At 48.7% G+C, this 57671-nt stretch carries 57 protein-coding genes (1 of these 57 running past the window's edge); 28 read left to right on the top strand and 29 right to left on the bottom strand.

The features are described 5' to 3' along the window. The 7 genes from DWY55_RS13435 to DWY55_RS13405 all read right to left on the bottom strand — a co-directional run. Positions 1 to 3510: the 5' portion of a glycoside hydrolase family 2 TIM barrel-domain containing protein gene (locus DWY55_RS13435; protein ID WP_229031903.1), read on the bottom strand. It extends 216 nt beyond the left edge of the window; only the first 3510 of its 3726 coding nucleotides appear in the window; the start codon lies at positions 3508 to 3510; the stop codon falls past the left edge of the window. Continuing rightward, complete coding sequence (locus tag DWY55_RS13430; protein WP_005830289.1) at positions 3507 to 5579, bottom strand: glycoside hydrolase family 97 protein; 2073 nt, start codon at positions 5577 to 5579, stop codon at positions 3507 to 3509. Before DWY55_RS13430 ends, DWY55_RS13435 begins: the two co-directional genes overlap by 4 nt. Positions 5580 to 5610: 31 nt before the next feature. Next, the gene (locus tag DWY55_RS13425; protein WP_005830286.1) at positions 5611 to 7044 is read right to left on the bottom strand and encodes a cellulase family glycosylhydrolase; all 1434 of its coding nucleotides are present in this window, start codon (positions 7042 to 7044) and stop codon (positions 5611 to 5613) included. 130 nt (positions 7045 to 7174) lie between these two features. Then, complete coding sequence (locus DWY55_RS13420; RefSeq protein WP_034525954.1) at positions 7175 to 8632, bottom strand: glycan-binding surface protein; 1458 nt, start codon at positions 8630 to 8632, stop codon at positions 7175 to 7177. 40 nt (positions 8633 to 8672) lie between these two features. Beyond that, complete coding sequence (locus tag DWY55_RS13415) at positions 8673 to 10295, bottom strand: RagB/SusD family nutrient uptake outer membrane protein (RefSeq protein WP_005830278.1); 1623 nt, start codon at positions 10293 to 10295, stop codon at positions 8673 to 8675. Between the two features lie 43 nt (positions 10296 to 10338). Further along, positions 10339 to 13515, bottom strand: coding sequence for a SusC/RagA family TonB-linked outer membrane protein (locus DWY55_RS13410; protein ID WP_005830275.1), 3177 nt, complete (start codon positions 13513 to 13515; stop codon positions 10339 to 10341). A gap of 119 nt (positions 13516 to 13634) precedes the next feature. After that, positions 13635 to 17645: a hybrid sensor histidine kinase/response regulator transcription factor gene (locus DWY55_RS13405; RefSeq protein ID WP_034532675.1), complete on the bottom strand. Its 4011-nt coding sequence runs from the start codon at positions 17643 to 17645 to the stop codon at positions 13635 to 13637. 244 nt (positions 17646 to 17889) lie between these two features. On the opposite strand from DWY55_RS13405, the gene DWY55_RS13400 reads away from it, so the two are divergent. Beyond that, on the top strand, positions 17890 to 19887 hold the full coding sequence (locus tag DWY55_RS13400) for a glycoside hydrolase family 2 protein (RefSeq protein ID WP_057253820.1): 1998 nt from the start codon (positions 17890 to 17892) through the stop codon (positions 19885 to 19887). A gap of 81 nt (positions 19888 to 19968) precedes the next feature. Here the strand turns inward: DWY55_RS13400 and DWY55_RS13395 are convergent, their stop codons facing one another. Further along, positions 19969 to 21069, bottom strand: a complete 1101-nt coding sequence (locus DWY55_RS13395; protein ID WP_008662759.1) for a glycoside hydrolase family 43 protein — start codon at positions 21067 to 21069, stop codon at positions 19969 to 19971. A gap of 552 nt (positions 21070 to 21621) precedes the next feature. Between DWY55_RS13395 and DWY55_RS13385 the strand changes: the two genes are divergently transcribed. The 16 genes from DWY55_RS13385 (at position 21622) to DWY55_RS13310 (ending at position 33188) form a co-directional block, all read left to right on the top strand. Then, a complete protein-coding gene (locus DWY55_RS13385) occupies positions 21622 to 22452 on the top strand; it encodes a DUF4121 family protein (protein WP_118686912.1) in 831 nt (276 codons plus the stop codon). 12 nt (positions 22453 to 22464) lie between these two features. Further along, positions 22465 to 23406: a hypothetical protein gene (locus DWY55_RS13380; protein WP_072544855.1), complete on the top strand. Its 942-nt coding sequence runs from the start codon at positions 22465 to 22467 to the stop codon at positions 23404 to 23406. 80 nt (positions 23407 to 23486) lie between these two features. After that, the gene (locus tag DWY55_RS13375) at positions 23487 to 26489 is read left to right on the top strand and encodes an N-6 DNA methylase (protein ID WP_118686911.1); all 3003 of its coding nucleotides are present in this window, start codon (positions 23487 to 23489) and stop codon (positions 26487 to 26489) included. Positions 26490 to 26500: 11 nt separating this feature from the next. Continuing rightward, on the top strand, positions 26501 to 26710 hold the full coding sequence (locus tag DWY55_RS13370; protein WP_225226238.1) for a hypothetical protein: 210 nt from the start codon (positions 26501 to 26503) through the stop codon (positions 26708 to 26710). A gap of 1 nt (position 26711) precedes the next feature. After that, entirely contained in the window at positions 26712 to 27203 is a 492-nt protein-coding gene (locus tag DWY55_RS13365) for a hypothetical protein (RefSeq protein WP_057254243.1), read from the top strand. Between the two features lie 12 nt (positions 27204 to 27215). After that, on the top strand, positions 27216 to 27530 hold the full coding sequence (locus tag DWY55_RS13360; protein WP_005801751.1) for a hypothetical protein: 315 nt from the start codon (positions 27216 to 27218) through the stop codon (positions 27528 to 27530). Positions 27531 to 27542: 12 nt separating this feature from the next. After that, positions 27543 to 27830, top strand: a complete 288-nt coding sequence (locus DWY55_RS13355; protein ID WP_055300433.1) for a hypothetical protein — start codon at positions 27543 to 27545, stop codon at positions 27828 to 27830. A gap of 84 nt (positions 27831 to 27914) precedes the next feature. After that, the gene (locus DWY55_RS13350; protein ID WP_005801755.1) at positions 27915 to 28847 is read left to right on the top strand and encodes a hypothetical protein; all 933 of its coding nucleotides are present in this window, start codon (positions 27915 to 27917) and stop codon (positions 28845 to 28847) included. 31 nt (positions 28848 to 28878) lie between these two features. Next, a complete protein-coding gene (locus DWY55_RS13345; RefSeq protein WP_005801756.1) occupies positions 28879 to 29367 on the top strand; it encodes a DUF4313 domain-containing protein in 489 nt (162 codons plus the stop codon). A gap of 39 nt (positions 29368 to 29406) precedes the next feature. Next, complete coding sequence (locus DWY55_RS13340; RefSeq protein ID WP_005801757.1) at positions 29407 to 29988, top strand: hypothetical protein; 582 nt, start codon at positions 29407 to 29409, stop codon at positions 29986 to 29988. Between the two features lie 13 nt (positions 29989 to 30001). After that, on the top strand, positions 30002 to 30232 hold the full coding sequence (locus DWY55_RS13335) for a hypothetical protein (protein WP_005801758.1): 231 nt from the start codon (positions 30002 to 30004) through the stop codon (positions 30230 to 30232). A 10-nt stretch (positions 30233 to 30242) separates the two neighbouring features. Then, positions 30243 to 30839, top strand: coding sequence for a hypothetical protein (locus tag DWY55_RS13330; RefSeq protein WP_072545499.1), 597 nt, complete (start codon positions 30243 to 30245; stop codon positions 30837 to 30839). Between the two features lie 11 nt (positions 30840 to 30850). Then, positions 30851 to 31060: a hypothetical protein gene (locus DWY55_RS13325; RefSeq protein WP_005801761.1), complete on the top strand. Its 210-nt coding sequence runs from the start codon at positions 30851 to 30853 to the stop codon at positions 31058 to 31060. A 10-nt stretch (positions 31061 to 31070) separates the two neighbouring features. Beyond that, complete coding sequence (locus tag DWY55_RS13320; RefSeq protein ID WP_005801763.1) at positions 31071 to 32141, top strand: LPD29 domain-containing protein; 1071 nt, start codon at positions 31071 to 31073, stop codon at positions 32139 to 32141. Continuing rightward, entirely contained in the window at positions 32138 to 32470 is a 333-nt protein-coding gene (locus DWY55_RS13315; protein WP_118686909.1) for a hypothetical protein, read from the top strand. The genes DWY55_RS13320 and DWY55_RS13315 overlap by 4 nt, the downstream gene beginning before the upstream one ends. Before the next feature lie 4 nt (positions 32471 to 32474). Next, positions 32475 to 33188 (top strand): hypothetical protein, encoded by a 714-nt coding sequence (locus DWY55_RS13310; RefSeq protein WP_118686908.1) that lies wholly within the window; start codon positions 32475 to 32477, stop codon positions 33186 to 33188. 63 nt (positions 33189 to 33251) lie between these two features. On the opposite strand, the gene DWY55_RS13305 is transcribed toward DWY55_RS13310, so the two are convergent. Continuing rightward, a complete protein-coding gene (locus tag DWY55_RS13305; protein WP_118686907.1) occupies positions 33252 to 33596 on the bottom strand; it encodes a hypothetical protein in 345 nt (114 codons plus the stop codon). Between the two features lie 335 nt (positions 33597 to 33931). Between DWY55_RS13305 and DWY55_RS13295 the strand changes: the two genes are divergently transcribed. Further along, positions 33932 to 34222 (top strand): DUF4120 family protein, encoded by a 291-nt coding sequence (locus DWY55_RS13295; RefSeq protein ID WP_055172636.1) that lies wholly within the window; start codon positions 33932 to 33934, stop codon positions 34220 to 34222. Positions 34223 to 34266: 44 nt separating this feature from the next. Further along, entirely contained in the window at positions 34267 to 35190 is a 924-nt protein-coding gene (locus DWY55_RS13290) for a DUF932 domain-containing protein (RefSeq protein ID WP_118687102.1), read from the top strand. A 163-nt stretch (positions 35191 to 35353) separates the two neighbouring features. On the opposite strand, the gene DWY55_RS13285 is transcribed toward DWY55_RS13290, so the two are convergent. The 16 genes from DWY55_RS13285 to DWY55_RS13210 all read right to left on the bottom strand — a co-directional run bounded on the left by DWY55_RS13285 (position 35354) and on the right by DWY55_RS13210 (position 48135). Next, positions 35354 to 36400, bottom strand: a complete 1047-nt coding sequence (locus DWY55_RS13285; RefSeq protein WP_165859516.1) for a DKNYY domain-containing protein — start codon at positions 36398 to 36400, stop codon at positions 35354 to 35356. Between the two features lie 171 nt (positions 36401 to 36571). After that, on the bottom strand, positions 36572 to 37084 hold the full coding sequence (locus DWY55_RS13280; protein WP_118686905.1) for a glycoside hydrolase family protein: 513 nt from the start codon (positions 37082 to 37084) through the stop codon (positions 36572 to 36574). Positions 37085 to 37097: 13 nt separating this feature from the next. Continuing rightward, positions 37098 to 37601, bottom strand: a complete 504-nt coding sequence (locus DWY55_RS13275) for a DUF3872 domain-containing protein (RefSeq protein WP_118686904.1) — start codon at positions 37599 to 37601, stop codon at positions 37098 to 37100. 34 nt (positions 37602 to 37635) lie between these two features. Beyond that, complete coding sequence (locus DWY55_RS13270; RefSeq protein ID WP_118686903.1) at positions 37636 to 38514, bottom strand: toprim domain-containing protein; 879 nt, start codon at positions 38512 to 38514, stop codon at positions 37636 to 37638. A 6-nt stretch (positions 38515 to 38520) separates the two neighbouring features. Beyond that, positions 38521 to 39093, bottom strand: a complete 573-nt coding sequence (locus DWY55_RS13265) for a conjugal transfer protein TraO (protein WP_072531844.1) — start codon at positions 39091 to 39093, stop codon at positions 38521 to 38523. 2 nt (positions 39094 to 39095) lie between these two features. Further along, complete coding sequence (gene traN, locus DWY55_RS13260) at positions 39096 to 40067, bottom strand: conjugative transposon protein TraN (RefSeq protein WP_118686902.1); 972 nt, start codon at positions 40065 to 40067, stop codon at positions 39096 to 39098. Positions 40068 to 40087: 20 nt separating this feature from the next. Further along, entirely contained in the window at positions 40088 to 41380 is a 1293-nt protein-coding gene (gene traM / locus DWY55_RS13255) for a conjugative transposon protein TraM (RefSeq protein ID WP_117884659.1), read from the bottom strand. Positions 41381 to 41384: 4 nt separating this feature from the next. Next, positions 41385 to 41678, bottom strand: coding sequence for a TraL conjugative transposon family protein (locus DWY55_RS13250; RefSeq protein ID WP_029426964.1), 294 nt, complete (start codon positions 41676 to 41678; stop codon positions 41385 to 41387). A gap of 12 nt (positions 41679 to 41690) precedes the next feature. Beyond that, positions 41691 to 42314: a conjugative transposon protein TraK gene (gene traK, locus DWY55_RS13245; protein WP_029426967.1), complete on the bottom strand. Its 624-nt coding sequence runs from the start codon at positions 42312 to 42314 to the stop codon at positions 41691 to 41693. A 20-nt stretch (positions 42315 to 42334) separates the two neighbouring features. Further along, a complete protein-coding gene (traJ, locus tag DWY55_RS13240) occupies positions 42335 to 43339 on the bottom strand; it encodes a conjugative transposon protein TraJ (protein WP_118686901.1) in 1005 nt (334 codons plus the stop codon). Between the two features lie 18 nt (positions 43340 to 43357). Then, complete coding sequence (locus tag DWY55_RS13235) at positions 43358 to 43990, bottom strand: DUF4141 domain-containing protein (RefSeq protein ID WP_071149222.1); 633 nt, start codon at positions 43988 to 43990, stop codon at positions 43358 to 43360. A gap of 40 nt (positions 43991 to 44030) precedes the next feature. Continuing rightward, positions 44031 to 44645: a hypothetical protein gene (locus DWY55_RS13230; RefSeq protein ID WP_055172653.1), complete on the bottom strand. Its 615-nt coding sequence runs from the start codon at positions 44643 to 44645 to the stop codon at positions 44031 to 44033. 33 nt (positions 44646 to 44678) lie between these two features. Beyond that, complete coding sequence (locus DWY55_RS13225) at positions 44679 to 47177, bottom strand: TraG family conjugative transposon ATPase (RefSeq protein ID WP_118686900.1); 2499 nt, start codon at positions 47175 to 47177, stop codon at positions 44679 to 44681. Beyond that, entirely contained in the window at positions 47174 to 47506 is a 333-nt protein-coding gene (locus tag DWY55_RS13220; RefSeq protein ID WP_118686899.1) for a DUF4133 domain-containing protein, read from the bottom strand. Before DWY55_RS13220 ends, DWY55_RS13225 begins: the two co-directional genes overlap by 4 nt. A gap of 2 nt (positions 47507 to 47508) precedes the next feature. Beyond that, a complete protein-coding gene (locus tag DWY55_RS13215) occupies positions 47509 to 47805 on the bottom strand; it encodes a DUF4134 domain-containing protein (protein WP_072531852.1) in 297 nt (98 codons plus the stop codon). 105 nt (positions 47806 to 47910) lie between these two features. Next, positions 47911 to 48135, bottom strand: a complete 225-nt coding sequence (locus DWY55_RS13210; protein ID WP_118686898.1) for a hypothetical protein — start codon at positions 48133 to 48135, stop codon at positions 47911 to 47913. Between the two features lie 35 nt (positions 48136 to 48170). Between DWY55_RS13210 and DWY55_RS13205 the strand changes: the two genes are divergently transcribed. Together DWY55_RS13205 and DWY55_RS13200 are read left to right on the top strand one after the other, a co-directional pair. Beyond that, entirely contained in the window at positions 48171 to 48788 is a 618-nt protein-coding gene (locus DWY55_RS13205) for an SLOG family protein (protein ID WP_118686897.1), read from the top strand. Further along, positions 48766 to 49071, top strand: coding sequence for a hypothetical protein (locus DWY55_RS13200; RefSeq protein ID WP_118686896.1), 306 nt, complete (start codon positions 48766 to 48768; stop codon positions 49069 to 49071). The genes DWY55_RS13205 and DWY55_RS13200 overlap by 23 nt, the downstream gene beginning before the upstream one ends. A gap of 163 nt (positions 49072 to 49234) precedes the next feature. Here DWY55_RS13200 and DWY55_RS13195 read toward each other — a convergent pair whose 3' ends face one another. Genes DWY55_RS13195 through DWY55_RS13180 form a run of 4 tightly spaced genes read right to left on the bottom strand, consistent with a single transcriptional unit; the run spans position 49235 to position 51652 of the window. Further along, complete coding sequence (locus DWY55_RS13195; protein WP_118686895.1) at positions 49235 to 49990, bottom strand: DUF4122 family protein; 756 nt, start codon at positions 49988 to 49990, stop codon at positions 49235 to 49237. Positions 49991 to 49992: 2 nt separating this feature from the next. Further along, on the bottom strand, positions 49993 to 50448 hold the full coding sequence (locus DWY55_RS13190; protein WP_118686894.1) for a DUF3408 domain-containing protein: 456 nt from the start codon (positions 50446 to 50448) through the stop codon (positions 49993 to 49995). Between the two features lie 2 nt (positions 50449 to 50450). Then, entirely contained in the window at positions 50451 to 50888 is a 438-nt protein-coding gene (locus DWY55_RS13185) for a DUF3408 domain-containing protein (RefSeq protein WP_118686893.1), read from the bottom strand. Beyond that, positions 50885 to 51652 carry a ParA family protein gene (locus tag DWY55_RS13180; RefSeq protein ID WP_072545507.1) on the bottom strand — a complete coding sequence of 256 codons (768 nt, stop codon included), beginning with the start codon at positions 51650 to 51652 and terminating at the stop codon, positions 50885 to 50887. The genes DWY55_RS13185 and DWY55_RS13180 overlap by 4 nt, the downstream gene beginning before the upstream one ends. Before the next feature lie 126 nt (positions 51653 to 51778). Between DWY55_RS13180 and DWY55_RS22515 the strand changes: the two genes are divergently transcribed. From DWY55_RS22515 to DWY55_RS13145, 7 genes are all read left to right on the top strand, one after another. After that, positions 51779 to 51910, top strand: coding sequence for a hypothetical protein (locus tag DWY55_RS22515; RefSeq protein WP_262640236.1), 132 nt, complete (start codon positions 51779 to 51781; stop codon positions 51908 to 51910). Positions 51911 to 52325: 415 nt separating this feature from the next. Continuing rightward, positions 52326 to 52796 carry a conjugal transfer protein MobA gene (gene mobA, locus DWY55_RS13175; RefSeq protein ID WP_120178107.1) on the top strand — a complete coding sequence of 157 codons (471 nt, stop codon included), beginning with the start codon at positions 52326 to 52328 and terminating at the stop codon, positions 52794 to 52796. Continuing rightward, on the top strand, positions 52786 to 54039 hold the full coding sequence (gene mobB, locus DWY55_RS13170; protein WP_120178106.1) for a conjugal transfer protein MobB: 1254 nt from the start codon (positions 52786 to 52788) through the stop codon (positions 54037 to 54039). The genes mobA and mobB overlap by 11 nt, the downstream gene beginning before the upstream one ends. Positions 54040 to 54073: 34 nt before the next feature. Then, on the top strand, positions 54074 to 56101 hold the full coding sequence (mobC, locus tag DWY55_RS13165) for a conjugal transfer protein MobC (protein ID WP_120178105.1): 2028 nt from the start codon (positions 54074 to 54076) through the stop codon (positions 56099 to 56101). A gap of 235 nt (positions 56102 to 56336) precedes the next feature. Beyond that, positions 56337 to 56594, top strand: coding sequence for a hypothetical protein (locus DWY55_RS13155; protein ID WP_055172787.1), 258 nt, complete (start codon positions 56337 to 56339; stop codon positions 56592 to 56594). A gap of 10 nt (positions 56595 to 56604) precedes the next feature. Then, the gene (locus DWY55_RS13150; protein ID WP_120178104.1) at positions 56605 to 56856 is read left to right on the top strand and encodes a DUF6926 domain-containing protein; all 252 of its coding nucleotides are present in this window, start codon (positions 56605 to 56607) and stop codon (positions 56854 to 56856) included. A gap of 12 nt (positions 56857 to 56868) precedes the next feature. Then, complete coding sequence (locus DWY55_RS13145; protein WP_120178103.1) at positions 56869 to 57399, top strand: hypothetical protein; 531 nt, start codon at positions 56869 to 56871, stop codon at positions 57397 to 57399. The last annotated feature ends 272 nt before the right edge of the window (positions 57400 to 57671 follow it).

Below are 57671 nucleotides of genomic sequence, written 5' to 3'. Positions count from 1 at the left end.
CATCTTGAATTGAAGGCCGATGCCTTTGTCCGTGGTCAGTTGCAGCCAGCGTACATCTGTCCGCAATCCGTAATCTTGTGGCATTAGATAGGGCTCGTACATAGCTTGTACGGTAGAGGCATATATCCCCATCGGATAGCCGGTTTTCCGGTCCGGATAGTTCTCTTGCGGTCCTCGGCCGTACCATTTCACTTGGTCGAGCGCATCGCTTACGGTCAGCGTAAGTCCTATGCGAGGAAACCAAAGCGGCATTTTCCCTTCAGGCTTCAATACATGGCGTATCTCTATCGTCCCTTCACTATTGATAATATACTCATAGTGGTTGATGATGCCGTTGTTCTGTACTCCTTCGATGTAGAGGTCTTTTTTCTCTTTTTCTCCTTTGCCCATCAATTCCGCATCAATGATGTGTATATGTACGCCTTCGGTGGTTTCGGACACCGAAAAAGAGAGGGGCTGATGTGTCAGGCGTTCAATCCCTGCAGAATACATTTCTGTGGCTACCGTGTATCCGTAACCTTCTTTCCAGTTGGAGGAGCGGGCGCTGGAGGCATTCCAGTTGTCCAGCTCATTGGCCAGCGGGGCACGCCAAAGATTCAGCCGGAGCGGTGATTCCAGCAGTTCCATATCTTGAACAACCATCGACGTCAGTTGTCCGTCGGTACGGTTGAATACATATTTGAAGCCATCTCCGGAGACAACCAATTCTTTCTCCGAAAGTGAATAGGAAGGTACGCCTTGAGCCTTTTCTTCCGAAGAGCATGGCAGGCTCCAAGGCAGTTCAAGTTCTTCCCATGCCACCTCATGTCCGGCTTTTGCCCACAATTCATCTTTTTTCAGGACGGCATGAAGCATCAGGCGGTATTCTTTGCCGGGAATCAGGGCTGGCTTCTTATAAGGTATGTGCACCAGCTCTTGGCTAAGCGGCGCTGTTGAGAGTGCCAAGTCGCCCGATTGAATAACCTTGTCATCTTCTTTCAATTCCCATCGTATGGCATATCGGGAAGCATTTGTATAATGATTGCGATTCCATAACTCAACGACTCCCTCTGTCACATCCGACATGGAAAAAGAAAGAGGTTGTCCGGTTTTCTTCATTTGCCACATTTCGGGCTGTACGCTACGGTCGGGCCAGATGCTGCCGTACGTACGTGCACCGATGCCGTAACTGTAGAATGTACCATTTTCCGTCTCTTGCTCAAAATCTAGCCACAGAGCGGCTTCTTCCGGGTGAAAAGAGGAAGTCAGTGCCTTGGCGAAAATGCCGACTTCGTCCATTTGAGCATCGCAGATGTAGACCGAAGTCTCTTGGCCGTGTGTTTCTGCATTCCGACCGATGTTGACGGGGTAGGGGAAGTTCCGGATATTGCCCGATGCTTGTGTGGAGGCCTTTTCTGCTCCGTCTATATAGATGGACATTTTCTGTCCGTCGTAGACGCACGTCACTTGATGCCAGTTGTATTCCCAGTCAGTAGGCAAGGAGGCGCATACGGAATGCTTTTTATCAGTATAGATATAAAATTCCAGTTTGTCTTTACCGCGTTGTTGCAGCCCGAACTGATAATTGCCTTTTGTGATGAATGAGCCGCAACTGCTTACCAGTTTCCGGGGGTAGATTCTGCAAGTGAGTGTCAGTTCATTACTGTTCAACTCCACATTGTCTGCACGATAGACCTCTACCCATTGGTCGTGACCGTTCAAGTCCAGCACCGTGTTCTTTCCTTCCTTCACCAAGCGGGCATTTCCCATCAGATGGGCGGGAGTATGGAAGGGCGAAAGGTCGTCCACTTGCCTTATCCGTTCGGTCAGTCCCGGACTTACAAAATCCCAGATGGCCCCTCCTATCAGGCGGGGATGTCGGTAGATGGCTTCCCAATAATCGTCCAGGGCACCGCCGGCATTGCCTGCAACCGATAAGTATTCATCCATAAACGATGGTCGGGAATCCTCTCCTATGCCTACCTGCATTTCCAGTTCCATAGGAGTAGGGTAACGGGGTCCGATAATATCTTCTGCCGGATGGGAGAATGCATTTCCGCCATACATCCAGAAGCGGGTGGGGTCCAGCGATTTCCCTTCTTCAATGGTGTGGGTAATGTTGATACCTTCACCGCTTTCGTTTCCTGCGCTCCAGAACAAGACGCAGGGATGGTTTCTGTCCCGTAACACCATTCTGCGGCATCGCTCGCGATACATCTCTTCGTATTCCGGGAGACTTGAAATCCATTCCGAGGCATGGGCTTCATCGCCCACCTCGTCTATGATATAAAGCCCGTATTCATTGGCCAGTTCCAAATACTTATTCACCGGAGGATAGTGAGAGGTACGTACGGCATTGAAATTAAACTGTTTCAACAATTCAAAATCCTTGCGTATGGTGGCTTCGTCCATGACATGTCCCTCTTCGGGATGCTGCATGTGCGAATTTTGTGCATTGACTTTCAGTGGGATACCGTTAAGATAAAAAACACCGTCTTTGATTTCCGTCTTTTTGAATCCGATGACCGTTTCTATCTTGTCTTTCTGCAGACCGGCCGGATTGGATAATTCCAGACCGAGCGTATAAAGCTCGGGTGTCTCGGCTGTCCATTTCCGGGGTTCTTGTACCAAGGTATGCAACTGTATTGTCTTTTCCGCAGCGTCCATTTCAAATGGAGCTGCGGAAAAGTTACAGATAATCTTGCCGTTTTTATCCTTTAAGTAAGCTTTCAATCCATAATTCTCATTTGGCTTCTTTTGGTAGTCCTTGATTTTTACCTGAATACTTAACTGCGAATCGGTATACGTATTATCAAACTCTGTGATTACTTGCCAGTCGAATATCCTGACAGCAGGTGTGGCGTACAACCATACGTCGTCAAAGATTCCGGCCAGTCGCCAATAATCTTGTCCTTCCAGGTAATAGCCGTCCGAATACTTTAGTACACAGACAGCCAGCGTGTTTTCGCCCGGCTTCAAATAAGGAGTGATGTTGTATTCGGCAGGTTCTTGTGCTCCTTCATTGTAGCCCACTTCATGACCGTTGACCCATACAAAAGAAGCGGATGCCACTTTCTCGAACCTTAAAAATATCTGGTCTTTTGCTGCCCAACTTGCAGGTACCTTGAATGTTCGCCGGTATAGTCCGGTAGGGTTATACTCTTTGGGAGCATGTGGTGGATTCACCCCGAAGGGAGCAGATACATTTCTGAACAGCTTGTCACCATAACCTTGCATTTCCCAGTTTGAGGGAACTTTGATGTCGCCCCATTGCTTATCCGGGAATTCGGGGTTAAAAAAGTGTGCAGGTATCCCTTCCGGTGTATCGCACCAGAAAAACTTCCATGTCCCATTCAGTAGCATGCTCTTTTCGGGCATATGCCAAGCGTGTCCTTCCTCTTGTCCTTTTTCAAATACAGAAGGGTTGTCTATATACCAGAGCATATCCTTAAGGAAGGATTTGTCTTGTGCATAGGATTGCAGGCACAAGGCTACTGAACACAATGGCAGAAACAGTTTTCTCAGATTCATTTTTTTGTAATTCGTGCTGTCCATCCACCGCCGGGTGCCAGTTGTACATTGAGTTTGTCTTTGGCAGTGACGATGCGTACTTCTTTTTTATAGTCGGTAGCTTCACGGTCGGCATTGATGCCGTCGGCAAAGATTTCGGCTTCGTAGTTGCCTTCGCTGAGGAAGGAGAGGTCGATGGTGCAGCTACGCGGAGTCCAGTTGGTCATGCTGCCTACAAACCAAGTGTTTCCTTTGCGGCGTGCTATCGTGATGTATTCGGCTATTTTACCATCAAGAGCAATGGTTTCGTCAAAGGTAGTGGGAACCTTGGCGATGAAGTCGGTGCATTCCTGTTCCTTCATGTATTTGCTAGGACTGTCGGCAAGCATCTGCAAGGGTGCTTCGAAGACGGTGTACATAGCCATCTGGTGTACACGTGTACCTTGACTCATGGGGTGGTCGTTGACGGAGCGGAACAGGGAACGGGTGGCATTTACCATAGCTCCCGGCGTATAGTCCATCGGACCGGCGAGTTGGCGCAGATAGGGGGCGGTAACGTCGTAGCGCGGGAAGTCATGCAAGGGTGCACCGTTCACGATGGGCTCCCACTTGCTGTTTTCCAGTCCTTTCACACCTTCAAAGTTGAGGATGTTGGGATAGGCGCGCTGGATGCCGAAGGGTTTCAGTCCGTGTAGGTCAAGCAACATGTGATGCTTGGCGGCACATGCTGCGAGTTGTTCGGTAGAAGAGATGGCGAGTTGGTCGTCGCGGTCGAAGAAATCAATTTTGAAACCTTTGATTCCCATTTGTGCATAGTGGCTGATAACTTGTTCCACGGCAGGGGAGATGTCGCCTCCTCCCGTAAGATTGCGCCAGCTTGCCCAGAGGATGATACCTACGCCTTTTTTGTTGCCATATGCCACCAGTTCTTCGAGATTGATTTCGGGACTGATGTCTTCCATTAATGATTCCTTTCCGCTCCAACCTTCGTCGATGATGATATACTCCAGCTGGTTTTCGGCGGCAAAGTCGATGTATTTCTTATAGGTGGGCGTATTCATGCCTGCCTTGAAGTCCACGCCGGTCAGGTTACAAGTATTCCACCAGTCCCATGCCACTTTTCCGGGTTTAATCCAGGATGTGTCAGCGATGCGGCATTCGGGTGCGAGGCGTTGCATCATGTCGTTGTTGGCGAGTTGTGTGTCGTGGGTAACAACAAGCACGGCACGCCAAGGATAGGTCTGTTTCCCTGTGGGACGCCCGTTGGGGCAGAAGTAGGGGGCATTGTTGGGCTTGCTGATAACGTCGGCACGTTTGGTAGGGACGAGGTTCAAGCGGTCATAGCCTCCGATGACTGTTTCCTGTGGATAGGGGGCGAATTCTGCCTTCACTCCGTGGGGCATCTGTGGGTTGGCAGTGAGGAACATGCCGGGATAGTTGGACAATCCGGCTTCCATAATGACGGCTTTCTTTCCGTTCTCCAGTTCTACCATCAGCGGAGTAATGGCAAGCGAGTCTTTGTACATGCGAGAGAGGGGGGCCTCATCGTAGTAGGACTCGAAGGAGTAGCAGTAACGCTCGCCGGCGCGATTGTCGTTAATATAGGGCACGAAAGCGTGGTAATCGCGGTCGAAGTTGAACTCGGCAATCTCGTTCTTCACGCAGAAAGGCTTGCGCAGTTCGGAAACAAAACGATAGGCGGCTCCGTCGTCGTAGGCACGGAACTGTATGCTGTAGCCGTTACGGCATTTCAGCGTGAGTTGGTTATAAGTGTCCTTCACACTCGCCTTTTTGTAGAAAGGAGTGGGGAAGGAAGTGTCGACGGAAGTACGGGTAGCTTTGGTCACCTTCACATCTTTGCCGAAGGTGAAAGCAATGGGCTTTCCCTCAGCTTCGGTGCATTGCATGGCAATGTCCGAAGGCAAAAGAACGCTGGTACCGTCGTGGGCAATCGCCCAGTTGAGGTTTTTCCCGGCTTCGATGTTGACAATTAGTTTTCCGTCCGGTGAATTCAGTTGATATTGCTGTGCTTGTGCCGTCAATGCACAAGAAAGCAATAGGCTGGCGAAACAAGTGCTGATTCTGTTCATTTTTATTTGATTATTGATTATGAATATTTGTTTAATTCCGTGGATATTTAACCGGAATAGCCATCATTTCTTCTAAGAAGAGAGGGTCGTCGAACTGGCAAGTCTGTCGGTTGTATTGTCCCCCCGGAGTGTCCCATAGCATTGGGCACATGCCGCGCGAGTAGATGGCTTCGGTTACGGAAACACAGAAGAGTCTTATCACTTCCTTTGTTCTGTTTCTGGAGTCGGCGCAATATTCGCCTATGATGACGGGGATTCCTTTGTCTACGCAATTCTTCTTCAGTAGGTCCATATTGTCGTTCAGTTCCTTGAAGTCAGCTTCCGTTCCCCAGCTTTCCCGGCCTACACCCCAATCGACAACCTCGCCTCCACCCAGTATGGCAAAGTTTGCGGGAGTATAGTAATGCACTGTAAGAGCAAGTCGGTTTGCGGGATCATTCGGCATCTTGAACAAGGGGTCGTAAGCATACTCCAAGTTGGTGTTGTAGATTTCCACCAACAGATGACGTTTGGCGTTGTTGCCGCCACTGTTTCTTACTATGTCGACAAAGAGCTGGTTGAGGTCGTTCACGTATCCCAGTGCCTTTGCCTTGTCGGCTTCACTACCGCCCCACGGAGTCCAAATCTCATCGTATCCGATTTCATTCATTGGCTCGAACAGTAAGTGGTCACCGTACTTTTCGAAGCGTTCACATATCTGTTTCCAGATGGAAGTGAATTTTTCTTTTGCTTTGCTGTCGGTGGGTACTTGTTTAATCCATTCGTTTTCGTGGTGGATATTGATGATAGCCACCATGCCACAGTCGAGGGTCCAGTTTAGGATTTTCTCTACGCGGTCCATCAGGTCAGGATGCACTTTGAAGTCGTCGGACAGCAGATTGCCCCAGCTGACCGGTATGCGCAGAGATGAGTAGCCCGCTTTGGCATATCCTTCAATGATTTCTTGTGTGATAATAGGGCTTCCCCATGCTTGTTCGTAATTGAGAATGTTGCTTGGGTCTATCCAGTCGCCCACGGCATCCAGCGTGTTGCCTAGGTTGATGCCCAGTCCCATTTCGTTAATCAGTTGGTGGGTTGTGAGATTCTCGCGTACAGTGTATTTTTCCGGTTCATCGCTTTGGATATAGGCCGCCTGCTCCACGTTGATTTCTTGTATATGCTCCTTTACGCTGACGGTGATGATGGCGTTGCGCACGTCGGGCGTAGTGTTGGGTTCTACGGTTATGTTATAGATTGCCTGTACGGGAGTGCTGCTTTCCGAGGTTACTTTGCACCATGCTTCCGAACTTTGGAAAGTGGCTGGTTCATTGGGGGTGATACCGAATTTCTTGCTACCACCCGTTTGTTCAAAATGGAAAGAAGTAGGCTCTACGATGATTTTCAGCTCCTTTTTATCGTCAGAGCAAGCTGTCATCAGAAATAGAACCAGGCTGGTTAATAAGGTTTTCTTGAAGATTTGTGTCATGGTATCGGTAAAATTTCGTTTTAATAATTTCGGTGTATTTATTTTTAGACGCTGATTCAATTGAATCAGCGTCTAAGAGTTTAAAAGAAGGTGTCACTTTGTGTAATCCTGTGCCAGAATTTAATTCAAATTATTGTATCTTGACAACTCGGAAATTATCAAAATACATTTCGATGTTGTATGGACCGTTTTCGCTGGGGTTTGTCATCTGGAGTGCCAACTCGTCACCGTCACGTTTTTGGAACTCGCCCCAAGTGGTTTCGTCTACCAGTTCGGAGAGCGGAATGCTGCACTGCATCCATTGGCCTACTTCGGTTTTTCCGGTGAAGTCGCTCACCGGACGATAGTTCGTGTAGTTGTGAGCCTCATTCCCTTTGAGGTAGATGCGGAATACAGGACCTTCGCCATATTCCACTGCCACGAAGCATTCGAACTGCAAAGCCAGTTCGGAAGTCGGTGTATCGGTAGGCAGGAAGGCTGTGTCAATGCCCCATACGGCACCGTTCTGCAATTGGCCCCACCAGTAATTCCATGCTGAAAGTTCCCCTGATATGCTGTAGCATTTACCATCCGAGAAGAAAGGAGCTGCTGTACCGTCGGCAGTGACGGGTACAGCTTGCCCGCCCCAGGAGAACCAACCGATGTTGTCATAGTTCAATACTATATTCTCCAAAGGATAGAAGCCCGGAACTTCGGCAGTACCGCCCATTGTGGTAATGGCGAGTGAGCAAGTGCCTTGCGGTGCACGCGGCATGGTAAAGGTAAGCATATCGTTAGCTTCGCTTACGGTAACAGTAGAGAGATCTACCGAGCGATTGCCCATTGTGATGGAGACGATATCCATAAAATTCTGTCCCAGTACGGTAACTGTGGTACCCGTGATAGGCATCATGGAGCTTACCTTGCTGATACTTGGTGGGAGGGCTGTGCGACGGAAGGGAGTAAATGCGGATGCGGTATAGCACTCCACTACCAGACTGCCTTCATCAATCAGGCCTGCGGGAGCATTGAATGATATTTCGTCAAAGTTCTTGTTTACCGTGTAGTCCGTTACTTCTACCGAAACAGGTGCATTGGTGATGTCGTCCACGGCAGTGGTGAAATAAACGCGCTGAATTTCGTAGAAGTTACCGCCCACGATGCGCAGAGGCGTGCCCGTCTCCACGGGGAAGGTTGTGGCTACACGGGTGATGTAGGGTGCGGGCGAGAGTACATGCATGGAGTACGTGGCAATGCCGTGCGAGGTCTCGATACGCAGTTCGCCTTTCAGTTCGGGGTTGGCACCCGTCAGTTGCAATTCGCCGGGGATAGTGAGGATGAGACTGGTGGAAGTGCCGTAGTTGCTATTGAACGAAACTTCTTGTTCGTTGATGAACACTTTCCGCACATCATTCAGATTTTCGCCGATGACTACAATCATGGTGCCCGGATTTACATCGGTGAACGTACTGTCGGCCTTCTCTGGGTCGACAAGACGGATGTGGTGGATTACGGGAACACCGCCGCCCTCGTCATCGTTGCAGGCGGTGAAAAGGTTGCATGCCAACAGGATGGTGAGCAACACAAAAGGAAAATGTATATATTTCATATTAAAGTCGTTATTTGAGATAATGAATGTATAACTTGGTTTATTCACTGAATTCGTATGCTACCGGTTCTTCGTTCAGTAGCGGATTCTGGATGACATCGCTTTCCGGATAAGGCATCAGGATGTTGCCGTGGTGGATTTCGATGTTCTCGCCCGGTTCCTGCCAATTTTCTATGCCTTCGAGGAAAGTGTCGCCTTCTTTCTTGCCGAAGTGGAGGTAACCGTCTTCGTCTTTCACGATGAGGTCTACTGTGTAGCCGCGGTGTTGGTTCTGGAAGTAATTCAGCATGTAGTCGGGTTTCCAGTGATACCACGATACCATGTCATACCAGTTACAATACTCCATCGAGAACTCTACGCGGCGTTCGCGAATGATGTCTTCGAAGGTTACGCGTTCCTTGCGGGGGATACGTGCACGGTCGCGCACTTGGTTCAATGCTTCCAGGCCGGGACCACCGGCCAGTTCTTCGCTGTTGCCCAGACAAGCTTCGGCATAGGTCAGGTAAACATCGGCAAGGCGTAGGATGTAGGTGTTGAGCGGAGAGTTCATGGACTGGATATAACCGTCGTTGTCGTCGTCCGGACCGCCCGGTACACCTTTTTTAATGCAAGAGGTGGCGCCGTCGTAAGTATAACCACCGTCGGCAATGCAGATGTATGAATAGTATGTACCCGGTGTGCAGAAGGTGGCGTTGCGGCGGATAGTGTCGCCCAACTCATATTGCTGGAGCATATCTATACTTGCCTGATAGCTGCTCCATACGTTTACACCGCCGGTCATCTTGCTGTTGCCGGCGAGGTCGGCAAGCAGAGTGTTGCATACGCCCCAATCACCCAGTGGCACCCACTGCATGGCAATGAGCGATTCGGGATTGTTGTTGTGCTTATACTTGAAGAGGTCTTCATAGTTTTCGTAAAGGCTGATGCCGCTGTTGTTTATCACGTCAGCGGCCAGTTCCTTGGCTTTCTCCAGGTCGGCGTTGTCGCGTGTGCCTCCTTTCCAGCCTGAGCGGGCGAGGTAGACTTTGGCAAGCATGCCTTTTGCACCCCATGCGTTGACACGTCCTTTGGCGGTTGCCACTTCAGGAAGATTCTCGACTGCATAAGTGAGGTCACGAATAACGAGTTCCAGCACATCTTCTTCGCGGTGGAGCGGTTGCATGGGATTGGCAACCACTTTGTCGTTGTCTTCGATGATGATAACCGGTCCCCAGAGGCGAACCATGTAGAAGTAGGCACAAGCACGCATCAGGCGGGCTTCGGCAATGGCTGTGCGCTTGGCACGTTCGCTTACGCTGTTGCTACATTTGGTCTGCACATCACTGATAACTGCATTGGCCATTGTAATGACCGAGTAGAAACCTGTCCATGCATTGGCAAGGTTTTCGCTCAGGGCTGTCACCTTGAAGTTGGTGAACTCGGGAGCTCCCCAGCGACTGAAGTTATCGTTGGCACGGTTACTGCCCAGCGGCACGATGGCGCGGGAGTTGAGGTCGAACCATGCACGGTTGTAAAGCGGTGCAGTGGCTTGTTCGAGTGCATCGTCGGAAGTGTAGTATGTCACATCTACGTAGTTTCCTTCGGGAGCACGTTCCAAAAATGAGTCGCTGCATGCCGTAAGCAGAAGGAGCGATGATATAAGGGTTAGAAATCTGTGTTTCATAACTATATTGAGATTTTAAATGATAAATGATTTGTCTGGCTCATTAGAAATTGAAGTTAAGGCCAAATGTATAGATACGTTGCGAAGGATAGCGCGCATCGTCCACACCACGTAGCAATACATTGTAGTTCAAAGCGCCTATTTCGGGATCGTAGCCTTTGTAGCCTGTGATGGTACAGAGGTTCTGGATGTTGACGTAGAGGCGCAGATGGTCTATCTGCAAACGGCGCAACCATTTCTGTGGGAAGGTGTACCCCAGCGAGATGTTTTTTATGCGGAGGTAGGAAGCGTCTTCAACAAAGCGGTCGGAGATACGGTTGTTGTCGTTGGCGCTACTGGTAGTGATGCGTTGTACTTTGGCTGCATCGGCGTTGGCCACGTAAACATTGGAAAGTACCTCGTCGCCCACTTCGGGGTCGTGCATGGCGATTTGGGCAATGCCGGTAGCTTCTTTCAGCAGGTTGCTGTTACGCATGGGATCGGTGAAGGTGCGGCGAATCAGGTTGATAGCCTTGTTGCCCACCGAGCCGTTCAGGAAGATGTTGAGGTCAAATCCTTTATAAGAAAGGTAGTTGTTGAAGCCGAACGTGAATTTGGGTGCCGGATTGCCGAGGAACGTGCGGTCTTTCTCATCAATTACACCGTTGTTGTCGCGGTCTTCATAGATGTAGTCACCTACCCAGATGCCCGATTTGCCGATGGTCTGGTCTTTCGGGATGGCTACTTGGATGCGGTTGCCCGTTTCGTCGAGCAGGAAGTTGCCGTCGGCACCTTTCTTGTAGAAATCTCCTTCTTCCTTGAACATACCGATTACTTTATAGCCGTAGAACTGCCCGACCGGTTCGCCCACCATGGTGTAGGTCAGTGTTTCCGAACCGTTGATTCCCGAAATAGCGGATGATTCGGAGTAGAGCTTCGTCACTTCGTTGTGGTTGATGGAGAAGGTGAGTCCTGAGGTCCAGGTGAAATCACGTGTCTGGATGTTGTGCGTGTTCAGGGTAAATTCTACACCTTTGTTGGTCATGGCACCGGCATTGACCCACGGTGCACGAATCAGACCGCTTACGTAGGTAGGAAGAGAAGCTTGCATCAGCAGATTGTCCGTTTTCTTGTAATAAGCATCGGCGATGAACTCTATGCGGTTGTTGAAGAGGGCGAGGTCGAGTCCTACATTGAAGGAGTTTGTTTCTTCCCACTTCAGTTCACGATTAGGATAGTTGCCTGCATAGAAACCAGTACCCCAGATGGAGGCTGCCGAAGCCATGGTGACGCCGTAGGCATAGGAACCCGCCCATTGGTTACCTACTACACCCCAACCCAGGCGGAGTTTCAGTGAGTTGATGGCTTCCACATCTTTGAGGAAAGCTTCGTTGTTGACTTTCCAAGCCAATGCTACCGAAGGGAACCAACCCCAACGACTTTCTTTGGCAAACGAAGACGAACCGTCGGCACGGAGCGTAGCGGTCAGCAAGTAGCGGTCGTTGTAGTTGTAGTTCAGACGGCCGAAGTATGATTCGATGGCGGATGAACCACGGGAACTGTTGGCTTTTGCTGTTGTGGCATCACCCGCATCCAGTTCGTGTACGGAGTTGAAGAGGAAGTTGGTACGGCTGCCGCTCAGCGACTCGTACTTGTTTTCTTGCGCTTCGTGTCCCAGCATGGCAGAGAGGCCGTGTTTGCCGAAGGTATTATTATAAGTAAAGTAAGTTTTCAATGTCCAGTTGCTTCCGTTGCCGGCTCCACGGCTTGCTGACGACTGCTGCTTGAAGTGCTCGTAGTCGTAGGAGGGGGTAAACTTATAGTCGTTGCTGTAATTGAAGTTGGCGGCATATTCCGTGCGGAATACGAGTCCTTTCCACAGCTTGATGTCGGCAAAGGCGTTGACATAGACTTGTGTGTTGCGACTATAGTTTTCGTTTTGGATAAGGTCGGAGAGGGGGTTGGAGAAGTAAGTTCCATACATGTTCTCCGTCTGCATGCCGAAACTGCCGTCCGGGTTGCGGGCAGGCACTTCGGGGAGCTGGTTTAGGGCATTGTAGATGGCACCCGAACCGTCTACGTTGTTGGTCTGCTGTGTACGGGCTACGGAGGCGCGCAAGCCGGTGGTGAGCCACTTGTTGATGTCGTTGTCCATGTTGACGCGGAAAGAGAAACGCTCAAAGTCCGAACCGAATACAATACCGTCTTGCTGCATGTAGCCGCCGGAGAGCGAGTATTTCATGCTCTTCGAACCTCCGGAGATGTTTATCTGATGGTTGTGCATCGGGGCAGTGCGGAAGATTTCATTCTGCCAGTCGGTACCGCGGCTGAGGAGTGAGGGGTCTTTGAACTCTTCGCGTGCACCGAAGCCGATGGTGGCGGCGCGGAGGTTCTGGTAAACTGCATATTCGGGGAGTGTCAGTGTTTCCAGTTTCTTGGGAAGCTGTTGCAAGGCATAGTAACCTTCGTAGGAGACCTTCGTTTTGCCCTCTTCGCCCTGACGGGTGGTGATGAGTACTACACCGTTGGAGGCGCGGCTACCATAGATGGCTGTGGCCGATGCATCTTTCAATACTTCCATGGAAACGATGTCTGCAGGGTTGATGGAACTGAGCACGCTGCTGTTGCTGGTGTTGTTGCCTGAGATGGCTACACCGTCGATAACGTAGAGCGGTTCGTTGCCGTTCAAGGAGTTGATACCACGGATGCTGACCGAGATACCGCCACCCGGAGTTCCGGAATTCTGGGTCACCTGCACACCGGCGGCACGTCCTTGCAAAGCTTGGTCGAGCGAGGTGACTACGGACTTTTTCAGTTCGTCACCCGTCACGCTGACTACGGAACCGGTCAGGTCACTGCGTTTCATCGTACCGTATCCCACTACTACTACTTCGTCCAGCATCTCATTGTCTTCTTGCAGCAGTATGTCGATGCGGATGGTGCGCTCTACTTTCACCTCTTTGGTGCGGTAGCCGATGTAAGAGACTATCAATGTTTGTCCCAGATTTGCCTGGATGGTGTAACGGCCGTCGATGTCGGTAATGCCGCCCGTATTGGTTTCTTTCACTTTGACGGTGGCTCCTACAAGTGGCTCACCGCCCGATTCTGATTTAACGATACCGGATACTGTTTTGGTTTGTCCATACGTGGAAACAATACCCAAACCTAGTAACACGATAACAAGCAATTGTCTCAATTTTGTCCATTCCCATTGAGAGCATACATTTGCGTGTAACTTCATAATACTTTAATTTAAGATTTAAAAATAACTGTTATTAAAAGCTACTGCAAATATGGAAAGTTATCATAATAGCATAGGTCTATCATGTCTCAAATAACATACCTTTATGTTTCAAGTTATCATTTTAGACTGCGGATGTAATCAGATGGTGATATTCCAAATTCATTCTTGAAGTTTACAGTGAACCTTTTTGGAGAACTGAATCCCACCTCATAGGCAATTTCTGCAATTTGTTTCTGGCTTTCCTTTAGAAGTTGCTTACTGCGCTTCAAACGGATAATCCGGATGAATTCTGCCGGACCTTTACCGGTGATACACATCAGCTTTTTGTAGAGATGGCTACGACTCAACCCCAATTCTGCTCCTAACATTTCCACAGAGAAGTCGGAATCACTCATGCGCTCTTCTACTATTTTGATAGCTTTTTCAATAAATTGTTCGTCTAGTGGAGTGATTGTTATTTCATTAGGTGTCACTTCTATTTTCTGACTGAATTTACGATGGCTTTTTTCTGTCCATTCAATAAATTTCCTGATGCGCAGCTTTAGTAATTTGAAGTCAAAAGGCTTTACGATATAGTCATCGGCTCCTTGCTCAAATCCTTCACTTTTGTATTCTTCTGCCATACGGGCTGTAAGCAATATAACGGGAATGTGGGACCATTGCATGTTTGTTTTGATTTGCCGACATAGCTCTGTTCCATTCATCACTGGCATCATGATGTCGCTTATTACAATATTGACACTGTTTTTTTCTAATATCTTCAATGCCTCTGCTCCATTGTAGGCAACCTGTATGGCGTATTCATCGGACAGGTATTCAGACATGAAACTACAGAAATCCTTGTTGTCGTCCACCAACAAGATGGTATACCGCAATTCTTCCGCATTTGGAACGGGAAGTTCATTCGGAGCTTTGTCATTGTTTAGCAGTTCCGGAAGTAATTCCTCCTTTTCACTGGCATATGTGACGATAGGCAATTTAACGGTAAATACGGAACCTTTAGGAAAATTGTCTGTAACGGAGATTGTTCCTTTGTGTAGATGTACATATTCGTTTGCAATATGCAGGCCGATTCCACTGCCGGTTTTTTCCGAAGTTTGTTGCACCTGATAAAAACGTTCGAAGATATGTTTCTTGTCTTTGTCTATGATACCTTGTCCGTTGTCTGCCACACAGATGCATACATTGTCATCTTCGCGATAAAGATGTACATTGATTTCTCCTTTATCAGGAGTGTATTTGAAGGCATTGGACAACAAGTTGTTCATTACTTTTTTTATTTTAACCGGATCGAAGGACATGTTCAGGTTTTCTACTTCGCACATGAAACAGAAGCTGATGGTATGGTCAAGAGCATACTCTTGAAAAGTACTGCAAATCTCGCGGATAAAGTTGACAATATCTCCCGATTTGTAATGAGCTGTCTCGGCTCCTACATCCAGTTTCCGGAAATCAAGCAGAGAGTTTATCGATGTAAGTAATTGTTGTGCATTTTTATTGATTGTATTTAGTTTTTTGCGTATTCCGTCATCCAGGGTTTCTGACAATAACATTTGTAACGGGCTAATGATAAGCGTCAGTGGTGTACGTAAATCATGGCTTATATTTGTAAAGAACTTTAGCTTCATCTCATTCAGGAGCAACTTTTGTTCTTGCTCCAGTTTTGCTCGTTGTTGCTCCAGTCTTATGTTGTGATGCTTTTTGAATCGGTATATTACATAGGATATTATACCAATGGCAAACAATATGTATAAGATGATAGCAACATTACATAAATATATTGGAGATGAAACGGTTATATTCAACTCACTAGCTTCGTCATTCCATATACCGTCACTGTTACAAGCTTTAATCAATAGTTTGTAATTGCCAGGAGGAAGGGTGGTGAAAGCTATTTTGTTCTCGTTTGTATAGTACCATTGGGTATTTAATCCTTCCAGTTTATAGGCATATCTTATTTTATCAGCATTCAGCAAATCGCCTGCGGCAAATTCGATGGAGATTAAATAATCGTCATATCTGACAGACAATGATGGGGTTCTGCCAAGTACAGTTGTTAATAGTTTACGCCCTTCATATATTGAGTCTACTTCTATATGTTGATTGCCAATGGTCAGATTTGTAAAATACACCTTTGCCAGCGGTCGGCTCTTTTCGGTCAGCTTGTTCGGATTTATAGATGTATAGCCACTGGTGCCTCCCAGCAGTAAATCTCCGCTGGACAATTTACAAGCGGAATGGGAGTTGAAATGATTTTCTGGCAATCCGTCTCTGGTAGAAAGATTCTTGAAAGAAAAGTCTACTCCTTCCTGGGTGTCTGGGGTTACTTCCAATATAGACAATCCGTTACTTGTTGCAAGCCACATGTTACCATGATTGTCTTGGGTTATACTGTTAATGAGATTGTCACACAATCCGTTGTTTACGTCGAACCAGTGTAGTGAATCATTTTTTAAGTCCCAGGCAGTCAATCCTTGTTTATGGGCTAACCACAATATATCTCTGTCGTCCTTGAATACAGTGGAAATGAAGAGCTGCTTGAATGGCTGTGTCTCTTTTCGATTGGCATAAATCATTTCGGGTTTTCTCGTCACGATGTCCATTACACAGAGTCCGTATGTAGTCCCAATATACATTTTGTCTCCATAGTCATAACAGATATTGAGTACATTGATATTATTCCCATCAGGTAGTAGATAACTTGTCGCAGTATTTGCGTCCGGATTAAAACAAACCAAAGTTTCCAGTACATAACCTATCCATAAGTTTCCATATCGGTCTTCCTTCATACTCCATACGCCACTGTATGGCAGTTGGCTGTTCTCTGGAGTAAAATGGCGAATACTGTTGTTCTCATAGCAGAACAATCCGTCTTGATAACTTCCTGCCCAAATCCGTCCTTTATGGTCTTCGAGAAGACTGATGATGGCTATGTCGGGGATGGATAGTTTGCGAATGGCAAATCCTTTTTGCTTTTCTTTTACATAAAGTCCGTTCCCATCTGTTCCCAGCCAAATGTTTCCGGCCTTATCCTCTAAAATGGAGGCTATATCACCACATTCTTTATGCTGGGTATCAATAAATTCATGGAAGCTTTCGTGATAATAAGAAACTCCTTTTTTGAAATTTCCTAACCAAATGACGCCTGAATCATCACGGTAGATTGTATTTATTCTGTTGGAAGCAAGGGATGTGGAAGACATAGGGGTATTCAGGAGGTTGACAAGGTTATCATTTACGTAGTCATAAATGAATACTCCTTTATGGTCCGTTCCTATCCAGACATGTCCGTTCGAGTCATCCAGTATGCTCCTTACCGCATTACTTTTTGTCTCTATTTTAGAATGGAGATTGATTTGGTTCCATTCCGATTTTATGTTTTTCTTATAGAATATTTGTTCATCGGTATATGAATATAGCCAGATGCCTCCATGATAATCAATGTATATGTGCTTTTCGATAATAGAGTTGGAGGGTAAGCTGATGTTATCTACCCGTTTACATTTCTTTGCGTTGTTCTCTAGTTTCAATAAGGTCGAATTCCAAAGAAGATATAGGTTTTCACCATCATCGCTGATACTCAGTTCCGGAGTTTCTTCTGGAAAGTTTTCTATTTTGAATGTTTTAAGGGTTTTATGAGAAAAATTGAAGTAAAAAGCATTTTGGCCTTGCAGTACCCATAAATTGTGTCTTTTGTCAACATGTACTTTGTAGGTACCATTTATCTGGATGCCTATTTTAAGGAGGTATGAGGGAATATCGGTAATGAAGTTGTCTTTGTCTCGGTCGTATATACAATATCTTGCCTCGCTTCCAATCCACAAATTGCCCAAACCGTCTTCCTGTAAGTTCCAGATGTCGTTAGACAATAAAGAATGGATGTCTTTTTCTTTGGGTTGATACACTTTAAAGCTATATCCGTCGTATCGGTTCAATCCATTGGCGGTCCCTATCCATAAAAAGCCTTCACAGTCTTTCAATATGGTTTTTACGTTATTGTTTGAAAGCCCGTTTTCTACTTTCAGATGGCGAAATACATACGGAGTTTGTCCTGCTAACGGCAGATAAGCCAGTAACAGAATAATGAGGGGGAACACTAATTTGTGTAAATAGTTTGTAAAAGACATACTATATAATCTGAAATTGAATTCTCAAAGATAGCAATATCTTATTTAAATAAACGTAAATATGTTGCATTAATAGGTCTGTAATGTTGCATCGCGGTCGTATAAGTCTTAAACATGTCATCCGTTTGTTGTCTTGCGTGTCTTGAAGTGTTTTTCTCATTTATTATTCAACATTTATTTCATACCTTTGCAGGGAAGGACTGGTTCCTGCCAATATGATTAACCTTCTAATACTTTATCGAAAATGAACAGATTCATCATTTTATTTTTATTCTCTTTGGGAATATTGTCAACATGTGTATTTGCCGTAGAGGTGATTCCACTGAATGAAGGATGGAATTTCCACCGGGGTTTTCAGGCACCTGCTTCGGAAATAGTGAAGGTTACTTTGCCTCACACTTGGAATGCGGGCGATGGCATGTTTGGCAATGCCGATTATTATAGGGGATTATGCAATTACAGTCGTAAGTTGTCTGTTCCTGCCCATTATCGGGGCAAACGTTTTTTCTTGAAAGTGATGGCTGCACAGACGGTTGCCGACATTTTTATCGACCATTATTTTGTGATGCAACATAAAGGTGGTTATACGGCATTTGTAGCAGAACTGACTGATTTCTTGGTTCCGGGAAAAGAAAGTGTATTGGAAATTCGTGTCAGCAATGCTCAGACTATGGATATCGCTCCCATTTGCGGTGACTTCAATATGTTTGGCGGGTTGTATCGGGGAGTGGAGCTGCTGGTAACGGAGGATGTCTGCATAGAACCTGCTTATTATGCCTCTTCAGGTGTATTCTTCACTCAGTCCGATGTATCGGAGAAAAAGGCCCATTTGAAAATTGAAGCACTGCTTTCGGCAAGGGAAACTACTGTGACCGGTTGCGAGGTGGAGTTTCAACTATATGACAAGGAAAAGTTGCTTTGCCGTGTTGCCAGTGCAGAGGTGGGTGAGGATAAAAAGGTGGTGATGGACATGGTGCTTGAAAGGCCTCATTTGTGGGATGGAGTGAAGGACCCCTATTTATATAAAGGAGTGGTGATATTGCGTAAGGATGGGAAAGAGATAGACCGCCGCGAAGAAGAGATAGGTTTCCGCTACTTTCATGCCGATGCGGAAAAAGGTTTCTTTCTGAATGGAAAGCCTTATCGTTTGAATGGCGTGAACCGGCATCAGGACAGGGCGGAACGCGCTTCGGCATTTTATCCGCAAGACCATGACGAAGATTTGGACTTGATGCAGGAAATGGGATGCAATGCCGTGCGTCTTTGCCACTATCCGCAAGCCAAATACATGCATCAACAGATGGACAAGCGGGGACTGGTGGCATGGGTTGAGATTCCTTTTGTCAATGTTTATGTGAATAATCCTGCTTATGATGAAAACTTGCGCCTGCAATTGAAGGAACTGATTTTACAGAACTACAATCACCCCTGCATTTTGTTCTGGGGGCTGTTCAATGAGATAAATTCCGGTTGGCTGGACCGTCCTTCGCGTATGGCGGCAGAGCTTCATGCTTTGGCCCGTCAGTTGGACCCGAGCCGTCCCACTATGGGAGCCAGTAATCAGGATGACGACTTCAACGGATTCACCGACCTGATTGCTTTCAACAAGTATTTCGGCTGGTATGGCGACAACATGGATGACATGGGGCGCTGGATAGACCGCGAGCATGCAGCACATCCGGAGCGGAAGATGGGCATCAGCGAGTATGGTGCCGGGGCATGCGTATTCCAGCAGGAGGACTCGCTGAGGCATCCGGAACCGTGGGGGCAATGGCATCCCGAAAACTGGCAGACTTATTATCATGTGGAGAATTGGAAACAGCTTCAGGAACGCGAATTCTTGTGGTGCAACTTCATCTGGTGCATGTTCGACTTTTCGGCGGCAGGCCGTAGGGAGGGATCCATTATGGGACGCAACGATAAGGGGCTGGTGACTTACGACCGGAAAATAAAGAAAGATGCCTTTTACTTTTATAAGGCAAACTGGAATCAAGAAGATAAGTTTGTATATATCGCAGGAAAACGATTGGTAAACAGAACCCGCAAAATCGTTGGTGTGCAAGTATTCAGCAATAGCGGAGCTGCCAAATTGTATATCAATGGCAAAGCATATGGGACTGCAAAACCTGATTCCGTAAATGTACTGGAATGGAAAGGCATTGTATTGGATACCGGTGAAAATAGAATTGAAGTCAGGAACAAATATGGAGCGGATTGTTGTGTATGGATATGTCCTTTTTAATTTTCATCAGGCGCGGAATGTATAGGAGAGCCACAGGGAATAATGAACCGTGAAATGCTGTACAGTCTGCGCCTGATAGCTTTAATATGTGATTTTCTGTAAATCCGTATTCGGTCCGTAGACCACCAGTTTCCCGTCTGGTTGGATGTCTATGAGGTCGATGAATACCATTCGTTCGTCACCAGTGGTTTCGGTGCGTCCATGATAGACACAGTAGAGGCGGTTGTGAATATCGATGAGCATACAATGTCCGGTTCCGGTCACGATGCCGCCTTGCTCTGTATCCTTTTGCAGCACTGGATTGTTGGCAGCTTTTGTGAATGGTCCTAAGGGGTTCTGGGAGGTAGCATAACCCACCGCATAATTTTTCCCTCCGAAAAAGTTTGCAGAGTACAGCATATAGTAAAGATTTTTGTGCTTCACGATATACGAACCTTCTGTCCAGCGTCTGTTGACTTCATGTGAAGTCACCGAGCGGTTCTCCCATTCCGCTTGAGGGTCGTCCATTGTCTGGGGCGGGCAAAGCAGTGCTACCGGTTCTCCGATGATACCAGAGAAATCTGGTTTCAGTTCCACGCCGTAAATCCAACTTTCCTCAATCTCGTCAAACCAGCCCTTTTCTTTAGCCCATGCTGAAACTTCGCTTTCAACGGCATGTTTGTAGCAGCAGCGGGAGTAGTAGAGGTAGGTCTTTCCGGAAGCATCGTCAAAGAGTATGTTTGCGTCGATGATAGGATAGCCGGGGTCGAATACCGGTTGGTTGAACAGGTCTTTGAAAGGGCCGGTAGGCTTATCGGCTACGGCTACACCGATACGGAAGTTCTCTTGCTCCTTAGTGGGATTTTCCTTCCAGTTGGCGCTGAACCATAGGTAGTATTTGCCGTCCCGTTCATACACTTCGGGTGCCCAGAAACAGTCGGTGGTCCATGAGTCGGAGGTGCCGCCTTGATAGATGGGACCCTCGTCTGTCCATGTCACCAGGTCATCGGAGGAGTATACTTTAAAACCGTTCGATACTCCGCCCGTTCCGTACATATAGTATTTGCCGTCGGAGGCTTTCAGTAGGAACGGGTCTCCGAAGGCCATGGGCAGGGGATTCTGATATGCTACTTTCTTGTTTCCGCATGATGTTGACAGTAAGGCCAGTAAAAACAGTGTCAATGTGAAAAAAGTGTGTTTCATCTTGTTATAATTTTAATGGTGAAGTAATGAAAAGTGTTTGTATTCGCAAAGTAAACATAATATAGGGAAAGCAGCAAGGAAATTAGATAGAATGCAATCTTTTGCCTATATTTGTTGTAATCAGGTAGGTTTTATTTGACTATCAACAGATTGGATAAAACTCGCACGAGAACGGGCAATGGATAAGAAAAAGCCGGACTGTTCCGAACCGCCATATTTCTCATGCTTTCAAATAACTCTTTATCTCACCTGCAAAGATAACATTTCTTTCTGAAAAGGCCATATAAACGGCTGCAATCTTACGGAATAAAAACATATCGGGAAAAACAAGCATACCGTAGCCGAGTCCCCATAACCACAGGCAAAGGTAATTCGTGTTCTTCCCGTACAAGCAAGGCCAAGCCCTTCGGGTTCGTGGAAAAAATCATCCTCGCCCCGGAGGGCTTGCGGTATTTTTTCCCGAAGCCTTGCATGTACGGAACACGACCTTTTTAAGCCTGTAGTTATGGGAACTCCGGCCCCAGAAGCCGGACTAACAAAAAATCAAATGTTATGTTACAGGCAACAAAGAACAAGTACACGGTGGAAACACTCAAACCACTGAACATTCTGTACGATCATGAACACCGGCTGACACAGCAGGACGTGGATATGGCCAACGGTTATGTGGAACTGATAGAAAGGACACGCTCTGAAAAGATTCCACAGGTCGGTGACAGACTCATCTATGTGGACAGATACGGGAAATATTACGGCAACGCCCTCATCGAGAAACGCAAAAATACGGACGGACTGATTTCCATCTGTGAAATCCCCTATATCCCTTTCATATGGGAAGAGTATGACGGTATCGGTTTAAGTGTCAGCGGAGGATCCTTCCACCATATTGACCCCCTCCAGTTGAAGTTCGTCAGATGGACGGAAGGGATATTCCAAGACTGGGGCAACTGCGGTGCGTGCGCCAACGGTGCCGTCGCATTCACGGCAAAAGTGCCGTTATGGTCCTATTCCGAACCTGACCCTCTCTACGGCGATTTCACCACTGAGACATGGAGACAGTATTATCTGACAAAAAACACGGGTCCGGACGCACGTAACCTGTACCAAGGCTTCGACAAGGCTTTCAGGACCGAAGAGGACTTCCTACAGTTCCTGAAGGACTATGAAGGGACCGTGTTCAAGGGCAACCAGGAAAACCATATCGTTCTCTGGTGTTTCCGTCATGAGAACCGGTTCCTGCCGCAGCACGAGTGGGACAAAATAGATGTCCAGGCCGTGGAACGGCGTCTCAACTTTTATCCCGAACAGGTCAAGCTGGTCAAGGACATGGACAGCCACATCACCTACTGTTACCGTATCAAACCCGAAATTGACAATCTCTAAAACAATACAGTTATGCAGACAACAGCAACAAGAACAGCAGGCAGCCACACTGACCTGCTCACAGGTATCCTGAACGTGCAAGTAAGGAACGAGGACAAGATTACAGAACAGGACAGGCAGTATTGCCAGCTCCAGCAGGACCAGCTCTACAAGACGCTTGACCGTATCGACCGTTGGTATGCCATCTTCAAGGAAGAAGCGGAACGGTACCGGGAAATCAAGAGCTTCAAGTATGAGGATAACGGTAAGGTCTCCATACGGAATTTCTATTTCAACAACAGCGGGGAGGATGACTATACCCACAACGAATTCAAACCGTTTGACCTCATCAACGAGCTTGCGGACAACAACTGCAATGCCAACGCGAATTTCGCGAATCGCATCATTTCCTATTTCAACAGGACCTACAATGTAGACGTACCCATTCCTGTAATCGACGAGAAGGCCATGCGCATGGGATTCCGTCCGGTCTACCAGACTTACGTGGACATGGTCATTGAACACCTCGGCGGAAAAAGTTTCCGTGAGACCGCAGAGGAAGAACTGCTGGCCCGTTTCCTGAAAACGGTACAGCCTTCCCGCTGGAGCAAGGTGAAGCCCGAACTGAAAAAGGACAAGATAACTTTCCCTGACATCGTGTCCTGGGACAGCATCCATCTGGAATACCACCGGGAATATGAGTTCTCGTATGACTGCGGAAGGAAAGTGGACATTTTCTGCGAAGGTATCGCATACGGGGCAGATGACGTGATAAACGGTTCAAGCGGTATGGTCATCGGCCTTGACAGACGCGATGTGGATATAACCGAATGGTACAACCTCACCCTGAGCAACGCAGAACAGATCAAGTTCTACAAGAACGGACGCATCGACGTACGCTTCAAGGACAGCCAGGCCGCAGAGAACTGCTACAGAAGGCTGCGGCTGGATGAAATCACACTCAGAGAAGAGTGATTCATGAAATACTTATTCAGACACCCCGTAAGACATCCTTGCGGGGTGTCTTCGTTTCCAACCATTAAAAAAGAAAAGACATGTATGCCATCATACCCCAACAGATTCCCCAGGACAGGCGTGCCGAGATCAACGAGAAAATCCTTTTCGCCATAGACTCCGGCAAGGACCTCGTTCCGAAGGAAAGCATCTACAACTGCTACACGGGAATCGGAGGACTGCACAACCTCAGGCAGTCGGATTTCACCAGCTACCATGAATACGCCGAGGCCAAGAAGGAATTCGAGATGGGACAGTTCTTCACCCCGCACGACATATGCCGGAGCATGGTGGAGACCCTTTCTCCGACATCGGCGGAAATGGTACTTGACATGTGCTGCGGCATGGGCAACTTCTTCAACCATCTGCCCAACCTGCACAATGCCTACGGATTCGACATTGACGGCAAGGCGGTGGCCGTTGCCAGATACCTCTACCCGGAAGCTCATATCGAGAAATGCGACATACAGCTGTACAATCCCGAACAGCGTTTCGACATCATTGTCGGAAATCCGCCCTTCAACCTGAAATTTGATTACAGGCTGTCGCAGGAATTCTACATGGACAAGGCCTATGACGTGCTCAACCCTGCCGGAATCCTGATGGTCATCGTCCCTCTCTCCTTCATGCAGAACGAGTTCTGGGAAAAGACACGCGTGGCGAAAATCAACTCGAATTTCTCCTTCATCGGCCAGACCAGGCTGGAACATTCAGCCTTCTCTACGGTGGGCGTGCAGAATTTCGCAACAAAAATCATGGTATTCCTCCGCCGTTCCCTCCATATTGAAATGCAGCCCTACAACGCGGAAGAGTTTGTCAGCATGGATGAGCTGAAGAAACGCATAGCCGAAGTGCGGAAAATGAAACACCGGCTGCGCCTCCAGCTGATGCGGGAGTGCAACCATATAGACAAAGAAGAGCTGGAACAGTTCGAGTACAGGCTCGCCAAATACATGTACGAGCTGAAAGCCCATGCCGTGCTGAACAGGCATGTCGAAAAGGCGGAGGCGCTGGTGTCCAAATTCCGCAACCAGAAACCGCCGGAAAATGCCACCCGGGAACAGATAAAGGAATGGGAACGCAAGAAGCTGACCACCGGCAAGGTTCTCGGCATCATCCGCAGGTACATCACCTCGCAGAACGTGGTGCCGCGCAAGGAAGTGGCATTGGTGAAGACATCCTACGGCTTCAAGCTGAAGCAATATGCCCCGCGTCTGCTTGACAAGGTCACGCACAAGGCCGCAGGCATCAACGACCTCATACTCGGAAGGGCCGAACTCCCGATGCCGGAAAACGTCACAGAAAAGAACATGCGGCAGATCCGTGCCGCCAGTAAACTGATACGGCGCAAACAGAGGCAATACGAGACCCAGAATCTCCAGTTTGCGGAAATGCGGGAAGATGCCGGCCTGAAGGAATACCTGGACCGCACCACATTCATCAACAAGGACGGTGAAGTCTGCGAATTCACGGACTTGCAGAAACACGACCTGAACCTCGTGTTGCAGAAACGCTACGCCCTGCTGAACTGGCAGCAGGGTTCAGGCAAGACCGCCGCCGTCTATCACAGGGCGAAATACCTGCTCAAGTTCAGAAAGGCAAAGAACGTCATCATACTTGCCCCGGCCATCGCCACCAACATGACCTGGATACCGTTCCTTACCATAAACAAGGAACGCTTCCGTACAATACAGACCGCCGGCGACCTCAACAACATACCGGAAGGGACATTCCTTGTCGTCTCCACCTCCATGCTCCGGAAACTGAAAAGAGGACTGATGCGTTTCGTGAAACGCACTTCCGGCAAGCTGTGCCTTGTCTTCGACGAGTCGGACGAAATCACCAATCCCACATCGCAGCGTACAAGAAACATCCTGTGCATATTCAGGAGGCTCAGGTACAAGATCCTCGACACGGGAACAACCACCCGCAACAACATCGCGGAACTGTACAGCCAGTTCGAACTACTCTACAACAACTCCGTAAATATGATATGCTGGAGCCCGCAGGTCTACCACGAAAACAGGGACCACGAGATAGAGGAAGAGAACAACCCGGATTACGGAACACCGTTCCCCGCCTTCAGGGGGCATGTCCTTTTCCGTGCCTGCCACTGTCCGGGGAAAGCCACTGTATTCGGCATCGAGAAACAGAACCAGGACGTGTACAACAAGGACGAACTCTCCGAACTTATCGGCAAAACGGTCATCACCCGTAAATTCAGGGACTTCGCAGGAGAGAAATACCGGATACGGACACATACCGTCCGTCCCTCGGAAGGAGAACACGAGGTATACCGTGTCATCATCGAGGAATTCTGCCGCATCTGTGAGCTGTACTACAACAGCACGGGAGACACGAAAAAGGATGCAGGACTGAGACTCATGAGGCAGATCAAGCTGCTTATCAAAGCCTGTTCGGTACCTCACCTGATAGAGGGATACTACGGTGACAGTTATCCTTCCAAGACCCGCTATATTGAAAGGCTCATAAGGACAATACCGGGTAAGGTTGCCATCGGATGTACCACATTGGCGGCCTTCGACCTCTACGAGAGCTATATCCGGGAACATTTTCCCGACAGACCTGTATTTGTGGTCAAGGGAGATGTAGCCTTCAAGAAACGGCAGAGCATCGTGACCGAATTCGACTCCACCATCAACGGCATCCTGATATGCACACAGCAGAGCCTGAGCAGCTCCGTGAACATACCTACCTGCAACGACGTGATACTGGAATCCCTGCAGTGGAACATCCCCCGTATGGAACAGTTCTACTTCCGTTTCATCCGTCTCGATTCCAAAGAAATGAAGGATGTCCACTACGTCACCTACGAAGATTCGGTCGAACAGAACCTGATGGCACTGGTACTGACCAAGGAGCGTCTGAACGAATTCATCAAGACCGGTGAGGTCAAAGAACAGTCAGAAATCTTCGAGGAGTTCGACATCACAATGTCTGTCATCGACAGCCTGCTCATCCGCACGCAGGACAGTGAAGGCAAAATACACATCAGCTGGGGAAGCCAGCGCATAACAGAATAAATATGAACCGTATGAAGAAGACCGGGAGTTCCATTCCCACCGACAAAGGTAAGCCGCGTCCCCATCGGCTGAGCAAGGTCAGGCCGCAGGCGGTTTTCAGGAAAATCATCCTCGCGGAGCTGCGGTATTTTCCCGAAAAACCCTGCACAGCCGGGACACGGCACCTTGTCGAGGTCGGTGGAATGGAATCCCCGGCATCCACATACATAAAAGACAAGTAATATGGATCTGAACAATGCAGAGATTGCCGTGACCACACAGCATCTCATTGACATAAAGGATTACAGGGACTACTGGCTGCACCTGTCCGACTACAGCGACATGGGCGAGTTCCTGAGTGCCTGTTCCGACCTGTTTCCCGGGGAAAAGGAACCGGAATACCGGTATCCGAAATGGGAAAACATTCCGGACACACTGATCAGCCGTGAATGGCTCTGTCCCAACTTCTTCGAGATCAGGGATGCCCTTGAAAGGCTCGAAGAGGAAGAAACGGAGTTTTTCATAAGCTGGAGCAGAAGTTACGGATATGACATCACCACGGATGACCCGCACATGATGGTATCACACTACCATGACCTGTACGGGGATACCGTCACGGAAACGGAAGAAGACGCGGACACGGGAGAAGATGCCCTGATATACACGGGCGTATCAAGCTACTACTGCGACATGCTTACATTCCGTTACGAAATATTTGATGACAATTATGACTAAAAGACAAAAGATATGGAAATCAACTTCAAAGGACCTGTAATGCCTATCGACCCATACTCGCAGCTGGCATTCGTGGAAATACTGAACATACTACTGACGGCGGGACACATCGTGGATGTGAACCGCTTCCTCATAAGCAGGAATGTCAATCCGCAGTTCGGCTCACTGTCAGGCTATTTCAGATGGTCGTTCGCCGGAGACCATTTTACCCTCTGGCAACGCACGGACTACAATTCAACGCTATGTTTTAACCACAGGATACTCGATCTGCCTTTCGGTGTCCTGGCAGCAAAAGACAGCGGGAAAGACAAGGAAACGGCAAACTGAAAATGAAACGATATGGAAACTACGATAAAAATACCCAACCGGGAAATCGCGCTCGCGGCATTTGACAGGCTCCGCCGGGAAAAAAGGAAGGATGCCGCACTGAGGCTGGCCGGGTGTATGCTCAGAGGGACATACATATCCCTCGGCATCGGTGATACCGACTGGGAAATAGACACCGCACTGCACAAATGCGGCGGTGAGCCTAAAACCGGATACGGTCATATGGCACATTTCCACTTCGACGGCGAGACGGAAATGGAAACAGAGAAATATGAAAGGCTCAAGGAAGAGAACGAATGACAAGGGAGCGACCGAAAGGTCGCTCTTCTCATTTATAAACGACATGTACGGGAAATAGAATCCTGCCGTACACAGGTAACAGAAATGGAAGAACAGGAAAGACTGACAATGGAATTCGTTAAATCGCTCATGGACAAGTCCTACACGCTGGTATGGGTGGACTACAACGACAATCTCGACAACTGTCGTGACACCATCCAGAAGTGTCTGGAAGAAAGGAGCTGTGAAAGTCTGTGGGAGAAAGTGGACGAATGGTACGGTGACGCCGAATGGGAAGCTGTCCGTGAAATCGTCTCAAAGCTGAAGGATGAATGTATCCGTTTCCATGATTTCGGGGAAGAGGAAGTGGACAAGTTCTTTCAAGAACACGAAGACGAAATCAGGGAAGAAATCTATGACAGAAACGACTCTGACACGCTGAAAGAACTTCTCAAAAACACGGATGACATCCCCGTGCGTGTCGAGATGCTGTCAAACTACGACTGCATCAATTCCAACTGGCTGGAATCGCAGGAAGGATACCGGTACAAGGAATCCTATTTCGGGGATATGATAGACGCGCTGAACCTCAATCCAGCCAAAGTGAAGAAAATGCTGGTGGAGAAAGGCTACACGGTATATGGCCGGTTCCCCGACAAAAAATACAGGGACGGCAAGGAACAGGTATCCTATGAACAGTTCTACCATGAACTCATCAACTCCTGCTGCGGTGCCAACCTGCTGACCTATATCGGCAAGGTAAGCCTGCAGGAACTTTATGATGCCGGATTCTCGCTTGGGGAAGTCATTATTCCCAAAGGCAACTGCTGCGGCATCTTCAGCTCCATGTACGGCGGTGGAAGTCTCCTGGAAATGGAACTCCTGAAAGATGTCAGACTGAAACTGGAAGTCAGGGACTATCACGGATTCCGCTTCCGTCTTGACAGCGAGAACTCAAAATATGAATGCTCCATCAAGCATGTGTACGGGGTATGCGATTCCTTCTTCGGAGAAAAGATAGGTCTTGTCGCTTCATAAATCAAGTATGGTCACTTAAAGATATCAAATCATGGAAAAGAAATATGCAATCATCCTATTCAAGGGAAAAGAATACCTGTGCGGACACGAAGACGGCTGCCATTACGATGTGTCCTGCCCGGTGAGGACATTCACTGAAGGAGAAGACGACTTCAAAATTCAGGAATCCGGGAAAAACCGGTCTGAAAGGACATTCCGGTACCATGAAAAGGAATTCAGGCTTGTCACCGGCTTCTACCCGAACGGATGGCCGGTTCTGAGTCTGGAATCACCGGACAACGGGGAACTATACACGGTACTTACCGTCAATCTGGAAGACTCCCCGGCATTCGGGATTCCCGACAAGGCATTCATTGACACCAACAACAATCCGGAAGCGATGGAATTCCTCATAAGGAACAGCCTTGCCGAAGACACGGGATACAGACGCAAAAGCGGATGGGTGGAATACCCGATGGCAAGGCTGAACCTGGCTGAACTGTACCGGTTGTCACCGGAATCGTTCGAGAACCAGGAATAAGAATCAACAACAGAAATCATTAACCAAATCATAGGAGTTATGGCAAAATACGATGTAAGAGTAAGGTACTCCTTCGAGGGTACCTACAAGGTCGTGGCGGAAGACCGCGACGAGGCGGAAAGAATGATAGCGGAAGACTGCGGCCTGGTACTGGGCGGCAACATACACACTACCCGCGATGACGACGAGGTGACAGACTGGAGATTCGGCTCTCACCCCGACATGCAGATCCTGTCTGTCAGGGAACGGGACGGTAAAGGCAAGGTCAGATACACATCCATGTGTTTCAGCGACAGGATTGAAGAACTGCGTAAGGACATAATCGAAGCCATCAAGCAACTGCTCGATGCGCACGGACTGAAAGAAATCTCATTCTGTGACAGCAATGACGATCCGGTATGGGTCATCTGGTTCGGGAAAAACGGAGATCCGTATGAATGCTGGGTAACGAAGCTTAAAGTTACGGAGGATAGTATGACAGTAATCGCATTGGAGAAGGAAAGCGGGGACGAAGTGGCCTGCTACACTCCCTACGACCTCGGAGCCAGCAACATTGATTGGCTTAATCAAATGTACGAAGCAGTAAGGCTTCGACTTGAAAATACAAAAGGAAACTCTTGAAACGAAAGACAATATGGCAACAAAAATCAATATGGACAGATACGTCTGGGAAGGATGGACTGTCGGAGCGTTCATCAGGGAACTGGCCCCGCAGGTGGAAATGATCATGAGCGGGCAAAGCTGGAGGGAACCTTTCAGGAACAAACAGGAACTGGCGGACTGGTGCAGAGACAACCAGCCCTATTACAAGAAAAGGATCCCTGAAGTGAACAGCTATTTTGCAAGGATGTATAACCTTAAATAAAAACAACATTATGAAATATCAAGCGGAAAATGCAGTCTCGAGCTTCTTCTACTATATGTGGAATGCCTGGTGCGAGGAAGAGTGCAGGACAGTATTCAAGGAAATGCACCCACACTTTTGGGAAAAATGGTCTCTGATGACGGACAAGGGAATATTCGGAGCCGCTGAACGGTTCTATGCGGAACTGACGGACCGTTACAGGGAAAAGCTGGTGGAACGGGCCGTCAGCCTGTATGACGGCAAAGCCAGACGCAAACACCCGGACGATTCCGAAATCAAGGTGTGCAATGATTGCGGTTCAACGGAGATTGAAATCCAGGCATGGGTGGATGTAAACACGAATGAATACCACAGTGACGTGGACGATGACATCTGGTGTTCCCGCTGTGAGGACAATGTGGAAACCTGCTCCAAACAATCCTTTCTGGAAAAGATGCAGGAATGGTGGAAATCCAACAGCACCGATAACCTTGAATACCTGACCGGATTCAAGACATCCGATTTCCCTTCAGCCAATTCCGGACAGACATTCGCCGAGGCCGCCGACGAATGGTGGAACGGCAAAAACTATGACGAGAAGAGGAACATATACCTGACAAACAATTAAAGACAACGGTTATGGCACGGAACATCATTGACCTGATCTGCAACTCATGCAGTTGCGGTAAGGAAGAGGCACAGGAATACCTGGACGACGAGATAAGAAACCTGCAGGAACTTCAGGAAGACAACGACCTGAGAAGCGAAGACTTCGAAATCGCGTGCAGCAACCTCGGACTCGACCAGGACTGGCAGATATATTTCATCAACCGTCTTGCGGGACTTTAATATCTACACTATGACTTATTTTCAGAACATACACTCACTGGCGGAGCTGAAAAAAGAATACCGCCGTCTGGCAATGCTTCACCACCCGGACAAGGGTGGTGACACTGCCCTCATGCAGCAGGTGAATACCGAATTCGGAAAGCTGTTCGAGGTCTGGAAAGACAAGCCTTGCATTTCCACAACCCCGACAGGCTACGAACACGACTTTCAGGATGCCACCGCAAAGGAATACACCGAATACGTGTACAATGAATACCGCTGGAAAGGGCGCAACTACAACGGGCAGTCCGCGCCGGAAATCACGGAACTGGTCAGGGCATGGCTCAAGGAGACCTATCCGAGATACACCTTCTCGGTCCGCAGGGACGGATACAACTCAATCCTTATCCGGCTGATGAAAGCGGACTTCGAGGCTTTCACCAGAGAGTCCGGAAAGGTACAGGGAGACATCAACCACTACAACATCCAGGCATCGGACAGTCTGACCGACCGGGCCAAGGAGGTGATGACAAACGTCAGGGACTTTGTCATGTCGTACAACTTTGATGAAAGCGACCCAATGACGGACTATTTCCACACCAACTTCTACCTCACGCTCGGAATCGGCAGCTACAGACAGCCGTACCGGATGGAACTGCCGAAGATTACGGGAAAAGACAGTCCTGAAGTGTTCAGGTTTCCCGAGGGACCTGCACACAAGGCTATGCGTCAGGCACTGGGCAAAGCCCGGTTCGGCTTCATCGAAAGCCGGAGACATATCGGGGAAATGATACTCGGAGAAGACTTTTACGGTTCACAGGGCGAACATTATTTCTGGCCCAAGGAGTATTCAAGCGCGAAGACGGCACAGAAACGCATCGGGAAACTGGAGGCAGCCGGAATGCGCTGCGAACTGACAGGCTGCAACAGCGGATACATACGCCTGCTCGGATATACTCCGGAGACGGAAAGCAGTCTGGAACGGGAAAGACAGGAATATGCCACAGCATACCGGAAGTGGGTGTCAGAACACGGCGTATCCCCAAATACGGGAACAATACACCAGAACATTTCAAATCCAATCAGACAGATACAATTATGACAAACAGGGAAATCATCAGAGAACTGAAACGCCACGGTTACAGCCGGGTGGACATTGATACGGACAGTAGAGCCGCAAAGACTTTCTACACATACCGTGGCGGGCTTCACATAAACGGTACGGGAAACCTGTCATTCCATATCGTACCGCCACAGGACAGTCTCGGACTGGGACGGTTTGCAATATGCGCCACCCGGAACGGGGAAAGCTCACAACTGGGGACAGACCATGCCCCGTTCTTTTTCCGGTGGCTGTTCGCCTTCCTCAAAGGTGAGAGAAAAGAGAAAGAGATAATAGAAGAAATATGTACCGACAGAAGAACTGAATAGAAATATGAAAGTAAAAGTATTGAAATACAAGTTTGACGGCAACACCATCGTTGCCCCATACATGGAACTTGAACCGTATGCGGAGAATGTATTCATCTCGCTGGCAAGAAAAAACGAATATGGAAACGAAAGTGAAGACAGTTTCCATGTAATCTGCAAGATAGGTGATATCCATTTTTCCTGTGGACAATATTCACGCAGAATCCTTGACAAGGAGGGGCACCGGAAAGAAGCAGCGACCTATTGCAGAAACTGGATTGAAAACACCCTGAAGGATGCAGAGGATGGAAAAATCATCCCACTCTTGTCTGTCCATGTATTCAATGCCCTCGGTCTTGACTCCACCCCTTTGGTACAGGCCCGTGAGACGTATGCAAAAAGGCAGGAAGAAAAGCGTCTGGAACGGAAAAGAAAAGAAGAACAGGAAAGAAAGGAAAAAGAATCCCGATGGCATCAACAACTCGACGAAAACAAACGGAAATTCCTGAACGGTGAGAAAATAACGGCAGAAATGTTTCTTGAAATCACAGGAAGGGACGGCTTTGACATCCATATCAGAACCAAAGGGACATTCAACCGACATGTAACAGCAATTGACCGGAACGGAACCGTCAGTTTCAGAAAATACAAAGGCCGCCGTACTCCCGACTTTACCGGATGTCATAAGGCTGTAACAGACTATCTTGCATTCCTTGCCGAAGATGAAATCAGCCAATAAAATCCAAAGCGGTAACAGCCATCCTATGCAACTGTTACCGCTATTATTAGGACATATCAGGATTTACAGCTTCCTGTTCAGTATCATCGCCAAGGGATAGATAAACTGGTTATAGGCCTTGAGCTTCTTCAGATCCAGCACATACCCTGCATAGGGATTGGTACAGTCCGAATAGAAAAATACGTCGGTAAAACCCGCATGTTCCTTTATGATTTCACCTTCCAGGGGAATCTCGTCCACATCAAACTCCTCCAGAGGCAGTTCCTCCAGGCGGGCATATTCCCCATTGCCCAACACATTGAGGTTACGGTTGAACAGCACGTATCCCCGCTTACTGTAATCCACACGCATACCATACGGACGCTCCACAAGGAAAGCATCCGCAGCTTTCTTTATATAATCTTCCATGATTTTTCAAATTAGGATTTGCAAAAATACACCATTCCTTTGTCAAAGACGAACAAATCAAAGGGTTTCTCACCGATATGCCTGCAAGAAAATACAACGACACATAACCTGTATATTTTATTTTCCTCCCTGCAAAGGTAGTCCCGTGTCCAACGTACCCGGACAAGGTCAGGCCCCTATGGGGTTGGCTGAAAGAAAATCATCCTCGCCGGTGGCTGCGGTATTTTCTTTCGCCAAACCTTGCGGGTACGGTCACGGGACAGTCAGGCAGGCGAAAAATAAAAAATACCGGCTCCCGGAGCCGGACGTGTTTAACAGATAAAATACAATGACTCATGAAAATCCTGAATGAAGAACATTTCCAGAATGTAAAGCGTTACGCCGAATCCATCGGTGACACATCACTCCAGAACTGTCTGGACAGACTGAAAAAATGGGAGGAAAATCCAGACCATCCAAGCGAAATCTCGCTCTATTATGACCATGCACCGTACTCGTTCGGCTTCACGCAACGCTATCCCGACGGAAGCATCGGCATCGTAGGCGGTCTGCTCTATCACGGAATACCGGACCAGTCTTTTGCCGTGACACTTGAACCGTTCCACGGATGGCAGATACATACCTGAAAAAAATAGACAATCATAGTATTAACTTTATAAAATTCAAGATTATGGAAGCAATGGCAGTATTGGAAAAACAACAGCAGTTTGATTTTCAGAACAACGGAATCGAAGTAATGAACTTCGAGACTCTCCAGCGTACCTACAAAGAAAATGACATCTACGGCAAGCCTGTCCAGGGCATCTATCACTACCAGGTCCTGCAGCGTATGATGGACATTTGCGAGAAGTACAACCTCGATTACGAGGTGGAAGAAATCTTCGCGGCACAGAACAGGAACAAGACACAGCCGGGAGTAAGCATTCTCCCGCAGGTGGAACAGACACTTGGTGAAAAAGCAGTGGAAGCCCACATCCTCCGACGCATCTTCGCTACCATCCGGATCAAGGACTGGGAAACGGACGAGCTGACAACAACGCTGGTCGTCGCCTACCATCAGGACGGCATACAGGCTGCCATAGGCCCGTGCGTGAAAGTATGCCATAACCAGTGTATCCTCTCGCCGGAAAGGAGCATCTGCAATTACGGAAAGAACAAGGTGACAACGGAAGGGGTATTCGAGACGGTGGACGGATGGCTGGCAAACTTCGAGGTGAACATGAACGAGGACATCGCAAGGATTCAGCGACTGAAACGCAGAATCGTCTCACTGGAGGAAGTATATATGTATATCGGACTGCTGACAGCGTTGCGTGTCTCCCATGACAGTTCGGACAGGAACCTGTCATCCTCCGTGGAAACCTACCCGCTGAACCAGAGCCAGATTTCCATCTTCACGGAAGAGGTGCTGAAACTGGTCCGCGAAAAGGGACAGGTTACCGCTTGGGACTTGTATAATGTAGCGACTGAGATATATAAGCCGGGCAGAACGGATTTCCCGGCACTGATTCCGCAGAACGGAGCCATGGCGGAACTCCTGCTTTCCCGTCTGCCCGCAGAGGTGGAAATACAGGATGCGGTTCTGGTAAGTTGAACGGCAACAGAATTGGATTTCATTCTATATATAAAAATTAGAGCTGAGTGACAAACTCGGCTCTAATTTAATGGTTGGATGAGGAACAACGTTAAACTGTTATCTATTTTTTGCTTTGTAACCTATTAAATTAATTTTAGAGACAATTGGTAAGTATATTTGATTATTCTTTCCTTTTTCTATCGAATGGATATTCTTCTTTCCATGAATTTTCTTTTATGGTATAGATGTAGTTTCTATCTTCAAAGACCTCATTGCTTATTTGACGAAAAGTAGCGGCGTCGATATCATTCAGTTGCTTCCTGTCAAAGAAGACATGATGTTTGTCGATTACAATGCGCCCGTAAAAATAGAATGTGGCATTATTTACGTCCAATGAGTCTTTGAGGAAAGGTTCTCCATTCAAGAAGAGCATATCATTAACTAAATACTTGCCGACACCGATTTCCTCAAAACGCCGAATATCTATATCCCGGACAATTACAGAATCACCATAAATGACATTCCTGCCATTACGGAAATAACTGTAACCCGCCTCGATAGGATATTGCAAGGAGTCTATGCGACATAAATCCCACGCTTGAGTTTTATTATTATACACGGTCAGATAGACATAGTTCTTGTCAATAAACCAGTCCTCCCCTATAATTCTAAAACTGTTTCTGTCAACATCCGTTCTCTTATCATAGTGATAAACGTAGTCTTTATCCCTAATCCATTCGTCCTGTCTGGAACCGAGACGATACACAAAGTATTCTGCTGTTTCGACGTCTATACCACTGTGAGAAGGGCTTATGTAGGAACTGTATGAACCGTTACCCGAATAGTCTCGGATATAAACATTGTCTTTATCCACAGCGACTCCACTGGCATTGATATGGAATGTTTTGACATCTACGTTTTCTATCAACTTGTCTCCAAACCAGACATGGGTTGCATCCTTTGCCCATTGGTTATCTAATACAGTAAATGTTGATTCGTCCACATCTTTGAGATAGCCCCAACTGCCGTGATTTATCAATTCAAGCGAGTGTTCAACCGAGATATAGTATATTCCTCTGATATTTTTATAGTAGGTATAATAATCACTATTAACTTTACTACCTCTGGGAATAGGAAAAACAAAATACAACGACACACAAACACACAGACCAATTACGGAAGCTATAATTACTATTTTGGAATACTTCTTTAATTCTTGTTTTTTCATCGCTTGCCTCCTTTCCGCCAAATTAAACATAGGCATCTCAAAATTGTGTGATTTTGATATTTAAGTACAAATATATGTATTTCAGTGGATTTTCAATCGTATGATAAGTCAGTATATAACAAATACAGAGAAAGACAGTCGGCTCGATGCCGAAAGATTCTCCATTTTCTTTTATTCTTCAAAAAGCAGCATATATTCCACCTTCCTTCTTCGTTCAATGCTCGGCACTACTTTGCCTTTGTAGCACCGGAAGGAGATATACTCTTTATAGATATTCCGGTCTCCGGTCTCCAGCTTCTTCAACAATTTGCTTTTGGGCATTTTGCCGTAACCTTTCAGACGGTATGCCCCCACATTATAGCTCAAAACAGCGGCGATCAATGAATCACGTCCCAGATAACTGAACATACGGCACAGCTTACGTAAATCCGCTCTCAGAATTGAATCCCCCTGTTCTTTAGTAATGTCATTGGTCAGCCTTTCCCCGGGAAGGACCTTATGCCCGTACCCGACATAAGGCCAGTGTCTTTTTTCTCCATGCCAACCCTCGAACCGCTTGATACACTCGACCGCAAGGCTGAACCTGTCCTGGTTCTCCTTTACCGGATTTTCCGCCCGCAACGGTATGCTACCGAAACAGGCTATGGCGAAAAACGCCGCAAACAATCTTGCTCTTATTCCCATAGGCAGGTCAGGTTCATTGTGATACGATGACGACAGGCTGTTCCTTACCGCCGGAGGTAACCACGGTATCCTCATCCTCCGTCTCATTGTTGAAATCGAAGGTCAGCTGGAAAAGCTGTGCCGGCTCGCTGTTGTCCTCAAAATAGATGTCGATGCTCTGCTGGTCCTCACACTCGGAGATGTAATAAAGGCGGAACACCTCCCTGTCCAGGGGATAACGGTCGTTGGGCAGCAGTACCATCCCGTCGTCCATGCGCAGCTTGCCTTCACCGTCCGGCTGGAAATAGCGGATGGTATAGCGGGCGTCGGAGAACCGTCCTTCCCGTTTCAGTTCACAGCGGATTTCCACAGTCTCGCCTTTCACGATACGCTTGGGAACCGGCATCGTCTCCACCTTAAAGGGATAGGACTGCTGCACGTCAAGGTCATCGCTGCACGAGGTCAATATACTGAAGGTCATGCCCATCAGGGCGCATACAAGGGCAAACAGCCCTTTCTTGTTCATAATCGGTTTCATATTCATTTCTTGTTTTAACGGTTTATAAAAAAAATTACTGTTCAGGCGGAAAATTGCTTTCCAGATATTCGTTCAAGTCCTTGCATCCGGCATACAGGTCGGAACAGTCGTCAATCCTGTCACCGTAGCGTTTCCGAAGGACGGCCAGTGTCCTTTTTCCGGCATCGTCATTGTCCAGGTAGCACCGGATCTTCCCGTAATGGTCCAGATAAGGGAACGAGCGTTCAAGCAGGGCCACCGAATTGAGGACCAGATAGTCCTCACCGCGGCTGATGCCGAGTACCTTCCACGAAAGGAAATCGATGAAACCCTCAAACAGGTTGCAGGTAAGCGAGCCATTGCGGATAACCGAAATATCCTTGGGCGGCAGACACCATTTCATGAACCTGCTCCGTAGCTCATAGCCTCCGCTCATATTCCTGAAGCCGACGGCAAAATACCGCTTGCCGTACAGCCGGAACCGTACTTCCTCGCACTCTGCACGGGCAATTTCGGCAGGAATGCCGCGTCCCTTCAGATAACCGAGCAGGACATTGCAGTACAAGGGACTCCGTACCACTTCCTCAAAGCGGGAAGCCTCTTTCCGCTTTTCTGCCCTGATACCTTTATTCCCTTTTTTCTGTCCGGCATATTCAGGTATTGTGCCTCCATATACTCCGGCGATAAACCTTGCCTGTGCCATGAAGCCGTCACTTCCTGAAAGTTCTCCCGCAAGGGTGAAGATGTCACCTCCATGCCCGGTACCGAAGTCGTGCCATACACCCTTGCGGGTGTTCACATGGAACGAAGGTGTCCTTTCCTCACGGCACGGGGAGAGATACCAGCATTCGTCGCCGTGCCGTCTGACCGGCTCATGTCCCAGACGGGACAGGAATTCCTCAATGGGAATGCCTCTGATCATCTCTATATCCATAGGCGTCTAATTGATGATGAAACGGACTCCAAGCCCGAACTGTGTCGTGAACTTTCCCAGAGAACTGCCCCAAAGCACACGTTCGCGCACATGGGCAAGCAGCACGATACGGTCAGTCACATAGCTTTCCAGTTCCAGCGTCAGGGCTCCGCCATAGACGAAGGCATCCCGGTAGGAAAGCATGGAACCGTCATACAGAACCTTTTCTCCCCAGTTCAATGTCTCATATCCCACCAGGGCGGAACCGCCGACAGAAAGGAAGAATATCTTCGCCGGGTCGGACAGGAACTTCAGGTAATAACCGCCCTCGGCCGTAAACTGGGCCCGTGGAACGGAAGTCCCGCGATAGCCGTAGTTCTTCAGCAGGTATTCCACGCCAGCCACCCAATGGTTGGCCCTTTTCGTATAGCCCGATACGGCAAACCCCGTGTACCAGTCAACCGGAGATTGCAGGCTTCCGGCAAAGCCTCCCCTGAGTTCCACACCCTTCATTCCGGGAAGGTAACGCTGGGCGTATGCCTGCCCCGATGACAGGGCAAGCGATACGCATACGGCAAAAAGAAACAGATACTTCTTCATGGTCATTTCACTTTAAGTTCATTGATCACCCTCGCTCTCACGATATCTTCACTCTCCACGGTGAAGCTCTGGTGACGGCCTCCGCTCTTCTCGTGCATCTCCACCACCAGCATCTTGTCGGCGGGAATGGTGAACTTGTCAAAGACAAAGACGGTACGCTCGTCCTTCTTTCCGGCAACAGCCGTGGCATAGTTGTAGGCACGCAGCGGAAATATCACCTGCTCCTGGATGGCCGTGCGCTTGAGTACCTTCTTGTCCACAATCTTGAACGTCACGAAATCCACCTCATAAGGTACGTTCGACGTGTTTTTCACCTGGGTGTGGAAATAGAGCAGCCCGTTGTGGGTATAGAGCCCGCGCAGCAGGTACTGGATGCCGAACGCCTTGCTCCCGATATGCTTGATGTGGCGTCTGTTATCCTTGTGGATGGCCTTGGATATAAGGTGTACCAGCTTGGGCGACTCGCTGCCGAGTTCCTTCAGGTAGATGTCAAGGGCATTGTTCGGGCGGTTCATCTCGCTGCCGTCATGAACAAAATCGGCCATCTCGATGTTGAGCAGCAGAGGCTCGTCGGCATACTTCACATTGAAGGTGTAGAAACTTCCGCTTTCGGTAATCACCGACATGTTGGTCTCCTCACGGAAATTCTTTCTAGTAGCCTTTACCCTGATTACATTCTCTGAACCGTCCGCCTTGCCCGCAATCAGATTCGGAGAACCGAGATCCACGTAACGGACAGCCGAGGGAAAGATGATATGGGTCGTCTTGTCATACGTCACTTCCAGACCGTAAGGCGGAATCATCCGGTCAAAGGTGAGCTTTCTGGACAGTCCGTGATAGAGGTCGCCGTCCTCCTGCTGCGGATAGATATCCGCCTTCAGAGTCAAATCATTTACGGCCGTGGTATCAGCCGACTGTGCATGTGCACTTGCAACGCCGCCTGCGAGGGCAAGCATCAAAAGAATCTTTTTCATGTCTTTACTGTTTTAATGGGTTATTGATTGTTGTTCTGATAAAGCATCAGTCCGTAGCCTGATTTGAGGTGTACCTTCTCCTCGCGCATCTTTTTGGAGATGTACTGCGACACGCCCTGTATGGCCCCTCGTCCAAGCTCGGAGAGAAGCTGGTCGCCTGCCGACTGGTTGGTGATGGAGATGGTCGTGCCGAGATTCTGTCCCATGTTGGCGGCCACTTCCCTTACCGCATTCGCTTCCGTCGAACCGGGAATGAATATCCCGGCCTGTCCGTCACTGTCCAGCACGGTCAGTTCCACGGGAATGACATTGCCGTCATATTCGACCTGCAGGATTTCAATGCCAAGCCGCTCGCCCTGGATACGTCCCTCACCGGTCAGCAGGGTATTGCGGGGAAGCACGTATCTTCCCACACGCATGGCCTCCAGCAGCCTGAGACGCACGCTTTGTCCGCTGATAACGGTCTGGTCGCCATGCACACAGGCCCGTATGGTATTCCTCGCCATCTGTGTCCCGGCACTGCCCACAGCCGTATGGAAGCCGATATCAGCACCGGAAAGCAGTCTCGCGAACTGTACCGAATCGGTAAGAGGCTGAGGAAGGGACGACACGACCGGAGAGGACACCAGCCCGACGGGAACGGCTTTCGCCTTCCTCTCCCTTGAGGGACTTTCCGTCTCCTGACTGTCCGCTGTTCCCGTGCTGCCGCCCGAAGGCATATATTTGGCGGCAAGTTCATAGGACTTCTCCAGCAGAGCCACCTGTTCCTCGTAGCTCGGTCCGGCCGTCTGCGCTGCGGCAGCCTGTCGGAGCTGTTCCACCTCTGCTTTCAGGGCTTCCTTTTCCGGGTCTTCCTCAGGACTCTCGTAAAAACTGCCGAGAGTGGCGTTGATGTCATTGTAAGCCGAGGCTGAAGAGGCGAAGGCTCCCGTCCTGCCGTTTCCTCCTGAATGGTACGCACGGCTTTCATTTTCACTTGCAATGTCCTGCGCCGGTTCTGTTTCCGGGACATTATCCTGTCTGTGTCCATCGGTCAGGGCGGAGAAGTCGGCCAGCGTACGCTTCTTCTCCTCCTGCCGGCGAATCATGTCCGCCTGCTCATAGGCAGCCATCTTGTCCGCCTCTATACCCGTACCTTTCGGATCTGGAAGTTCGGCATTGAAGCCCGTCTTCCTTTCCGCCTCCTGCCTGTCTTTCTCGGACGGGGCGAAAATTAGCCACATGCACCCGAGGAACAGCAGGAACATACCTGTGAAAACCAGATATTTCCTGATTTTCTGCTTCTGTTTCAATTTTTCTGCATCTGTACTCATAATCTTACTTGTTGAACTGGTTAAAAAACTCTTCCATCTCACGGACTTTCATATCGGAGAGGGTATCCGCAGGCACAAAGTCGGGAACCTCAAGCGGGGTTATCCTGATGATGTCCTGCCGGGCATCCTCCCGTCCGATGTCATAAATCGCACGGAAAATCATGTAGAAATTCACCAGCGCGAAAAGGGAAACCATCACGATGACGGCGATTGCCCTCTGACGGGGTGTGAGTCTGTCACAAAGGCCGCGCAGCCTGCCCCCGATACATTCCTTGAACTTTACATACATTTTTCTCATACATACATTGTTTTATCTGTCATACATTCTGATATCCCTGTTCTCCAGCACATGGAACCCTTCCAGGATGAACCCGTGCGGATTGTTGTCACTGCGGGTGGAATTCCGCAACCTGCCATGCGTGACAAGACTGCGTTCCGTCACGCTCTTCTCACGGATGATGAAAAGGCGTGCGTATGTCATGACATCATACGGATAGGTGTTGAAGTCGCATTTCACGCTGTCTATCTCGATACGCTGGCTGACATTGCCCGAAATTATTCTATTGTAGTAACCCTGTTCGGCCAGATCCCCGTAATGGGAATAGGCGGAACGGTCACTCAGGAACATGGCACGCTGCACATTCCCCTCGATGGCACTCTTGTCAGGGGCCAGCGTGAAGAACAGCTCATGGAAACGTCTGACATGTTCCCTTGCCTCCACGGGACGGTTCTGCTCCAGGTCCTGCGAGAGGGCGAGCATGAGCGACTTCCCCTCATCCAGCACATAGATCTTCTGGCGCTGGGCTTCGGCAAAACTGTATGCCTTCCACACGGAATAGCCCACAAGCAGGGTGCAGACACCCAGATAGACTATTCCGAACAGGCGCAGATGCCGGAAGCTGGTCTCGATATTTTTCAATGATTTGAATTCCATTCTTATTCGTTTTATGATTGTTACTTGATTAGTCTTCCGGCCACATTTCCTACAGTAGCACCTGCGGCACCGCCCACAATGGAGCCTGTCTTGGAAGCAGCCTGATTCACGTTCTTGCCGTAATTTCCCGCACCTCCACCGGCCTGAACAATCCAGTTGGCCACGGTCGGAATCGTGAAATACCCGATGATGCCGATAATCAGGAACGTGATGTACACGGCATTGGAACTGTCCGGAATGAAGTTGGGGTTGGACAGCTGCTCGATGTCCCTCTGAAGCATCAGGGTCTGTATGCGTGCCAGCACGCTGCTGAAAAGATCAGAGACGGGCAGCCACAGATAGATGCTGATATAGCGGACAAACCATTGGCTCAGCGAGGCCTGAAAGCCGTCCCAGCACGAAATGGCAAAGGAAATCGGTCCGAGAATGGAAAGGACAATCAGAAAGAATGTCCTTAGCGTGTCCACCACAAGCGCGGCCGCATTGAACATCAGTTCCAGCAGCTCACGGAAAAAATTCTGCACGGACTTCTTCATGTTGTACATGGCACGGTCCACATACATACCGCAAGCCTCGATAGCGTCCAGAGCTCCCAGTTCATCCAGTTTGTTGTCAAAAGCCTCCTTGTCCACCAGGTAGGCCGTCTCGGGATTCCTCCGCATCGCCTCAATCTCCAGCTTGTCCTTCTGCTGCCGATACTCATTCATGTCAAAGGTCTGCGTCTCCAGAATCCTGTGCGTTCCGGTCACGACGGGTGACAAAATGCTGTTGAGCGTACCCAGCACGATGGTCGGAAAAAACATGATGCAGATACCCAGAGCAAACGGACGCAGCAAAGGGAACACGTCAATAGGTTCGGCCCTGGCCAGTGACTGCCAGACACGATACGCCACATAAAAGAGGGCTCCCAATCCGGCAAGGCCCTTGGCCACGCCGGTCATCTGCGAACAGAGCGGCATCATGTCCGTGTACAGACTTTGCAGGATCTGGTGCAGATTGTCAAAATTCACAGCCAACAATACCATAAGCAATCCTCCTTGAAATTACCAGTAGCGTTCGTTGGGTGAACCGTACAGAGCCATCACACGGTCAAGATCATTCTGTTTCTTGGCACGCAGGTACGACACGCCGATGTTCTTGTTGGTATAGTACTGCACCAGACTGCGGTATTGCAGCATGTCGGTATAACAGCGGTCGATGATGTCCATACGTTCCTTGTCGTTCATCGAAAGGCCGTTCTCGTTGACCACCGTCTTCAGGTCCGTCAGCAGATTGGCACTCTCCTCCAGCAGCTTCGTGTAGCCGAGGGCGATGGCACTCAGTTCCTCAGGGGTGAAATAAGGGTCACTGAGCATACGCTCATAACTGGTCACATAAATTTCCGTGATGTCGCCGACCATCAGGATGGTCTGCTGCACCTTGCGGGCATCGCGTACCAGATTCTTCACTTTCCTAAGACCGTCATAATACTCCTTGCCCTGCTGGTAAATCTTTACCGTTTCTTGGAAATTCTTGACCATGTTGCTTGCCGTCGAGGACGTGTGGACGATGTTCTTGGCGGCATTGATGATGCCCTGGGCAAGATTCCCGGGGTCGGTCACTACCCATTGGGCGTGTGCCCTGCCTGCCGAAAGGAGGCAGATACAGCATAAGGCTGTCATAATTCTTTTCTTCATGTCGTTAATCTTTAATGGTTGATAAATCTTTTCCGTTAGTTCAGAGTCCCATCTTTCGACCTTTCGGCTTAGGACGGACGTTGATGTGCGGTTTTCTCCGCAGTGTTGTTTCCGAAGAGACCGTGCGGGCAGGCCTGATATTTCTGAAGAACTCATCCGCATAAGGACGTCTGCCGGTCATCCTGACAAATCGGGCATCCAGTTCCCGGTAAGCCTTCTCCGCCTGTTTCCGTATCACATCCTCCGGACTGCTCCTGTCAATGCCGTATTTCACGAGAAAATCCGGGCGGATATGTATCGGGTCATGTACGGAACCTGGCGAGGCGGCAATACTGCCCAGCCTCTCCAGTTCCCCGTTCAGCTTGTCAAGGTATTCAGCCGGAGGACGGGGACATACACTTTCAAAAATCTTCTCCACCGCGTGTGTCAGTCTTGCATCCACCTCCAGAATGTCGGGTACTTCCCCCGTCTGCCTCTTCCGCAGGTATTCGTCAGGAGCCATCCCTTCAAGCTGATGGAACAGACGGTAATCCTCCGTGAGCCCGTAATAGTCCTGTATGGAAAGAGGAATATTCCAGCCCTGCATCAGGGACCAGTAGAGAGATGACACGACCTCACGGCGTTTGCTTTCATTAGATTCCAGATCGCTATACATAAATTCAGAAGTTTAATGGGTTGATAAATGATTTCACTTTTTCCTCTTGCTCTCGGCCAGCTGCTTGATTGCCAGCTCGATATTGCCACCCAGCTTCCGGGTAAGCCGCATTACTTCAAGCTTTTCCGTCTCCTCGGTCGTGTAGGTGCAGTACTCTTCCGGCGAGACCTCGGTGGCATAGACCGCCGACTGTGTTCCGCCGAGACCTATCCACACTTCCTTGTACTTGCGGGACGGGCTGTTGGCCATGTTGATGGAGAGAATCTGAGCACGTTCCTTGTCGGTCAGGCCCAGCAGGGACTGGATTTCATCGAACTTGTTGACATACTTCCTCTGGTCCAACAAAATCTTGCAGTCGCTGTTGTTGATGATGGTTCCCTTGACGATGGGTGACGAAATGATGTCTTCCACCTCCTGGGTAACGACAACAGCCTCTCCGAAAAACTTTCGGACGGTCTTGAAAAGGTAGCGGATATAGTTGCTCATATTGGCGGATGCCAATGCCTTCCAACATTCCTCAATAAGTATCATCTTTCGGATACCTTTCAACTTTCGCATCTTGCTGATGAAAGTTTCCATGATGATGATGGTGACAATCGGAAGCAGCACCTTGTTGTCACGAATATTGTCCAGCTCGAAGACAATGAAGCGTTTGCCAAGCAAATCAAGCTGTCTGTCGGAATTCAACAGGAAGTCATACTCGCCACCCTTGTAATAAGGTTCCAGCACATTCAGGAATCCCCACACGTCAAAATCCTTCTCCCGTGTACGCTTGGTCTTCAGGATTTCCTGAAATTCGTCTCGGATGAACTCATAGAAGGTATTGAAGGACGGAACCACGGTACTGTCCGTGCGTATCTTCTCCAGAAAGAGATTGACCGCGTTGGAGAGTGCCACCTCCTCGGCACGTGTCGGCGGCTCGTCGTCACGTTTCCACAGGGTAAGGATAAGCGTCTTGATGGACTCCTTCTTTTCGATGTCAAACACACCGTCCTCCACGTAGAAAGGATTGAAGGCTATCGGATCGCTCTCCTCATAGGTGAAATAGATGCCGTCCTCGCCATGCGTGCGTGCATGGATAAGGCTGCACAGTCCCTGATAGGAATTTCCCGTGTCCACCAGCAGCACATGCGCTCCCTGTTCATAATACTGGCGCACCATGTGGTTGGTGAAAAAAGACTTTCCGCTGCCCGAAGGTCCGAGGATGAACTTGTTGCGGTTGGTAATCGTACCGTTCTTCATCGGAAGGTCGGAAATGTCCAGATGGACAGGCTTTCCGGTCAGACGGTCCACCATGCGGATGCCGAACGGCGAGAGTGAATCCTTGTAGGACGTTTCCCCGATGAACAGGCACAGGGCCTGCTCGATGAAGGTGTAGAAGCTTTCCTCTGACGGGAAATCACCGGCATTGCCGGGAATGGCCGCCCAGAAGAGTGTCGGCACATCGACCGTGTTCTGACGGGGCTTGGCCTCCATCAGGGCAATCTGACTGCCCACGTCGTTCTTGATACGCTTCAGCTTCTCCCGGTCGTCACTCCATGCAAAGACGTTGCAGTGCGCACGGATGGAAGTGAGCCCCTTGCTGTGCGCCTCGTTCAGGTACTCCTCAATCCATTCACGGTTGATCTGGTTGGAGCGGCTGTAACGGGACAGCGAGTGCATGTTGCGGGCGGTCTGCTCAAATTTCCTCAGGTTTTCCGCCGAATCGTCTATGAAGAGATACTGGTTCACGATATGGTTGCACGTGAGCAGTATCCCTATCGGTGCGGCAAAGGACAGGCGGCAGTCGCTGCGATCCGTGGACAGCCGTTCATAACGGCTGTCCGTACCCACGGATGACGGCAGGTCTTCCGTTTCGGAGAGGGTATGCAGGCAGAGCAGGTTGTCGCCGACCTTCATTTCCCCGGCTCCGAGAGTGATGTCCTGCAGGCTGGTCGTATTTTCCTGCGAAAGCGAAAAATACTTTTCGATAATGCCCGCGGAGGTTTCCGTACCGGTAATCTCTTCGTCCGTCAGCCTGACCATGCGGAGCAGACCGCTGTCGTTCACGATACGCTCGAACTGCCCGCAGCATTCCAGAAAGCGTGCGACGGTATCCTTGTCCTGCATCTCCTTGGGGATGATGAACCCGCGCGTGAGGGCATTGAAGCTGCTTGTCGTGCGGCTGTGTTCCTTCGTGGTCTTTGTCAGGAACAGATAGCAGGTATGGTTCAGGTACGGCCGCTCGTTGAAATGTCTTTCAAAGCTGCGGCTGAGGAAACTCAGGTCATCCCGGCAGATATCAGGTCTGTAGCTCTCCTCAATGAAGATGTCCTGCTTGTGGACGATGCTGTAGTTCGGCAGAACCCGGACAGCCTTCGCCCATGTGGAATGGAGGGTCTCGTACTCGGCGCGTGTCAACGTGAACACTTCCGGCAGCTCCACCCTGTAGGCCACGGTGATGTCGGCATCCTTGCTGATGATACACCCGTGCTCGACGGCCATCAGCGGAAACCGGCTTTCCAGCGTGGCGGCTTTCATTACATTTCTCATACGCTTCGTTTTTTGGGGATTAGACAAATCAACCGGAGGAAACCCTTCCGGCTGATGATGTAGCGGGGATGGCGGCGCAGCGCCTGCAATTTCATCAGTCCCCATTCACCGTATTTCGCGTTCAGGCGGAAAGTCACCCAGACAAGCACCGAGGCGCAGGTGACACCGAAACCGATACATACCCACTGGTCGATGCCTGCCATGTACATGATGACAAACAGGACGAACAGGGTGAGCAGTCCGCCGGCGAAGATGAACAGGTACTGGCTTTTCAGCCCCTTGAACTCAGGACTGCGGCCGATTCCCTTGTTGATAGGATACTCCGCCATAATCAGAGGAAGAATGAGCGTAAGATGGTGGCGGCCACGATTAAAAAGATGCAGGCGCCGAACCAGCTGGCTGCCGTCTTGGAAGTGTCGGGATCTCCCGAGGAAAACTTGGAATAGACCTTCACGCCCCCGATAAGGCCGACCACGGCTCCGATGGCATAAATCAGTTTGGTTCCCGGATCGAAATAGGAAGTGACCATGTTGGTGGCTTCAGTGATGCCGCCGATACCGTTACCCTGGGCGAAAGCCCCTGTCGTTGCAAGCAGCGCCATGGCTGCAAAAAAGAATCTTTTTTTCATGTGTCGAAACTTTTATTTGGTGAGACAAAAAATGATTTCGACCACGAATATATAACGCTTAATTCATTGATTTACAACGCTGACGATGCGTAACATCGGGTGTCATTACGTTACATCGTAAAGGGATTGCGACAAAGAAAAAACAGCGGAAAAACGGCATTTGATTCTTCCGGCAAAGGTAGCCCGTGCCTTTACGGAATCTGCAAGGCAGGCCGTTCCGGTTGCCCGGGAGAAAATCATCCTCGCTGCGCTTGCGGTATTTTCTCCCGACAAGCCTTGCAGTATCCAGGCACGGGACAGAAAAGCCTGCAAGAAATCAAACTCCGGCATATACCGGACACATGTAGAACAAAAAACAGAACATCATGAAACAGGAAGAAAAAAAGGTAGCGGCATTCACGGGACACCGGAAGCAAAGACTGATGCAGGAAAACAAGGACTACCGGAACCTCAGCGGACAAATCAGGGGAAAGGTCATAACTATGATAAAAAACCTCTATGAAGAAGGTTTCAGAGAATTTTATTCGGGCATGGCAGAAGGGTTCGACATGATAGCGGCTGAAGCTGTCCTGCAACTGAAAGAACAATATGAGGATATGACACTGGCGGCTGCTATCCCTTTCAGAGCCCAAGCCGAATGGTTTGACCCGCAAGACCAGCTGCTTTACAGGGAACTGCTTAAGAAGGCTGACCGGGTAGTGATGCTTTCAGAAAAATATTACAGGGGATGTTACCTGCGCCGTGACACCTATATGGTCAGCAGGGCTTCAATGGTAATAGCATATTGGGACAACGTGTGCAACGGAGGTACATACCATACCGTGAAAAAGGCCGTGGAAACTGGACGGGAAGTCATCAATCTGTTTACTGGAGAAGTGATAACGGACATAACTGCATTGCAAAACAATCATGAACCAAATAAACCGAATATAAAATGGACAGATTTAAAAATAGGAACTTATGAAATCAAAGAAACAGATTAAAATCCCTGACCATACAGGGAAAAGAGAAACACGATTACTCGCTTTTGTATGGAACTGCGGTTTTTTCAGCAGAGACGTTTCTGATGAGAAAATCATTGAGATGTGGAGGAAATCCCCCGCCAGAAGTCTGGATGATCCTGAAGACGAGACATTCTACGATGTGGAATGTCTGACACCCGATGAACTGGCTGGACGAATCAATGACGAGTCTTTCGCGCATACGGAGGATTATGTACGTTTCATCAATGTCAGTCCCGACCTTTTGTACCCGGATAGGAAATAGGATATCCACCGTCTCATATCGCATACCCCCACTTCCCCCTAAATATTAAAAAGGGAAAGCAGGGGTATGAAACTAAAGTTATCCTGTATGTATCACTCTTTCAGATTCAACCAGAATCTCCTTCATCTGACCGTTTCAGGATGGCCACGTTTGAACTTCCTGATCACGCATACTTGTCTATATCGAAAGGCTCATCTTCCTTACTGCCTTTTCTTCCTGATACACCCCTCCGGTTTCCCAGATACTTGTCAAGCAAACCGTTCACCTTCTCCAGATTGCTCAGCTTGTCGGTCAGGAAAGCCAGTATCTCCGTTTCACTCAGTTTGTAATGGATGGTTCTTGCGGCACGCAGGGCTTTCTGTTCGTCAACAATCCCGGAAGTAAGTACTTCCGCCACGTTGTTTATTTCCTCGATTGTCAATGCCGTGTTGAAATCCGGGTCGGGTTCGGCATCTACGGGAGCCATCAGTTCCTCACGCTCTTCTTCTGTCAGTCCTTTGTTTTCCTGCTCCACATCATCAGAACCGATATCCTCGTCTTCCTCCAATGGAATTTTCTCCATCGGCTCGGAACGGGTTGGAGTCATCCTTGCTACTTTCGGGTCTTCCAGATAGATGACCTTTGTCTTGCCTATCACATCATCGTCATCCGAAGAAGAGGACGGAACAGCCGTTTCGGTTTTTCCTTTGGACTTATCCGTTTCCGGCTTTCTGCGCCTTGCCTTTCTGCGGGCACGACGCTCCGCCTCTTCCTTGCGTTGTCTGCGGTATCTCCACACTCTGACACGGGCAATCCGCATCAGCCTTAAAATGCGGTCCCATATTCCGTACATACGTCTGTGGAAAATAAATGTCCACAAATGGCACAATATATAGACAGCACATACTGCCTTTACGGTAAAATAAAATATCGCAGTCATAATTATAAAGGTTTGGTGATACATTCCGTGTACAGCTTTGACATCTCATGCTCGTACTTCTTCAAATGTTCATCTATAATCCTGTTTACAAAACCGGAAATGGGCATCTCAGGAGCGGTAACTGCCAGAAAACGCTTGATGTAGGCATAACTCTCCCGGTTGATATATACTTGTATCCGGTTGCCTACAGGATAACTTACCAAATAGGAGGATTTATAAGAACCGGTTTCCGAAGATTTGAAAGCGGATGTGTTTTCCAGTACCTCAAATGTTATTTCGGAAGTATCATCATCCCCATTGTCATGTCTTGTGATGTCTGCCGTTTCTACAGAAACGTCGCGGACATCCTTTCCGCTTTTCCTGCCCTTGAACAGCCTACGGAAAATAAACAATGACAATCTGTAAACAGTGTAAATGCAGCAACAGGCAACAATGGCCTGAAAAATAATCTGTGTCATAATCAAAATGGTTTTAATGGTTTATAATACTCTTTGTTATACAATTCGTTGATTTCGTCCCAGTGTTTCTGTAGATGGTCCACAAGGATATTGCTGATAAAGCCGGATATGCTCATCTCCGGAGCGATGACAGGCAGTACCCGTTTGATGCACTCGGCCACTTCACGGTTGATATACACATGGGAACGGTTTGACGCGGGTATATTGACCAGAAACCTTTCCCGGTATCCGAAGGATTCATCCTTTTTCCTTTTGGGCTTCTCCACGGAGGGCTTTTCCGCTGGAGTATCTGCCGGTACGGTTGCGGCGGGGCTTTTCGCTTCCTGATGTTCCACGGACTTTTCTTTCGGGGCGGGGCTGTCCTTGCCGAAAACAGGTATGTCACCGACAATGATTTCCTTCAGGACATCTTCGTCCACCTCTACGATTTTCTTTTTCATGACTGTCCGAGTTTAAGTTTGACCATAAGTTCTTCCGCAAGTTCCACCAGTCCGCTGCCTTCCAGTTGTCTGGCCGGAGGCGGCAGCAGCGTGCAACGGAAAAAGGCACGCTTGGCATGGGTAATCTCCTTTTCATAACGGCACAGGTCAGGAAGTGTGCTGTCGAGGACTGTCAGATGCAGCTCCCTCATGACTTCCGAATATGACCTGAGAATCTCCACATTGGTACGTTTTTTCAACTTGTTCCAGAAAAAGAAGATGTCCTTGAGTAACGGGGTATTTTCCATCTTCTTGATATGGTCAAGTACAGTCGTGGCAAAGGACAGCGTACTCTGCATCACAATCAGGTCCGGAACGGTGGGAGTAAGCACGTAATCCATATTGACAATCGTACGGAATACCCCGGTGGACTCGACCGTTCCGGGAAGATCCACGAAAATAAGGTCGTAATCCCCGCTTGCCGCAATCGCATCAGCCGCCTCCCTTGCCTTTTCAGCGGTGGAGCCTACAATGGGATAGGCCTTTTTCTGCACTTGGTTCCACTGCTGTTTGATCAGTTGCCGGTAATAGGCACTGTTGGAAACAGCCTTTTTGTCACGCTCCCTCATACGTACGAGACTGTGTTGGGGAGAGTCACAGTCAACGATAGCCACGTTCAGTCCCTTCTCGAAATGGAAGTAACTGGCAAGCACTACGGACAGGGCCGATTTCCCGACCCCTCCTTTCTGGTTGCTAATCGCAACGAACAAAGTTTCTTTACTCATAAGTCTTTCTTTTTAATTGTTATTGAATAAATACCGGTGTCATCCACTAATCCGTGAATCCGCAGACGTTTCTTTCCAACCATCCAAATCCGCATCCATTAACGGTATCATCCAGTGTCATAACCTTTGATGCTACTGTTACCGCATCTTTCCGACATCGCTTCCATCCGCGGTCTGTCTGTTGGTCATGACAATCCGTCAACGGTCCCGTCCGATATTGCTTCCATCATCCCAACCGTTACCGGAATCATCGGATAATATGACCATTATTCCGCTATCAGAAGGCTGGTTGCAACCGTCCGCACTGCAAATAAAAAAGGATTTTCCCGAATAATCGCCATCATCCGGAGACGGTGACGACACTTGTCATCGTATGACATCTTGTTACATATAACATACTGTTTTATAGGTAGATATACCGCCGTAACTTTGCCACCGACAACGGAATGGATGCCGGATGGAGTTATCCCGAAGCCGAAGAATGAGGCTGAAGGTCAAAACTCAATTTGACTTCAGGCAAATTCATGTTCAAGCGAACATAGCAAGTTGTGTTTTGGGCAGCCCGAAATGATTCGGGCATCCCAAAACAAACTTGCCACTCGCCTGAAGGCTCGGGAGGGATTTCCTCCAAAGTCGGAAATCCATGACGTAAAATCAGAAACAGAAAATCTCAATGCGTATGGAAGAAAACAGTAAAAGAAGAACAAGAAGAAGCACGGGCAGAAAACCGAAGACCGACCCGGCAGTATTCCGCTACGGTATCAAACTGACTTCGGAAGAGAACGGAAATTTCGAGCTGCTGTTTGAAAAATCCGGGATGAAACAACGGGCAAGATTCATCAAGGCGATGATTTTCGGACGTGAAATGAAGGTCGTCAGAATCGACAAGGTTGCGATGGACTACTACATCAGACTTACAAATTTCTATCACCAGTTCCAGGCCATCGGCAACAACTACAACCAGACTGTGAAGGCAGTCAAGTCCAATTTCGGCGAGAAACGGGCGTTCGCCCTGCTCCGCAATCTGGAAAAGGCCACCATCGACCTGGTGGTGCTGAGCAAGCGGATCATCATGCTTACCCGGGAGTTCGAGGAGGAATACCTTATAAAAAGAAAAAAGGAGGAACAGCAGAATGGTGGCTAAGATCAACAGGGGTGTATCGCTCTACGGGGCGGTCATCTACAACCAGCGTAAAGTGGATGAGGCAACCGCCCGTATCATCGCGGGCAACCGCATGATTACCGACCTCACTGGAAATCCCCACAATGTCATGCAGCAGACGCTATGGGCTTTCGAGAGCTACCTCGCCGCCAACAGGAACACGGTGAAGCCGGTACTGCATATCTCTCTGAACCCATCGGTGGACGACCGCCTCACGGACGGGCAATTCGCGGAACTGGCACGTGAGTACATGCAGAAGATGGGCTACGGCGACCAGCCCTACATCGTCTATCTGCACGAGGACATCGACCGCAGGCATGTCCATATTGTCTCCACCTGCGTGAAGGAGAACGGCGAGAAAATCAGTGACGCATACGAATGGAATCGTTCGATGAAAGCCTGCCGGGAACTGGAAAACAGATTCGGACTCAAGCCTGTGGCTGACAAGCGGAACGAACTGCTGGAACCGTATCTCAAGAAGGCGGACTACCGGGACGGGGACGTGAAACGTCAGGTCGGCAATATCCTCAAAAGTGTGTTCACCGCCTACCGCTTCCAGACATTCGGGGAGTTCAGTGCCATGCTCTCATGCTTCAACATCGAGGCCAAACAGGTTCGGGGAGAATTTGAAGGCTCACCCTACAACGGTATCGTATATACCCTGACGGACGATGCGGGTAGGCCGGTATGCACGCCCATCAAGTCTTCGCTCATCGGCAAGCGCTTCGGCTACGAAGGGATAGAAAAAAGGATTGCCGTCAATGTCCGAGATTTCAGAAACCGGAAGTGGCAACCGAAAATCCATGATGCCGTCACGCTGGCCATGCACGGCTGCCGAGGAAACCGGGAAGATTTCATCCGGCTGCTCGGGGAAAAGGGCATTGACGTGGTGTTCAGGGAAAACGAGGAAGGCCGTATCTACGGCGTGACCTTCATAGACCACAGAAACCGTGAGGTATATAACGGTTCCCGTCTGGGCAAGGAGTTTTCCGCCAACGCCTTCGAACAGCTTTTTAACAGGCCGCAGGATTTTCCGGATCCGGAATCCACCGGACAATATGCCTCCACACGGGAGAGCCTTTCCGACAACATGGAAAGCGCCATCGAGCAGGCTTTCGGAATATTCAGTCCCGACATCAACGGACCGGACCCGCAGGAGGAGGCACTCGCCCGCAGACTGCAACGCAAGAAAAAGAAGAAACGCCGTTCACGCGGCATATCCTGATTGTCAATTACCAACCATCAAAATTTTTACAGTTATGCAACAAGAAGATGATTTAAGAGGACTGGCCAAGGTCATGGAGTTCATGCGTGCCATTTCCATCGTGTTTATTGTGATCCATGTCTACTGGTTCTGCTACAGCGCATTCGTGGATATGGGCATCAACATCGGAGTCGTGGACAGGATTCTACTGAACTTCCAGAGGACGGCAGGACTGTTCAGCAACCTACTCGTGACGAAAGTGTTCGCCTTCATATTCCTGGGACTTTCGTGTCTGGGTACGAAAGGTGTCAAGAACCAGAAGATGACGTGGCGGAAAATATACGCCGCCTTCCTCGGCGGCATCGTCCTGTTCTTCATGAACTGGTGGATGCTTGACCTGCCGTTCAGTACGACATTGAATGCTACCGTATATACGCTGACGCTTACCACGGGCTACATTCTCCTGCTTATGTCGGGAATATGGATCAGCCGTATGCTGAAACACAACCTCATGGAAGACGTATTCAACACCGCCAACGAAAGTTTCATGCAGGAAACAAGGCTTATGGAAAACGAGTATTCCGTCAACCTGCCCACGAAATTTGTCTATCAGGGCAAGGAATGGGACGGCTGGATCAACATCGTGAACCCGTTCAGAGCCTCTATCGTACTGGGAACACCCGGCTCCGGAAAGAGCTATGCCGTGGTGAACAACTACATCAAACAGCAGATTGAGAAATCCTTTGCCATGTATATCTATGACTACAAGTTTCCGGACCTTTCGGAGATAGCCTACAACCATCTGCTCAAGCACAGACAACATTACAAAGTCAAGCCGGAATTCTATGTCATCAATTTCGACGACCCCAGACGCAGCCACCGATGCAATCCAATCAATCCAAGATTCATGGCAGATATCAGCGATGCCTACGAAAGTGCCTATACCATAATGCTCAATTTGAACAAGACCTGGATACAGAAACAGGGTGATTTTTTCGTGGAGTCACCGATTATCCTGCTTGCCGCAATCATCTGGTATTTGCGGATTTACAAGGACGGAAAGTATTGCACGTTCCCTCATGCAATCGAATTTCTTAACAAGCCGTATGCCGATATCTTCACGATTCTTACCTCTTATCCGTCCCTCGAAAACTATCTTTCCCCCTTTATGGACGCATGGCAAGGTGGAGCTCAAGACCAGCTCCAGGGCCAGATAGCAAGTGCGAAAATCCCTCTTTCGCGAATGATCTCGCCACAGCTTTACTGGGTGATGACGGGAGACGATTTCACCCTTGACCTGAACAATCCCGAACACCCCAAAATCCTCTGCGTGGGCAATAATCCGGACAGGCAGAATATCTATTCGGCGGCTCTCGGCCTGTACAATTCGCGCATCGTCAAATTGGTGAACAAGAAAGGACAACTGAAAAGTTCCATCATCATCGACGAGCTTCCGACCATCTATTTCCGTGGTATCGACAACCTGATTGCGACCGCCCGAAGCAACAAGGTGGCCGTCTGTCTCGGCTTCCAGGACTTCTCGCAGCTTGCACGTGACTACGGCGACAAGGAGGCGAAGGTTATCCAGAACACGGTGGGCAATATCTTCAGCGGACAAGTGGTCGGAGAAACGGCAAAATCACTGTCGGAACGGTTCGGCAAGATTCTCCAGCAGCGGCAGTCCATATCCATCAACCGTCAGGACACTTCGACTTCCATCAACACGCAGCTTGATTCCCTGATACCCGCTTCCAAGATAGCCAATCTTTCGCAGGGTACATTCGTTGGCAGCGTGGCAGACAATTTCGGGGAAGAGATAGACCAGAAGATTTTCCATGCCCGCATCATCGTGGACAGCGCAAAGGTATCGGAAGAGATGAAAGCCTACAAGAAAATTCCTGTCATCAACGAGTTCAGGGACGCGGACGGAAACGATATCATGCAGCAGCAGATTGACCGCAACTACTCGCAGATAAAGGCGGATGTCTTGCAGATAATAGAAGAAGAGATGGAAAGAATAAAAAATGATCCGGAGCTGAGACACCTCATCCCGCAGCAGGAGGGAGAAGAAAACAATGACTGAAAATAGAGAAAAAGGGAGACCGCTGTTTTATTTCCGCCTGCAAAGGTCGTCCCGTGCCCGCTGGATTGTGCAAGGCCGGGCCCCTCCGTGGTTTGCTGAAAAAATCATCCTCGCACGAGTGCTCCGGTATTTTTTCGCAAAGCCTTGCACTATCCGGCACGGGACAGAAAGGCAGGCAAGAAATAAAATACCGGCTTGACAAGCCGCAGATGTCTAACTCAAAAAAATGAAAGATATGAGCAGAAGCAACTTCACCCCGATGGAAAGATTCCATGAGATTCTAAACGGACACGGACTACAGGCCATGAACGTAGGTATAAATCATATCCGCATCTTTAGGGACGGCCGGAAAATATTCGACTACTATCCGCTGAGGATGAAACTCTTCGATTACCACAACTGGTACCAGCTTACCTATCCATCCTTCGGCAATGGCGACGGGAAATGGGAACAGGAACTTCAGGAGATAATCGGCAGACTTTCCGCCGCATAAACGGTATGCTATGGCAGCGCACATGAAAAAGACGGGATGGGACAACATCCCCGAATGGGCCATATATGCCCTGGAATACGGAACGGAAGAGGACGGCAGTCTGAACGAAAAGGAACGGGCCATGATTGAAAAATTTGTCGGCACACATTTCCCGAAAGGATACACGATGAGCGTTAATTGGGACGCCTGCAACGAGTTTGACCGCTATCCCGCATTTGGAGAGCCTTGCAAGACCTGCAAGGTTCTTTTTGTTTCACCATAAATAGACAGAAAGATGAAAAGAATGACACTGAGCGAATATCTCGCAGTCCCGGAGGATTACCGGGGAGTATGGACTACCGAACGATGGGACATTCCCGATTGGGAGACCAGAAGAAAAAGCCACATGGGAAAACGTACCCTGATGGTATATGACAGAGGTACGTGCCTGCTTGTCGAGGGACTGAGCCTTGAAATTGTGGACGACAGTGCCTGGAAGAAGCCGGAGGAAATCAAAAAGGAAATCCGTGAAAAATATCAAGAGTACCTAACTGAAAAAGGACATGAACCGTATTTTCTCGAATGTGTCATACGCTGGAATGACACCTTGGAAATGCTGGAGGCAAGAATCGTCCTGAACATGGATTCCGACACGAAAATGGATGGTGAAGTCTTCTTCTACTGCGATACTTTGGACAGCCTGCTATCGCTGGCTGACAAAAGCGGGGAAGATTTTGTCATAGCAGGATGTTTCGGCTTCGGTGAATATGAAGAACTATACAGGCAAAATAAAAAGAGAGGGTGCATCAAATATATTGCAATTTGATACACTCTCAAAATTCAGAGGTTGAAAATGCGCTCTTATTGTTAACAATCAATTAGGAAAAAGAATTTTCCTCTTAATGCATATGGAATGATAACAGTTTTATAAAGTATAACATAAAAAAGTATCCCTCCAATTACACTTATCGGTAATATGCTATATATTACATAGTTATGTATTGTTCTATTGTATTTCGAATGTTTGTACTTTTCTAATACCTAAAATCCGCAAGCAATCTCAATGGCAATCTCAATTGCAGTAAAGAGCTTGAACAC

Source organism: Bacteroides sp. AF25-38AC (assembly GCF_003602995.1).
Classification (GTDB): domain Bacteria; phylum Bacteroidota; class Bacteroidia; order Bacteroidales; family Bacteroidaceae; genus Bacteroides; species Bacteroides uniformis.
This window is presented reverse-complemented; position numbering and strand designations above follow the sequence as displayed.

Excerpts from the sequence above, each read along its gene's own strand:
- DWY55_RS13145 (WP_120178103.1), top strand. The coding sequence starts at position 56,869 with ATGAAAAGAATGACACTGAGCGAATATCTCGCAGTCCCGGAGGATTAC.
- DWY55_RS13370 (WP_225226238.1), top strand. The coding sequence starts at position 26,501 with ATGAAGAAGACCGGGAGTTCCATTCCCACCGACAAAGGTAAGCCGCGT.
- DWY55_RS13250 (WP_029426964.1), bottom strand. The coding sequence starts at position 41,678 with ATGAGAAAAATGTATGTAAAGTTCAAGGAATGTATCGGGGGCAGGCTG.
- DWY55_RS13200 (WP_118686896.1), top strand. The coding sequence starts at position 48,766 with ATGAAATCAAAGAAACAGATTAAAATCCCTGACCATACAGGGAAAAGA.
- DWY55_RS13270 (WP_118686903.1), bottom strand. The coding sequence starts at position 38,514 with ATGGATATAGAGATGATCAGAGGCATTCCCATTGAGGAATTCCTGTCC.
- DWY55_RS13425 (WP_005830286.1), bottom strand. The coding sequence starts at position 7,044 with ATGACACAAATCTTCAAGAAAACCTTATTAACCAGCCTGGTTCTATTT.
- DWY55_RS13345 (WP_005801756.1), top strand. The coding sequence starts at position 28,879 with ATGGAAAAGAAATATGCAATCATCCTATTCAAGGGAAAAGAATACCTG.
- DWY55_RS13180 (WP_072545507.1), bottom strand. The coding sequence starts at position 51,652 with ATGAGTAAAGAAACTTTGTTCGTTGCGATTAGCAACCAGAAAGGAGGG.
- DWY55_RS13210 (WP_118686898.1), bottom strand. The coding sequence starts at position 48,135 with ATGCCGGAGTTTGATTTCTTGCAGGCTTTTCTGTCCCGTGCCTGGATA.
- DWY55_RS13265 (WP_072531844.1), bottom strand. The coding sequence starts at position 39,093 with ATGAAGAAGTATCTGTTTCTTTTTGCCGTATGCGTATCGCTTGCCCTG.
- DWY55_RS13225 (WP_118686900.1), bottom strand. The coding sequence starts at position 47,177 with ATGAGAAATGTAATGAAAGCCGCCACGCTGGAAAGCCGGTTTCCGCTG.
- DWY55_RS13195 (WP_118686895.1), bottom strand. The coding sequence starts at position 49,990 with ATGACTGCGATATTTTATTTTACCGTAAAGGCAGTATGTGCTGTCTAT.
- DWY55_RS13350 (WP_005801755.1), top strand. The coding sequence starts at position 27,915 with ATGGAAGAACAGGAAAGACTGACAATGGAATTCGTTAAATCGCTCATG.
- DWY55_RS13190 (WP_118686894.1), bottom strand. The coding sequence starts at position 50,448 with ATGACACAGATTATTTTTCAGGCCATTGTTGCCTGTTGCTGCATTTAC.
- DWY55_RS13305 (WP_118686907.1), bottom strand. The coding sequence starts at position 33,596 with ATGGAAGATTATATAAAGAAAGCTGCGGATGCTTTCCTTGTGGAGCGT.
- DWY55_RS13380 (WP_072544855.1), top strand. The coding sequence starts at position 22,465 with ATGCAGACAACAGCAACAAGAACAGCAGGCAGCCACACTGACCTGCTC.
- traM (WP_117884659.1), bottom strand. The coding sequence starts at position 41,380 with ATGAGTACAGATGCAGAAAAATTGAAACAGAAGCAGAAAATCAGGAAA.
- DWY55_RS13375 (WP_118686911.1), top strand. The coding sequence starts at position 23,487 with ATGTATGCCATCATACCCCAACAGATTCCCCAGGACAGGCGTGCCGAG.
- DWY55_RS13365 (WP_057254243.1), top strand. The coding sequence starts at position 26,712 with ATGGATCTGAACAATGCAGAGATTGCCGTGACCACACAGCATCTCATT.
- traN (WP_118686902.1), bottom strand. The coding sequence starts at position 40,067 with ATGAAAAAGATTCTTTTGATGCTTGCCCTCGCAGGCGGCGTTGCAAGT.
- DWY55_RS13150 (WP_120178104.1), top strand. The coding sequence starts at position 56,605 with ATGGCAGCGCACATGAAAAAGACGGGATGGGACAACATCCCCGAATGG.
- traJ (WP_118686901.1), bottom strand. The coding sequence starts at position 43,339 with ATGGTATTGTTGGCTGTGAATTTTGACAATCTGCACCAGATCCTGCAA.
- DWY55_RS13310 (WP_118686908.1), top strand. The coding sequence starts at position 32,475 with ATGAAAGTAAAAGTATTGAAATACAAGTTTGACGGCAACACCATCGTT.
- DWY55_RS13325 (WP_005801761.1), top strand. The coding sequence starts at position 30,851 with ATGGCACGGAACATCATTGACCTGATCTGCAACTCATGCAGTTGCGGT.
- DWY55_RS13285 (WP_165859516.1), bottom strand. The coding sequence starts at position 36,400 with ATGAAAAAACAAGAATTAAAGAAGTATTCCAAAATAGTAATTATAGCT.
- DWY55_RS13410 (WP_005830275.1), bottom strand. The coding sequence starts at position 13,515 with ATGAAGTTACACGCAAATGTATGCTCTCAATGGGAATGGACAAAATTG.
- DWY55_RS13155 (WP_055172787.1), top strand. The coding sequence starts at position 56,337 with ATGAGCAGAAGCAACTTCACCCCGATGGAAAGATTCCATGAGATTCTA.
- DWY55_RS13395 (WP_008662759.1), bottom strand. The coding sequence starts at position 21,069 with ATGAAACACACTTTTTTCACATTGACACTGTTTTTACTGGCCTTACTG.
- traK (WP_029426967.1), bottom strand. The coding sequence starts at position 42,314 with ATGGAATTCAAATCATTGAAAAATATCGAGACCAGCTTCCGGCATCTG.
- DWY55_RS13360 (WP_005801751.1), top strand. The coding sequence starts at position 27,216 with ATGGAAATCAACTTCAAAGGACCTGTAATGCCTATCGACCCATACTCG.
- DWY55_RS13330 (WP_072545499.1), top strand. The coding sequence starts at position 30,243 with ATGAAATATCAAGCGGAAAATGCAGTCTCGAGCTTCTTCTACTATATG.
- DWY55_RS13335 (WP_005801758.1), top strand. The coding sequence starts at position 30,002 with ATGGCAACAAAAATCAATATGGACAGATACGTCTGGGAAGGATGGACT.
- DWY55_RS13185 (WP_118686893.1), bottom strand. The coding sequence starts at position 50,888 with ATGAAAAAGAAAATCGTAGAGGTGGACGAAGATGTCCTGAAGGAAATC.
- DWY55_RS13220 (WP_118686899.1), bottom strand. The coding sequence starts at position 47,506 with ATGGCGGAGTATCCTATCAACAAGGGAATCGGCCGCAGTCCTGAGTTC.
- DWY55_RS13340 (WP_005801757.1), top strand. The coding sequence starts at position 29,407 with ATGGCAAAATACGATGTAAGAGTAAGGTACTCCTTCGAGGGTACCTAC.
- DWY55_RS13235 (WP_071149222.1), bottom strand. The coding sequence starts at position 43,990 with ATGAAGAAAAGAATTATGACAGCCTTATGCTGTATCTGCCTCCTTTCG.
- DWY55_RS13355 (WP_055300433.1), top strand. The coding sequence starts at position 27,543 with ATGGAAACTACGATAAAAATACCCAACCGGGAAATCGCGCTCGCGGCA.
- DWY55_RS13400 (WP_057253820.1), top strand. The coding sequence starts at position 17,890 with ATGAACAGATTCATCATTTTATTTTTATTCTCTTTGGGAATATTGTCA.
- DWY55_RS13420 (WP_034525954.1), bottom strand. The coding sequence starts at position 8,632 with ATGAAATATATACATTTTCCTTTTGTGTTGCTCACCATCCTGTTGGCA.
- DWY55_RS13315 (WP_118686909.1), top strand. The coding sequence starts at position 32,138 with ATGACAAACAGGGAAATCATCAGAGAACTGAAACGCCACGGTTACAGC.
- DWY55_RS13415 (WP_005830278.1), bottom strand. The coding sequence starts at position 10,295 with ATGAAACACAGATTTCTAACCCTTATATCATCGCTCCTTCTGCTTACG.
- DWY55_RS13290 (WP_118687102.1), top strand. The coding sequence starts at position 34,267 with ATGGAAGCAATGGCAGTATTGGAAAAACAACAGCAGTTTGATTTTCAG.
- DWY55_RS13275 (WP_118686904.1), bottom strand. The coding sequence starts at position 37,601 with ATGAAACCGATTATGAACAAGAAAGGGCTGTTTGCCCTTGTATGCGCC.
- DWY55_RS13205 (WP_118686897.1), top strand. The coding sequence starts at position 48,171 with ATGAAACAGGAAGAAAAAAAGGTAGCGGCATTCACGGGACACCGGAAG.
- DWY55_RS13230 (WP_055172653.1), bottom strand. The coding sequence starts at position 44,645 with ATGTATAGCGATCTGGAATCTAATGAAAGCAAACGCCGTGAGGTCGTG.
- DWY55_RS13385 (WP_118686912.1), top strand. The coding sequence starts at position 21,622 with ATGTTACAGGCAACAAAGAACAAGTACACGGTGGAAACACTCAAACCA.
- mobA (WP_120178107.1), top strand. The coding sequence starts at position 52,326 with ATGCGTATGGAAGAAAACAGTAAAAGAAGAACAAGAAGAAGCACGGGC.
- DWY55_RS13430 (WP_005830289.1), bottom strand. The coding sequence starts at position 5,579 with ATGAACAGAATCAGCACTTGTTTCGCCAGCCTATTGCTTTCTTGTGCA.
- DWY55_RS13320 (WP_005801763.1), top strand. The coding sequence starts at position 31,071 with ATGACTTATTTTCAGAACATACACTCACTGGCGGAGCTGAAAAAAGAA.
- DWY55_RS13280 (WP_118686905.1), bottom strand. The coding sequence starts at position 37,084 with ATGGGAATAAGAGCAAGATTGTTTGCGGCGTTTTTCGCCATAGCCTGT.
- mobB (WP_120178106.1), top strand. The coding sequence starts at position 52,786 with ATGGTGGCTAAGATCAACAGGGGTGTATCGCTCTACGGGGCGGTCATC.
- DWY55_RS13405 (WP_034532675.1), bottom strand. The coding sequence starts at position 17,645 with ATGTCTTTTACAAACTATTTACACAAATTAGTGTTCCCCCTCATTATT.
- DWY55_RS13215 (WP_072531852.1), bottom strand. The coding sequence starts at position 47,805 with ATGAAAAAAAGATTCTTTTTTGCAGCCATGGCGCTGCTTGCAACGACA.
- mobC (WP_120178105.1), top strand. The coding sequence starts at position 54,074 with ATGCAACAAGAAGATGATTTAAGAGGACTGGCCAAGGTCATGGAGTTC.
- DWY55_RS13295 (WP_055172636.1), top strand. The coding sequence starts at position 33,932 with ATGAAAATCCTGAATGAAGAACATTTCCAGAATGTAAAGCGTTACGCC.